A 54,348-nucleotide genomic window follows, 5' to 3' on the forward strand; every position below is an offset into this window, starting at 1 on the left:
AAGTCTGAGTGGAAATGGCAAAAGACGGGACCCGCTAGGCGAGTCCCGTCTCTGCTTGCACTACTTCGCCGCGTCGCTGGCGAGGATATGCGTGGTGGAAATGACGGTGGCCTGGTCAACCGCTGCCAACGCATCGATCAACGATGAGAGAACGAACATCGACGAGTCGACTTCCAGCTTCACCGGGTACTGGTGGATGAGCATGGCGACCATGTCGCGCACCGCTTCGGCCACTTCGTCATCGCTGAAGGCAGGGTTGTGGCCTACCAGCACGTCGGTCGGGGCGTTCTCACGCGCCGGCACGTAGCTCACGGCGAAGGCCAGCGGAACGCCGCCATCGCGCTTGGGCTTGTCGCGCAGCACCAGCGCGCCCTGCGCACCGGTGTGCTCGTCGAGCAGCATCCTCTGGGCCGAACCCACGGTCATCTTGGCCGGATCCCAATCGGTGTGCACGGCGTTGTAGAAGTCCATGACCAGCTTGGTCAATTCCACGCTGCCGGTGGACAGGTCCTCGATCACCCGGTCATTGGTGTCGAAAACCGGTTCAGCCAAGGCACCCGGTTCCAGGATGACATCGCGTGAGACCTGGATTTCGCCCAGGCCCAGCGATTGGCAGAAGCCTGCCGCCGCGGCCGCCGGATCTCCGGCGGTCACGGTATAGCGGGCCTTGAGCTCCGTAGCCTGGCCCGCAGGGATCTGCTTGCGCAGCTGCTGAACCAGCGCGGTGCCTACGCCGGTGCGGCGCTGTTCGGCAGCCACCTCGACATAGAGCCATAGCCGCTGCGGGTGCAGCGAAGAGGCGAACACCACGCCGGCGCCGATAGCCACTTCATCAATGGTGGCTACCAGCGTGCGGGAGAACGGCGCATCGCTGTTCTCGCGCAGCATGGTGCGGTCCTGGTGGGCCTGCGGCGAGCGCGGGTCACCGAAGATCTGCAGCAGCTGCAGGTCATCCCCGGAGCGCCATGGGCGGAATTCCAGTTCGTTCATCGGGCTCTAGGCTCCGTTCAGACGCTCGGAAAGGTAGGCGGTGACCTGGTCCAGGGACACGCGTTCCTGGGCCATGGTGTCGCGTTCGCGGATGGTCACGGCCTGGTCATCGAGGGTGTCGAAGTCCACGGTGATGCAGAATGGGGTGCCGATCTCATCCTGGCGGCGGTAGCGGCGGCCAATGGCACCGGCGTCATCGAAGTCGATGTTCCAGCGCTTGCGCAGCTCGGCAGCCAAGTCCTTGGCCTTTGGCGAGAGGTTCTCGTTGCGGCTCAGCGGCAGCACGGCGGCCTTGACTGGTGCCAGACGCGGATCCAGCTTCAGCACGGTGCGCTTGTCCACGCCGCCCTTGGTGTTCGGTGCCTCGTCCTCGGTGTAGGCATCGACCAGGAAGGCCATCATGGAACGGGTCAGGCCGAAGGAAGGCTCGATCACGTATGGGGTGTAGCGTTCGCCGGTGGCCTGGTTGAAGTAGGACAGCTCGGCGCCCGAAGCCTTCGCGTGGGACGACAGGTCGTAGTCGGTGCGGTTGGCAACGCCCATCAGCTCGCCCCATTCGGAGCCCTGGAAGCCGAAGCGGTACTCGAAGTCGATGGTGCCGGCCGAGTAGTGTGCTCGCTCGTCTTCTGGCACGTCGAACTGGCGCAGGTTCTCTTCCTTGATGCCAAGGTCAAGGAACCATGCCCAGCAGTCCTTGACCCACTGGTCGAAGAATGCCGGAGCGTCTTCTGGAGCGGTGAAGAACTCGATTTCCATCTGTTCGAATTCGCGGGTGCGGAAGATGAAGTTGCCCGGGGTGATTTCGTTGCGGAAGGCCTTGCCGATCTGGCCGATGCCAAATGGCGGCTTCTTGCGGCTGGCGGTGAGCACGTTGGCGAAGTTCACGAAGATGCCCTGTGCGGTTTCTGGACGCATGAATGCCAGGCCTGCCTCGGAATCCACTGGGCCCAGGAAGGTCTTCATCAGACCGGAGAACATCTGTGGTTCGGTGAACTGGCCCTTGGTGCCGCAGTCAGGGCAGGCGATCTCGCTCATGCCATCCTTGGGTGCGCGGCCCTTCTTGGCTTCGAAGGCCTCGATGAGGTGATCCTGGCGGTGGCGCTTGTGGCACTGGATGCACTCGACCAGCGGGTCGGTGAAGGTTGCCACGTGTCCCGAGGCTTCCCACACAGCCTTTGGCAGGATGATCGAGGAATCCAGGCCAACCATGTCTTCACGGCCGCGGACGAAGCTCTGCCACCATTCGCGCTTGATGTTTTCTTTCAGTTCGGTACCCAGGGGACCGTAATCCCATGCGGAACGGGAACCACCGTAGATTTCACCAGCCTGGAATACGAATCCTCGACGCTTTGCGAGGGAAATAACCTGGTCTAGCTTGGACTGTGGCGCCATATCAACTCCAATGGAAATTACGAGGCCGCTGGTTGCGGTCCGTAGAAAAATACATACCTTTCAAGGGTATCGGTTCCATGGCCTGCAAACGAAGCGAAATCAGGTAACGCTGACGTGAACTTCCACGCCTTTGGCCGATATTCGCGTTGCAAGCGGCATATTTAGGGAAGAATGGACGCCATGAGTGCCAATGAAGCTTTTGACCTAGAAATCCGTGACGAGTCCATTCGCTTGGGCCAGCTGCTCAAGCTTGCTTCCCTGGCTGAGGACGGCATCCACGCCAAGGAAATGATTTCCGACGGAATTGTCACCGTCAATGGCCAGGTGGATACCCGCCGCGGGGCGCAGATCCGCCCCGGCGACGTGGTGTGCGTGAACGGTGAATGCGTGAAAGTCACCGCCCAGCAGTAGCTAGTTTTTCTTCAGGACGACCGTGTTGAGGAATTCGGCAACGTCCTGCAGTTCTTCCATGCACACCGAATGGCCAATCTGCGGATAAGTTTCGCTGGTCAGTTCGGTGTGCTTCGGAACCCAAGCCAAGGTGTACTCGATCTTGTCCCGGGTGATTACCGGATCTGCCAAGTCCCGGCCCCAGAACATCGGCAGTGGATATTCCTCCAGCTTCGCATCGTCAAAAATCTCCAATGGCTGCGGATCCACCGCGAATCCCGAAAGTCCCACCACAGCGTCAATGGAATCGCGCTGGTAGCGGGCCAGCGAGGTGGCCATCGCCATGCCTTGGGAGAAACCAAGCAAGGTCACCGAGGAATGCTGTTGGGCCAAAGGCTCTAGCAGGGCCCAGAGCGCTTGGACGCTGTGCGCCACCGCGTCGATGGAGTAGTCGATTTCCTGGGTCAGCGGGAACCAGCTGTAGCCCGGGCCTGCCTGCAGCGGTGCACGGACCGAGAGGTAAGTGAATTCTTCAGGCAAGTGCTGCGAGAGCCCCATGAGGTCTTGCTCGTTCGAACCATAGCCGTGCAGGAACACCAGCAGCGGAGTCCCCAGGCGGGTTTCGTCGTTACGGGAGATGATGGCCACCGGCGCATGTTCTTGGTTAGTCATAGTGACCCAAGACTATCGAAGACCGCGTAATTGGATAAGTGACCTGAAAAGCACTGAGCGCTGGTTCCGCGCACTAAGTTGCCTGGGCTGACTTCCATGCCGCCTCGACGAGATTCTGCAGTTCTTCCAGGACCATTCCCGATTCTTTCGCGCTGGATGCTAATACCCTGGCATCCGATAGCAGCCTTGGTGCCAGCATGTGTCCGGCGTTCACTCGGGTGCCATTGGCACGGCCGGTGCGAACCAGTCCGGCGGCTTCCAGTTCCTTGTAGGCCTTAGCCACCGTGCCGACCGCCACTCGAAGATCGCCGGCCAACTGTCGCACTGTAGGCAACTTCGCGTCTTCTGCCAGTTCACCGCTACGAATCATGGCAGCAAGCTGAGCTCTGATCTGTTCTGAAGGCCCCGCTGGGTGAGCCGATTCCAGCGTGATCATGCCGGCATCTCCCTACCCTTGGATTGGTGCTGGACTTCGGTTCCGTAGGCAGCTGCCATCCACCCAACGAGATGCCCAAGAAGCAGGACGCCAATAATCAAAAGCAACATGCACAGGCCACCCATGGTCCATCCGAGCGTCGCTAGCCAGGGATCGCGGAATATGTCGGCACCCGCGTCAAACCTCTGCCCCACCTCGTAAATGGCGTTATAGGAAGCCCCATAGGTCGAGATGGCGGCCATGGCCAGCAGTGGAACCAATTGGAAACAGAGTAGTGCGCTGAATCCGGTACTGAGCACGTATCCGTTATGGGTACGAACCGCCTTGTCGAATTCGCGCAGCTCCAAGCTGCGCAGGCTAGGCCGCCGGACGTTGCTATTGAGCGCCCACATCGTCAGCATGTACCCGAGCACCACTACCGCTCCCACCGGGATCCCGTAGTACCAGCCCGGGAATGGCCCACTGCTTCCGTACCCAACCAAGTTTTCGGTAACCACCGAATTCGCATCTATTGACGCTCCGCTATGCGTGACGTAGTGCAACTGGCGGTAGAGTCCTCGCTCGTCCGGCGACGAAAAAATGCCACCGAGAAGCAACCCCACGACGGTTATTGCCGAAAGCACGCTTGGAAGAGCAACTCCCCAGCCGGGGCCAAACATCCCCTTGGTTCGCGGCGTCAGGTCTGCACAGATTTGGTCATGCTTCAGCTGCGAGGTGCTTCTGGCTTCATGGGGAAGCGGCCACCACAGAAATACCAGCGTAGAAAGGACCCCCGCCGCCCCAGGCGCGAGAACCAAGGGCAATCCCGCTGCTTTGGTGAAACCCTGATGCACAACGACTGCCAGGACAACGCCAAGAACTGCTGCTCCGACTGCGGTGAGGTTGCGGGTCCTGATTGCCCGGAGTATTCGAAGCACCAGTTCCCTATCAGGTCCCGAGGCTTCCCTGGATTGCAGCGTGAGGGGTGCGCGTCGTTGCGAAAGCACTCCGCGTCGAGTCAACGCGACAAGGACAATTCCGATTCCAACGATCACGATAATCGGCAATAGATTACTCATCGTCGTTCCCTTCGAGATTGGGAAGGCAGGCAGCTTTCCGCTTGTATCACTAGACCAATACAAGCAATATCACCGACTTGTGTCAATAGGGTGACACAAGCGGGCACGATGTAGCATTCACTCCTCGTCACACAAGTTGTTGGAGGATCACACAGTTATGAAGTGACATGTAACAAAATAATAAATCTTCAAAAAATTCCCTAGTTTTTTGAACTTTTCATGCTTAGCTAATCCCATGGCATCACGGCCACTGGAAACGCGCCCGCACCGGACGCGACGAAGTCCGATTGAGAGAAAAGCTCCATGGGAAAAATTGAATACCGCAGCGCACTGCCCGGGCTTGCGCCCGAGGATCTCGAAGACTTCGGGTATATCGAAGAATTCGTATATATCGAACCCGACCTTGGAAACACGTCGTCGCCCTACGAGAGCGCAGACACCGTATTTTCCATCGGGCTTCCCCTGTTCGCCATCCTTTTTGTGGCCGTCCTCGGATTCATCATCTTCGTCAGCGTCCGAAACTACCGCAAGGCCAAGAGTGCCGGCTTCGATCCACTGACGATGGAAACCGAACTGATGGCAAGGGCGGCCAATTCAGCCATGATTGCACCGAAAAAATCCCTTGAAGATAAGCTATCCGAACTTGAATCCCTGCACTCGCGTGGAGTCATTACTCGCGATGAGTACTTGCAGGCTCGCAGGGACGCACTGAGTGAGTAGCGCAGCAGCCCCAGGAATCATCCTTGAGAATGATTGACTAGAAGTTACCCATTGGTAACAATAGATTCGTGCCAAACGAAATTTCTCCTGAATCAACAGAATCCCTAGAAACCCCAGTCCATCCATGGCGCCGCTATGTCGCCATCGGAGACTCCTTCACCGAAGGCATCGGGGACCCGGATCCCGCAAACGTTGGCCGGCATCTTGGCTGGGCCGATCGCTTGGCACATGAACTGAGCAGCACGGTTCCGGACTTCGCATATGCCAATCTCGCGATTCGTGGGCGGCTCATCGGGCAAATCGTTTCCGAGCAGCTTGATCCTTGCATTGAGCTGAAGCCTGATCTGATCTCCCTCTGCGCCGGCGGCAACGACGTACTGCGCCCTGGCGGCGACCCCGACAAGATTGCCGACATCCTCGATAACGCGGTAGCCAGGCTCACCTCCACCGGCGCCACGCTCCTGCTGTTCACCGGACCCGATATCCGCGACACCCCGGTCCTTGGAAGCATCCGCGGCAAAGTGGCAATCTACAACGAAAACGTGCGCACCGTAGCCGCACGCCATGACGCCATCGTTGCGGACATGTGGGCTCTGCAGGAGCTGCACCAGTCCCAGATGTGGGCACCGGACCGCCTGCACTTCTCCCCTATCGGCCACCAGCGCATTGCCGCCATGGCCTTGGACTCGCTGAATGTCCCGCATCAGCTGGATACCGAAATCGCCCCGGTTGTCGAGCAGCGCAGCTGGCGAGAAGCCCGCAAGGAAGATCTGCAGTGGGCACGCGAGCATCTGGCGCCGTGGGTATTGCGCCGTTTGCGCCACCAGTCCTCCGGCGATGGCATCACCGCGAAACGTCCTTCGGCTGCACCATTTGCGAACACCATGCCCAATGATTCCCTCGGTGCAGGCGACAGCGCAAATTAGCTAGTAAAAGCCAGAAGCAGTTCCACCGATAACTGGTGGAACTGCTTCTGGCTTTACAAGCGATCCGGCTACGCGGCCGATGATCAGTCTCCGAATACCAACGTCCGAAGGACCCCATCGAGCTGCTTGGCATCGGTCAGGAAGCCATCATGTCCGATGGGCGAATCAATGTAGTGCACAGGTTTCGGCTTAGCCAGCGACGAAGCCAGTTTCACCGACTGCTCTGGGAAGTACAGGCGGTCACTGGTCACCGCTGCAACTACCACGTTGACTTTCGCCAAGCGGGCCAACGCAGCTTCCAAGGATTCATGGCCGCGAGCCACATCGTGGCTCATCAGCGCTTCGGTGAGCACGAGATAGCTGTTGGCATCAAAGCGATTCACCAGCTTGCTGGCTTGGTGATCCAAATAGCTTTCCACCTGGTAGCGCCCACGCGCTCCGTCGAGCTGGCCCGTTGGCTTCTCGCCTTCCTGCGGGTTGCGCGAGAAACGGGTTTCGAGCTCGGCTTCAGAACGATAGGTGATGTGGGCCAGGCGGCGGGCCAAACCCAGACCAGCGTCCGGGCGGGCCTCATTGCCGTAGTAATCGCCATTGCAGAAGTGCGGATCCAAGCGGATGGACTGGGTCTGCACCTGGGCGAAGGCGATTTGCTCGGCAGTTGCCTGCGCGCTGGATGCCATCACCACCAGATTCTTCACCTGCTGCGGGAACTGCACCGCGTACTCCAGAGCACGCGCCCCGCCCATCGAACCACCGATGACCGCATGCCAGGAATCAATTCCCAGCTGCTTGGCCAGACGCGCTTCGAGGCGCACCGAGTCCTTGATGGTCACGAACGGGAAGCGCGAACCGTAGGGCACGCCTTGCTCATCCAGGGACGCCGGGCCGGTGGATCCATTGCAACCGCCCACCATGTTGATGGACACGACGAAGTACTCATTGGTGTCAATCGTGGCGCCAGGGCCCACGAAACCTTCCCACCAGCCGTCGCTTTGCGAATCGCCCTGGGCAACGTGCGCGTCACCGGTCAGTGCATGCATCACCAGTACCGCGTTGGAACCGTCGGCAGCTAGGGTTCCCCAGGTTTCAAAGCCCAGCTCCACCTCGGGAAGGTATCCGCCAAATTCAAAGCAGTGCTCCCCCACGGAACTACGACGCAAAATGCCGTCTTGTCCGCCAGCGAGCTCTTCGGCGCGAAGAGTATCTTCAGTAGTCACAATGGATGCCATGCCTAGAGAGTTTCCTGCAGTTCCTTGTTCTCAAGGGCGCCGACAGCTGCGAAGCCCAGTTCCAAATCGGCCAGAATGTCCTTGATGTTCTCCAGCCCAACGCTCAGGCGCACCAGTCCCGGGCTGACGCCAGCGGCAACCTGCTCGGCCTCGGAAAGCTGCGCGTGGGTCGTGGAGGCCGGGTGGATGACCAAGGAGCGCACGTCGCCGATATTCGCCACGTTGGAGTGCAGCACCAGCGCGTCGACGAAGGCCTGGCCTGCTTCTGAGCCGCCTTCCAATTCGAAGGCGATGACCGAGCCAGCGCCCTGGTCGCTGTACTTCTGCGCACGCTCGTACCAAGGCGAGGACTTCAGGCCTGCGTAAGCGACCTTGCGCACTTCGCCGCGGGCTTCGAGCCAGTTGGCAACCTCGACGGCGTTCTGGCCGTGGCGCTCAATGCGCAGCGACAAGGTTTCCAGCCCCTGGGCGATCAGGAAAGCATTGAACGGTGCAACCGAGGCGCCCAAGTCGCGCAGCAGCTGCACACGGGCCTTGAGGATGTAGGCCAGATTCGCGCCCAGGATGCCATTGACACCCAGGTCGCGGGCGAAGACCAGGCCGTTGTAGGACTCATCCGGGGTGTTGAATCCTGGGAAGCGTTCCGCATCCTTGCCGAAGTCGAATTTGCCCGAATCCACGATGACGCCTGCGATGGCATTTCCGTGGCCGCCAAGGAATTTGGTGGCCGAATGGATCACGATATCCGCGCCCCACTCGATCGGGCGGATCAGGTACGGGGTGGCCAGGGTGTTGTCCACCAGCAGCGGCACGCCGGCTTCGTGGGCGATGGCCGAAATGTCCTCGATATTCAGGACATCCTGACGCGGATTGGAGATGCTCTCTCCGAAGAATGCCTTGGTGTTCGGGCGGACCGCGGCACGCCATTCATCGAGGTTATCCGGATCAGAGACGAAGGTGACCTCGATGCCCAGGCGCTTCAGGGTGTGCTTGAGCAGGTTCTGCGTTCCGCCGTAAAGGCTTGGGCTGGCAACCAGGTGGTCGCCGGCCTCGGCCAAGTTCAAGATGGCGAAGGTGGTTGCTGCCTGTCCCGAAGAGAGCAGCAGTGCTCCGACACCGCCTTCAAGGTCGGCAATGCGGGTTTCCACTGCGTCAGTCGTCGGGTTTCCGATACGCGTGTAGATCGGCTCCAATTCCTGCAGCGCGAATCGCGCAGCAGCGCTCTTGGCGCTAGGGAAGACGAAAGAAGTGGTCTGGAAAATAGGGAGAGCTCGTGCTCCAGTTGTCGGATCCGGGGTCTGGCCGGAGTGGATCTGACGGGTTTCAAATGACCAGTTGCTGCTCATGGTTTCCTCCAAATAGCGTTTCATGACTATGGGGGTACGCCACTGAAAAGACACCGACAGGAAGCACCGTATCGAGAGAACTTCCAGGGGTAACCCGCGCTTGTCCTTGATGCCTTGCGCATTCAAGGGCCAGGTCTTCACCCGGGGCACCCCACCGCGGTGGAGGGTTGCCGCCCAGTAAGCCGGGGCTTGTTACTGGGACTCATGACCTGCATCCAGTTTGCCCGAGAACCGAAGATCTTTGCAATGCAGGCGCTTGGCCTTGGACTCAATCGGTCATATTCCGTATTTTTGAGGACTTTTCCGCAGACTATTCGATAGCATTCGCCCCGCTTAGGGTTACCTAAGTAGAGACTGCCATCACATGTTGCCATGATGGGCACATGATGAGGCTAGATCACGTAAGTTATGCATGCGGCCCTGATGGGCTGATGCCAACCGCGCAAAGAATCTCCGAGTCGCTCGGCTTGGAGTTCGTCAAGGGTGGCGTGCATCCACGATTCGGAACACGCAATGTCATCTTCCCGCTCAAGCACGGCCAGTACTTGGAAGTAGTCGAGGTGCTGAACCACCCGGCCAGCGACAAGGCACCCTTCGGACAGGCTGTTCGCGCCCGCTCGGAACTCGGCGGTGGCTGGATGGGCTGGTGCGTCTCGGTGGAGGATCTATCCAGCGCCGAAGACCGCCTGGGCCGCAAGTCAGTGCCTGGCAACCGCAAGTTCCCTGATGGCCGCGAACTGACCTGGCAGCAAATTGGTATCAAGGGCCTGATCGCCGACCCGCAGTGCCCATACCTGATCTCATGGGATGACGGTACTGAGGACCTGCATCCGTCCAAGTCGCTTGAACCGGTTGGTGCCATCAGCGAGATAGCCATCGCCGGTTCGCGCGAACGGGTGCTGGATTGGCTCGGCCAGCCGCAGAACGTCAATTTGGGAGCTGTCACCATGCAATATGAAGCTCCGAATGGCACTCCGGGCATCATGTCGGTAACCTTTGAAACCGAGTCCGGCACCGTGGTGCTGTAAGAAGTTCAAAAATGAACTCACGAAGGCGGGGCCAATGGCGTCCCCGCCTTCATTCTTTTCCGGCTCTTGCCTCAGACTGGTCCAGACGCCGGCCCAAGACAACGACCTGCTGGTCTTCAAAGCCCAGGCGTTCATAGAAATCGATGACGGCAGCGTTTTCGCTGCGGACCATGAGCTGCACCTTGGGCACTGCCCGTTCTCGCAGCCACAAGCTGGCCGCATCCACCAAGGACCTGCCCAGGCCATTGCCCTGCCTGCGCGGATCCACTGCAACGTAGTAGAGCCAACCGCGGTGCCCGTCATGGCCAGTCATCGCAGTGCCCACAACCTGATCATTTTCGATCATGGCCAGCACCGTAGAGGTGGGTTCGTGCAAAGCCCGTCGAGCGTCAGCGAGCGGATCATTCCACGGACGAGTCAGCCCGGTGGCTTCCCACAAGTCAACAGCTTGGTGGAGGTATTTCTCGCTCAGCTCGGTAATCTGCATCAGCCCAGCATAACGGCACTATTGGCCGATTCCGATGGCCGGCCCAATCAGTGCATAGCCGACGAACCCGATGGCATCGAGCAGGAAGTGCGCAATGACCAGCGGCATGACCCGCCCGTACTTCTGGTAGATCCAGCCGAACACCACGCCCATGAGCATGTTGCCGATCATCGGACCTGCACCTTGGTACAGGTGGTAGCTGCCGCGGATGACAGCGGAAAGGATGATGATGGACCACGGGCCCATTTTCAATTTCCTGGCATAGGTGAACAGGAATCCGAGCATCAGGACTTCTTCGAGCACCGCATGGCGTACGGCCGAGAGCAGAAGCACTGGCACGCTCCACCAATAATCTCCCAAATTCGCTGCCGACAGTGCCGTCGTGATGCCCAAAGCCCGCCCCGCGGCATAGACTCCCAGCGTGCCTACGCCCATGGCCAAGAACAGTCCTGCTCCAAGCAGCGCGTCCTTGCCCGGCTTGCGCATATCGAAACCGATATCGCGGATGGTTCTCCCGGTAGTGCGCTTCATCAGATACAACGCCAGCACCACTGGAACCAGGGCAAAGATGATGTCCAGCAGCTGGTAGGAGAAGTCAAAGAATTCCCGGGTGCTCAGCTGGTTATTCAGCGACGTTGTCTGCTCGCGCAATGGAGCCCTGGTGACTTTGTCCGCAAAGCTGAGCAGCGAGTAGACCGCGCTTTGCCCCAAGGACAGCGCAAGTACCAAGACGATCTCAAACCCGAAGGTCTTGCGGGTTGCCTTCTGCTCAATTTGTTCAGCGTTCACGTTTTCGATCATAGGCTGATCTGGCTGTGCGCGTACTGAGGAAGCGCGTGGCAAACCTGCGATAGCCTGAGATCAAGACCGCCAGCGAGCTACATGAGAAGAGTGCCAGTGAGCCGACCTGCCACCAAGGAAGAATTGCAGATTGCCCGCCAGCTTTGCCCCGATCTCTCATGGGATGACGCGGCAGTAAACGAGGGCGGGCAGTTCCACAAGGTGATCATTGCCAACCCGCAGGCAGTTATTCGCATGGCACGCACGCCGCAAGCCACCGAGCAGATGCCCCGCACCTTGGACCTTCTGGACCGTCTCGAAAGCCAGTTGGATTACCAGATCCCGGTGGCCACCTCTCAGATCCTGAGCGTTGATGGCTTGGGTTCGGTGGCGATGTCATTCATTCCAGGCAGTGCCCACGAACCGCACTATGGAGATCCGCAAGTTCTGGGCAAGGTAGTGAAGGACTTGGCCGAGATTCCGTTGGAACCCATCAACGATCACCTGGCCACGCCCTTTGCGTTCCGCGGCCCATGGACCGAAGAACGCCAGCAGCAGTGCTACGACGCCCTGCCCGATGAACTGCGCCCGGCGGCCAGAAGCCTGTGGGCACAGCTTGATGAGTTGGCACAGGTGCCCCCGGCACTAGTACACGGAGATCTGGCCGGGCACAATATGCACTGGGTTGACGAAGAACTGATTGGCATTCTGGACTGGGATCTGGCCGCGGCGTGGGATCCTGCGCTTAACACCGCATACCTGAGTCTGTGGCATGGGCTGGCGATGGTGGACTTGATTGCACCCAACCCGGACGAGGCCCGCCGTGCGAAGATCTGGTTGGGGTTGATGAGTTTGGAACGGCTTTCGGATACCCTCTCGCGCACCGACAACCCGAAGATGGGCAAGCTCATGCGCAAGATTGGTCCGCGGATCCTGAATGCGGCGGAAGCTGTTCTGGTTTGATGTTCAATTCCCAGATCACCTCCCCGCAGCAAGCAGCGGAAGAGCTCGCGCTGAATCGTGGAGCGCACGACCTGAGGCTATTGGGTGCAGGCGTGGAGTTCCTGTTTTTCAGCACGCGGGCAGGGACACGGCGTGAAGGCTACCGCGTACCTCGCGCACGTGTTTTTGACACCGTGAATAATCCAGGGATTCAGGCTTTGGAGCTCCAACGCAAAGAACTGCGGCTTAGCGCCTGGGCCTTGGGGCATGGTGTGCCTTCTGCGAATCCGACGGAGCTGGTGGATCAAGGCGGGTATTCGGTGCTGGTCACCGAAGTTATCGACGACGACCAGACGCCGGTAAACCAGCAGGCGTTGGGAGCTGTCCTGGCCAAGATGCACCAGGTTGAGCCACTAGCTAGTGAAGTAGCCCGATGCCCGGATATCTATGATTATCTGGCTCAGCGCATCGGTGATCGTCATTCGAGAATTAGTACCGATCATCAGCTGCCAGCCTTGCCTAAACCAACTCATCTGGCCAAGGTGCTCCAACGTTCGATGCACCGGTCAGCCAGCTGCATCTGGATATTCGCCGGCAGAACATTCGTGTGGCTGCCGCTGAACCGCGGGCATTATTTGATTGGAGCAACGCACTCACTGCTGCTCCAGAACTCGAGATGGCGCGTATTCGCGAATACGCTCAGATACCAGAAAACGCTCTGGACTACATGGACATCCTTGCCGGCTACCGTGCTTATGGCGGAACCATCGATGAGTCCACGACCGCTTGGGCGGTGCTGCGTCTGGATGCTGCTCTCATGCTGGCCGGTGCTTTCACCTCGGTGAGCCCGAACGAAGAACTTGCCAGTGTATTCCTCAATAGGGTTCGGATCCTGCTGCAGGATCTATAGGCTTCACGCAGGCACAGGAGGCTTTGCCGCAGGGTTATGCTAAGAGTTGGTACCTAAAATGAATTCGCGTCAGATGTACGTCGTGCGCCCTCAAGGCACTTTTTATGTCTTCAAATGGCGTAAGTACACCGCGGAAATTAAAACCTCGAGCGGCTCAGGAACCGTGTTCTCCCCAACCGGAATCCAGTTTCGAGTCGTAGCTTCCTAGGCGAGGAGAAATTATGACACTGAAAAATGCATTCGCGCTCACAATCATCGTAGGAACTTCAATGGCGTTCACCGGTTGTTCTGCCAGCGATTCCAGCAGCCCGGCTACGCCAGCTACCGAATCGATGATGCCGTTGCAAGGCCACGAGCTAGCTGCCCTCACCACGGTAGTTGACCAGAAGGACCAGAATATCTCCCTTGCTATTCCGCTCCGCGGCGGCGATTAAGCGGTTGCGCTCGAATGCTCGGGCAAAGATACGTTGTCCACCATCGCATGGCAAAGCGATGATAAAAAGGAGAACGGAGAAATCAGCGTGCCTTGCACATTTGAAGGCGTAAATGTCCGCGAACAGATTTCTCTTAACGGCTACTCAAGTTCGCTGACTTTCGTCACCAGCGAGTTGCAAGGATACGAACTTACGGTATCAATTGCCTCAACTGCGAATTAGCACTTGATGATGGTCCTTCCCGTTGTCTTCGTATATCAGGCTTTAGCGAAACATTATTTTGTTCCAACGCGTTGAAAACGCAAAATGCCCACCCGAGTTCGCGGCTCGCGTGGGCATTTCGGTGCATCGTCGCCGATGCAATAAAGCTTTAGCTCAAGGCTGCGATGGTTGCATCGTAGTCTGGCTCGGTGGTGATCTCAGGGACTACCTGGGTGTAGGTCACCTTTCCGGTCTCATCCAAGACGATGACCGAGCGCGCCAGCAGGCCAGCCAGTGGACCGTCGATCTGGGTCACGCCGTAGTCCGAACCGAAGTCCGAGCGGAAGACCGAAGCAGCGGTGACGTTCTCGATGTCTTCGGCACCGCAGAAGCGGCCCAATGCGAATGGCAGGTCAGCGGAAACGCACACTACGGTGGTGTTCTCCAGGCCGGCAGCCAGTTCGTTGAAACGGCGAACGCTGGCAGCGCAGACACCGGTATCAACTGATGGGAAGATGTTCAGGACTACGCGGCGGCCAGCCAGCGACTCGCTGGTGACATCTGCAAGGCCGGTGTCGGTGAGGGTGAATGCTGGAGCCTGCGAGCCTACGGCTGGCAGTTCACCAATGGTCTGTACGGGAGTTCCCTTAAAAGCAGTATTAGCCATAGGTCTTGTTTATCATGGATGCCTAATCCGGAGCCATATTTTCAGCCAACAAGCGCAAACAAGTCGCTCACGCCTTGTGCTCATGCAAGACTGTGGAGATGGGCACGAACTACGATGCATATGCGGCCAAGATGCGAGCGCAGACTCTGGACGGTACTGATTTGGAAGTAGTCGCCCGATTCACTGACATGCTATGCCACCGTGAATCACAGGTTCTGGACATCGGCTGCGGCGTGGGCAATACGGTCAATGCGCTGCGCCGCATGGGACACCATGCCTACGGCATAGACCCCACACCCCAAGTCCTGGAAGTAGCTGCAGAGCTATTCGACGGGACCTGGTTCAGGCAGCTGTCAGCGAATCAGCTGGAGAGCGCCTCTTTGCGCAGCCATGGCCTGCCCGAACAGTACGACGCCATTTTGCTGGCCGGCAATGTTCCGGCATTCATCCCACGCGAACAGCTACGGGGAATTTTCAGTTTGGCCGATCAGGTGCTCAGTTCTTCGGGCGTGCTCATTATCGGCACCACCAGCCATACCAAAGGCGGGTCAGCAGACCAGGACGAGCTTCGCCAAGGTACTTCGCTGCAACTGATGCAACGATTCTCCGACTGGCATTTATCTCCCTACCAGTCAGATTCCCCGTGGTCGGTCAGCGTCTACGCGCACATCAAGCAGCGTTCCGGGTTCCCGAGCCCAGACGGAATATTCGTATTGCCGTCCTAGTCTCATGGACAGTGAGAGTCGAAATGGCGGCTACCATTTCATCGGCTTCCTCACTCGCCGGCGGGAATCCCCGAGCATAGTGTCCGGTACAGCACGGTTCTCGGTGGCCTGCGGCAAACCGCTAGATTGCTTTGCCGGCCCGATATACGCTGTGGGTCAGGTTCATTCCGGGACGGTATGCCAGATGCGCAGCAACCGGAGCGTCAAGCACATGCAGATCAGCACGTTTGCCTACCTCGATGGAACCGGTTTGGCCGGCAACTCCGAGGGCCAAGGCGCCGCCGTAGGTTGCCGCTTCGATTGCCTCAGCCAGCGACAGGTTCATTTGGAGCACTGCGGTAGCCACGCAGAAGTTCATATTGCTCGTGTAGCTGGTACCCGGATTGCAGTTGCTGGCCAAAGCAATTCGCACACCTGCATCAAGCAGTTCGCGGCCCGGGGCAAGCGGCTGTCGCGTAGACAGGTCGCAGGCGGGCAAGCAGGTTGCTACCGTGCCCGGAGTTCCTGTCCGTGTGGCTGAGTCCCAGCCGGCCCAGCTTCCGGCGAGCGCCTGGATGTCCTCTTCCTCCAGATAATTCACGTGGTCTACAGAGTGGCTGCCGAACTCCACTGCCAGCTGCACTCCTGGGCCAGGACCCAGCTGGTTTCCGTGGACCTTGGTCGCCAGTCCCTTTGCCCTTGCCGCTTCCAGGACCCGGCGCGATTGTTCTTCAGTGAAAGCTCCGCGTTCGCAGAAGACATCGACGAAGTCAACGTTATCTGCCACGGCATCCAGCATCGGGCCAGTTACCAACTCCGTGTACTCATCGGCATCCCATCCTGCAGGTACCAAGTGCGCACCGAGGAAGGTCAAGGAATCAACCAGCGGTTTGCCCAGCACCGAATGCCGGGTCTCTTCATCCACTGCCAGGCCATAACCGGTCTTGGTTTCCATCCATGTGGTGCCCATTGCCAGAGCTTCCGCCCGGCGTGCAGCCACAGCTTCGCTCAGCTCGTTATCGGAAAGCTGGCTGGTAGCTGAAGTGGTGACCGCGATGCCGCCGGCGGCATACGACTGCCCGGCCATGCGCGCCACGAATTCTTCGGCCCGGTCGCCCCCGAAAATCAGGTGGCTGTGGGAGTCAACCCAGCCGGGCAAAACCGCACGCCCGCCGAGATCAATCGATTCATCGGCTTGCGGTGCCTGGCCCATGTCACCGACCCATGCGATCAGGCCGTCTTGGATCAGCACCGCGGCGTGTTCCAACACCCGAGCGTTTTGGTCAACCGTAGTCAGCTGTCCAATGTTGGTAAGCAACAGGGTTGCCATGAGAATTCCGCCTTCGTGGTGTTGCTGGTCCTTTAGGCATGAGCCTACCTAGGATCCATGGCGTGGGAACAGAGAACCAGAGGGTGTCCGTCTGAGATTTCAGACGGACACCCTCTGGTTCTGGAACGAGCTCGACTTAGCCCTTGCTGGCTCCTGCCAGCAAACCTCGCACGAAGAACCGTTGCAGTGCGAAGAAGACAACCAGCGGAATGATCATCGAGATGAACGCTCCGGCTGTGAGCAGCTCCCATGATTGGCCATAAGAACCTGAGAGGTCTTGAAGCGCCTTGGTAATCGGAAGTTCCCCACCGGAGGTGAAGACCGTGGCCACCAGCAAGTCATTCCATACCCAGAGGAATTGGAAAATTCCAAACGACGCGATGGCAGGAGTCGCCAGCGGAAGGACAATACGAGTGAATATAGTTCCGTGCCCGGCACCGTCTACTCGTGCAGCTTCAATGACTTCTTCCGGGATTTCCGAAATGAAGTTATGCAGCATGAAGATCGCCAGAGGCAAGGCGAAAATCGTATGGGCAATCCAAACCTTGGCATAGGCGCCGTCGAGCCCATTAACGCCTAGCCCGGGAAGGATATACAACCCACCGATTTTCATGCCATCGGAAAACATCTGCAGCAGTGGAACCAGCGCCATCTGGATCGGGACAATCTGCAATGCAAAGACCAAGATGAATAGAGTGTTGCGCCCTTTGAAATTGATCCAGGCAAAAGCGTAGGCCGCCAAGCTGGCAATGATGATCGGGATGATGGCAGCCGGGATCGTAATGACCAAGGAGTTCAAGAACGCCTTGGACAGCGGCAAGCTGTCGCCCGAGACGAACGCTTGCGCGTAGTTCTCCAGCGTAAATGACGGGTTGGACAGGGCCGTCCACCAACCAGTGGTTTTGATGTCGTTGGCTTCACGGAATGAGGAGACAAAAAGCCCAAATGTCGGGATGGTCCAGATCGCGGCGATAAGGAACGCAGCGGCCGTGGCAATTCGAGACGAACTGGCCTTGCGCAGTTTCCCGCCGGTTTTTTCGGTGGCTTTAAGCAAGCGGCGCGAGGAATCACTGACGGTACTCATCGAGTGCCTCCTTGTTTCTTTTGCTGGCGAACGTTGTAGATGATGATCGGAAGCACTAGGACAAACAGGACTACTGCCAATGCGGAGCTGTAACCGGTGCGGCTGCCAAGCTGGAACTGCCGGACCATTTCGTAGGCCAGAACCGTGGTCTCGGAGCGTCCACCGGTCATGGAGGACACGATGTCATAGACCTTCAGCGAAGCAATGGAAATAGTAGTCAGCACAACGATGACCGATGAGCGGATTCCCGGCAGCGTGACATTCATGAAGCTCTGCCACGGGGTGGTGCCGTCCAAGGCAGCTGCTTCAAGCTGTTCGGCAGGGACCGCTTTAATTGCTGCGGACAAAATCACCATGGCGAAGCCAGCTTGAGTCCAGATCAGGATGATGACCAGGAACAGGGTGTTCCATGGTTCCAGTCCTAGCCAGTCCACCGGTTTCGCCCCGAAGGCGGTGATGATTGCGTTCAATACGCCAATTTGTTCGCCTTGCCGCGCATCATAGAAGAATTTGAAGATGATCGACGCGCCAACAAATGAAATTGCCATCGGCATGAAAACGAGCAGCTTGAAGAACTTCTCACCACGGCTCTTGTCGATGAAGGCGGCGTAGGCCAAGCCGATGATCGTTGAAACCACCGGGGCTACCAAGACCCAGACCAGCGTATTGAGCAGGGCGGTCAAGCCATCGGGGCTGGTAAAGACCCAGGCGAAGTTCGCCAGCCCGGCAAATCCGGAGCCGTCGTTGGTCATGAAAGCACTAATTGCTGTTCGGATGGTTGGGTAAATCAGCCCTATTGCCAGCAAGAACATGGCCGGGGCCAGGAATCCTGTTAGCTGAAGAAAAGTGCCGGCCCCCGACCGTGAGCGGCGGTCATAGAAATACACGGCAAGACCGAGAACGGCAGCCACTGCGGCGACCCACATGACCGAGGCATATAGCCCGAGCAATAAGAGTATTACTACAGGAACGAGCACGGCGGCGAGCAAACGAAGAATTGCGAAGCCACGTCCACGGTTCGTAGAAACCTCAACGAACGCAAGTACCAGGCCGATCACCACGGCAAAGGAAAGCAAAATTACCGGTATTTGAAGAAGCGGTGACAGGCCGGCAAGCCACTGGAAAAAATCAGACACGAGTCATATCTCCTTTAAAGCTGGAGAAGGCCGGTTGAACCGGCCTCCCCCACTTATTCACTGGTGACTAAGAGTCGTAACCGGCTTGGATGTTCTCTAGAACTTCCTTGGTGGGCTTCCCATCGATCCAGTCCACAATTCCCTTCCAGAAGGAATCGGCACCGACGCTCTTTGGCATCAGGTCAGATCCGTCGAAACGGAAAGTAGTGCTTGGATCCTGCAGCAGTTCCACCGCAGAGCGCAGCAGATCACTGCTGGCATTTTCTGGATCAAGGCCGGAGTTTGCCGAGATCACGCCACCGAGCTTAACTCGGCTATTGGCCCAGTCTGCACTGGCCAGGTATTCCTGCACCTTCGCAGTGTCTTCGTCGTTCGAGAAGGCCGCGACGAATTCGCCACCGCCGACAACCGAAGTTGGATCACCCTCGTTGAATTGTGGTGCGATGAATGCCCAGACATCTCCGTCAGGAGCTACCGTAGGTGTTTCACCGTCTGCGTTCTTGGCATCAAGGATGAAGCCTTCGAGGAATGAAGCCTGGTGGGTCAGCGGGCAAGTGCCCTTGGCAACTGCGGTGCCGATGTCACCAAACGCGGTGGCATTAATGGACTTTACATCTCCATAGCCTGCGTTGACCTGCTTTGGATCCAGCAAGATCTCGCCAACTGAATCAAATGCGCTGGTGATTTCTGGCGAGGTGAATTCCAGTTCTCCGGACACCCATTTGTCATAGGCTTCGGTGCCCGACTGGCGCAGGACAGCGTCCTCAATCCAGTCAGTGCCTGGCCAACCCGATGCTTCGCCCGAGGCAAATCCTGCACACCAGGCAGGCTCATCGGTCTTCTTGGTAATTTCGGTTCCCAGCGCGGTCATTTCGTCCCAAGTCTTGGGAACGCTGACGCCCCATTCCTCGAACTGCTTGGGCGAATACCAGATGTAGCCCTTGACGCTGGCCATCAGCGGAGCACCATACTGGACGCCGTCCACCTTGCCGTAGTTCTGCCAGTCCTCAGACCAGTTCTTCCCCACTTCAGCTTGGGCGCCTTCAGGAAGTTTCTGCACCTTGCCCGAAGCTACGGTAGCTTCCAGCAAACCTGGCTGAGGGAAGACTGCTAGGTCAGGCGTATCTCCGCCCTGGACCTTGATGCCCAACTGGGATTCGAAGTTCTTGTCGCCGGTGTAGCGGATCTTGATGCCGTTCTCTTCAGACCAGTCGGCCCAGGACTTCTCGAGCAGCTCAGCTTCGGTGCCAGTGACTGGTCCGTAGACATCCACTACTCCGTCGGATTCGGCAACTTGGGTCTCCCCGCCTTGGGCATTGGGATCATTGGGATCTGCTCCCCCGGAGCAACCGGCCAGCAGCAAACCGATTGAGGCCACGGAAAGAGCGGGAACGAGCTTCAACCCACGTTTTGTTTTCTTCATGATGCCTTCCACTTTTGAGTTGCACCCTGCGGGAAGTTCCAGCTTGGCACGAGTGATCCCCTCTATAGTGACGCAGATCATCGACRCGCGTCAACAGCCGAGCGCACGAGACCCGGAGAAAATCCTCAAGAGGGGGCTAAACGGGAGCTATTCCAGAACTTTCCCTGATCACCATGACGGGAGTGAAGAGCTGTTGAATGACGTCGCTGGCTCGGCCTTCGATCTGTTCCACCAGCGCGTCAACCGCGGTGTGGGCAATAACTTCACCGGAAGGTGCCACCGTGGTCAGCGCTGGCGAAACCATTTCTGCCGAACGGTCACCGATTCCCAAAGCGACAACCGAGACGTCCGCTGGAATCGACAAGCCAGCCATTCCTGCAGCATTCAGGAAACCAGCAGTGGCGAACTCTTTGAGTCCTACCACCGCACTCGGGCGCGGGTTGAATTTCAGGTAGCCGTCCAAGGCTTGCCGGCCACCGCGGGCGTTATTCTCCACGGGCATCTCAACAATTGACATATTCTGTGCCTGCGCTGATTCGGTGATGGCTCGTGCGGTACGGATTGCCGGGCCATTGCCAGCGGCCTGATCTTGTTGCGAAACATTGATGTACATGATGGATCGGTGACCCAATCCGGCCAGATGCTCTATTGCTAGGCGTCCTGCTTCAGCGAAATCATTGTCAACATAAATCACGTCATCGCTGTCATCGGGCCGGCCAATGGAAGCGAAAGGAATTTTGGCGCGACGCAGAACATCAAAGCGCGGATCAGAAACTGAAACCTCCATGAGCAGCACTCCGGCCACTAATTTCTGGGCAACAAGGCTTTCCATGCCCATGACGTCGGTCATCGGGTTGGACCAGAGCAGCATGTGATAGCCCAGGGCACGAGCCCGCTCCATGGCCGCAGTGACATACTCGAACTCAGTGGATGAGTAGCCGTCAACACTGGTTGGAAAATGCAATGCAAGGATGCCGCGACGTGCACCCGCCAGCCCCTGAGCAAAAGCGTTCGGGGTGTAATTCAAGTCCCGCATGGCGGCCAAAACCCTGGTCTTGGTCGCATCTGAGATGGTGCGCCGTCCACTGATCACGTAGGAAACGGTACTGGGAGATACGCCGGCAAGGCGTGCAACATCATCCCTTGTAGCCATTTGTCCTCCGCTTCAACATGCAGTTACGTAGCTTCTATTGAAACACGTCAGTGAACGGGCGCACTGTCAACAGCTGTGCAAATGCCGGCTACCGGCTGGCTACGAATGCCTGCACGCAGGCTTCGATATCCTCAGCCGAATGCGCAGCAGAAAGCTGGACTCGGATACGCGCGGCACCCTTTGGCACCACAGGGAAGCTGAAGGCGGTCACGAAGACGCCCTGCTCCAGCATCTTGCCTGCAACTTCTGCGGCCTTGACCGCATCGCCGAACATCACTGGAATGATGGCATGCTCGCCTTCGAGCAATTCAAAGCCTTCTTCGCTCATGCGGCGGCGGAAGTGCGCTGCGTTCTCGAAGAGCTTCTCGCGCAGGTCCCCGGAATCAACAACCAGATCCAGCGCCTTCAACGTAGCAGCCACGATCGATGGCGCCAGCGAGTTGGAGAACAGGTACGGGCGGGCCTTCTGGCGCAGCATCGCAACAATTTCCCCGCGGCCGGATACGTAGCCGCCCGAAGCGCCGCCCAATGCCTTGCCGAAGGTGCCGGTGTAGATGTCCACCCGGTCCGAAACCCCTGCGTGCTCCGGGGTGCCGGCGCCGGTTGCGCCCATGAAGCCCACTGCGTGGGAGTCATCGACCATGACCAGTGCGTTGTACTTGTCGGCCAAATCGCAGATGGCTTCCAGTGGGGCCAGGTAGCCGTCCATGGAGAACACGCCATCGGTGACGATGATGGTGCGGCGTGCACCAGCCCCGTCATTTAGCTGCGCGGCGGCCTGCAGCTGGGTTTCCAGATCCGCCATGTCCTGGTTGGCGTAGCGGAAGCGGGCGGCCTTGGACAAGCGGATGCCGTCGATGATCGAAGCGTGGTTCAACGCATCGGAAATGATGGCATCTTCCTTGCCGAACAGCGATTCGAAAACGCCGCCGTTGGCATCGAAGCAGCTGGAGAACAAGATGGTGTCCTCGGTGCCCAGGAACTCGGAGAGCTTGGCTTCCAATTCCAAGTGCAGGTCCTGGGTGCCGCAGATGAAGCGGACCGAGGCCATGCCGAAGCCGCGCTCATCCATGGCGTTCTTGGCCGCATCGATGATCTGCTGGTTGTCAGCCAGGCCAAGGTAGTTGTTGGCGCAGAAGTTCAGCACCTGACGGGCGTCATCGCCCAGCGAGCCGGCCATGATGGAGGCCGACTGGGCGGAATCGATGTGGCGTTCTGCCTTGAACAGGCCAGAGGTCTTCAACTCTTCGAGTTCGGCGGCAAGCTGGCCTTTTAGATCCGTGTACATTGCAAATGCTCCTTGTAGATGCGAGAAATTCTTAGCCTGAGAAAACAGTCCAGTCGAGCACGACCTTGCCGCCGTGGCCGCTGCGGGCCGCTTCAAAGCCCTGCTGCCACTCGGTAGCTGGAAGGAAGTCGGTGACCACCGAGGAAATGCGTTCGCGCATGACCTCTGAAGAGGTCAGCATGGCGCTCATGGCGTACCAGGTCTCGAACATTTCGCGGCCGTAGATGCCCTTCAGGGTGAGCATGTGGGTGACGACCTTGCCCCAATTGATGTCAATTGAGGTGCTTGGCAGGCCCAGCATGCAGATCTTGCCGCCATGGTTCATGTTCTCGATCATTTCCGGCAGGGCAGTCTTGTGGCCGGACATTTCCATGCCGTAGTCGAAGCCTTCAACCATGCCCAGCTTCCGCTGGGCTTCCTTGATGCGCGTGTTCGCTACATTCACGGCCAGGTCGATGCCCATGGTCTTTGCCAGTTCCAAGCGCTGCTCGGAAACATCGGTGATGGCGATGTTGCGTGCACCTACATGGCGGGCAACTGCCGCGGCCATCAGGCCGATAGGACCAGCACCGGTAATCAGCACGTCTTCGCCAACCATGGGGAACTGCAGTGCGGTGTGCACGGCATTGCCGAACGGATCGAAGATCGCGCCAAGCAGCGGGGTGATGCGCTCATCGCGGTGGATGTAGACATTGCTTTCGGGAATGACGACGAATTCTGCGAAGGCGCCGTCGCGCTGCACACCGACCGAGTCGACATTGATGCACATCTGCTTGCGTCCGGCGCGGCAGTTGCGGCACAGGCCGCACACTACGTGGCCTTCACCGGAAACACGGTCGCCGACCTTGACCCCGTGCACGAAATCGCCGATTTCCACGACTTCGCCGTAGAACTCGTGGCCCGGAACCAGCGGGGTGTTGATCATGGCCTTGGCGGCGTCGTCGAAGGCTTCGATGTGCAGATCGGTGCCGCAGATACCCGCGGTCATGACACGGATCTTGACCTCGTGGGCACTAGTCTCCGGTTCTGGACGATCTACGAGTTCTAGTCCTGCATGTGGACCGGACTTGTACAGTGCTTTCATGCTGGTTCCTTAGGATCGGGCACTTGGATGCGCGCACGGCAGACTTGGGGTTGCTTCAAGTGTCGCACCCAACAGCAGAACACCACACCTTAGAAGATCACTGTTTTCCTGATCTAACGATTTAGTATTTACTTCATGGAATTACATCAGTTGCGGATCCTTCGCGAACTCGCAGATCTGGGCAGCGTCAATGCAGTAGCCAAGGCACTATTCGTCTCGCCATCGGCGGTCTCGCAGCATTTGGCGCAATTGCAACGCAACTTCCCTGCGCCGCTAACCCAGAAGGACGGACGCAGTCTGGTCCTGACCACCGAGGGAAAACTGCTGGCCTCCGCCGCAGCGTCAGTCGCTTCGACCCTGGCCGAGGTATCAGCGAAGATCCGCACCCAGGAGCAAGAGCGGGACACTGCCATTCGCATCGCCGGATTCCACTCCATTGGGCAGACCATCTTCGCCCCGTTGCTAACCTACCCGGAAGGCCAATTGCCCCCGCTGCGCTTTTCCGACGAAGATGTCTCGCAGCAGGATTTTCCGGCGCTGACCTCGACGTACGATTTGGTGCTGGCGCACCGGATGCCGCACACGGCCCCATGGCCAGAAGACCGAATCAGTGTTATACCTCTGGCTTTCGAACCGCTGGACGTAGCGGTCCACCGGGATCATCCACTGGCCAAATTCGAGGAGCTCTCCCCCGAGCAGGTGATTGACGAGCCCTGGGTCGTTTCCCGCTCCGGGTACTCACCGGCCGACGTTTTGGAAACCATCGCCGCCCTGGCAGGCAAAGCCCCGCGGATCGAGCACCGGGTCAATGATTATGCCACCGCCGGCGCGTTGGTAGAAGCCAGTGACTGCCTGGGAATTCTCCCGCGCTTCACTGCACGAAAGACTCTGGATGAAACGGTGACTTTACGACCAATTAAAGGACTGAATTCAGGGAGACAAATCGACCTCCTGCTCAGGGCCGAGCATCTTCACCGGAGTACCGTGAACGAGGTTATCAAGGCGATTCGCAGTACCGTCCAGCGGCTGGTCATCAGCTAATCGCGACCCTGCACCCGCTTGCAGAATAACGCTTCGCTGGCAACAGCGGTGCCGAGCACGTTGACGAGAACGCAATCGCCCATCGAAGGCCTTGATTGCACTTCATTCAGGCTCGGAATTTCGGTTTGGCCCCAGGGCAAAGCCTGCGGATTAAACAGCTGACCCACCTTCATTGAAGGTGGGTCAACTGGCTAGTCCATCTTCTAGCCGTTGAAAGTGTCCGGGTCCGGCCCGGTGCGGCCATCGCGGTCAAGGGCATCAATGCTGGCCAATTCGTCGCTGCTCAGCTCGAATCCGAACAGGTCCAGGTTGGCGATGATGCGTGATTCGGTGACCGACTTCGGGATGATCACGCGGCCCTGCTGCAGGTGCCAGCGCAGGATCACCTGCGCTGCGGTCACTCGATGCGCTTCGGCAATGCCCAGAATCGACGCATCGGCCAACAACGCACCCTGGGCCAGAGGGCTCCAAGCCTCGGTGGCAATCCCGTGCTCGGCATTGGCCGCAGCGACTTCGCGGTTCTGCAAAGCGGGGTGTAGCTCGACTTGGTTCACGGCCGGAACGATGGTCCCTTCGGCGACCAGCTTCTGCAGGTGCTCAGGCTGGAAGTTCGAAACGCCGATGGCCCGGATCTTCTTGTCAGCGTACAGCTGCTCCAAGGCCTTCCAGGTATCCACGTAGAGGCCCTTTTCCGGGGCCGGCCAATGGATCAGGAACAGGTCCAGGTACTCCAGGCCCAAACGCTGAAGGCTCGCGTCGAAACCTTCCAAGGTCTGTTCGAAACCCATATCCGAGATCCATACCTTGGAGGTGATGAACAGGTCCTCGCGGGCGATGCCGGACTGCGCGAGCGCCTTGCCCACGCCTTCCTCGTTGCCGTAAATCGCGGCGGTATCGACGCTGCGGTACCCTGCCTTGAGTGCTGCACTCACTGCTGCAGTGGTTTCCTCGTTGGACACTTGGAAGACTCCGAAGCCAACCTGGGGCATTTCGACGCCATTGTTCAGGGTGATGGTTGGGATGGCGGTAGTCATATCTAACTCCTTGAAATTGTTGACGGTGTGAAAAATCTTTGAGCCTAGCTGGCGGGAACCAGTTCGTGTGCCTTGGCGGTCTTCTTGGCCAATGACATGGCAACCAAAACCACGAGCAGTGCCACGACGGTAATGGCGGCACCGATCCAGATTGGCGAGGTGTAGCCCAACCCTGCGGCGATGCCCAAGCCACCAGCCCACGCGCCGAGTGCGTTGCCGAGGTTGAAGGCACCAATATTGGCACCTGATGCCAGTGCTGGGGCAGATCCAGCGAACTGCATGATGCGGCTTTGCAGTCCTGGAACGGTGCCGAAGCCGAAGCCGCCCATCAGGAACAGGGCCACCACGGTGGCCACCGGGTTGCTTGCCAATGCAGCGAAGGCGATCAGTACCACGAGCAAGGCGGCGATGAAGAACAGCAAGGTGCGGTCGATGCTCTTGTCAGCCATGCGCCCACCGATCCAGTTGCCTACGAACAGGCCCACGCCGAAGAGCATCAGCAACCATGGAACGCTGGTCCCGTTGAATCCGGCGACCTCGGTCAGGGTGTAGGCGATGTAGGTGAAGGCACCGAACATTCCGCCGTAGCCGAGGACGGTAATCGCCAAGGAGAGCCAAACCTGCAGGGAGGTAAAGGCGCCCAGTTCTTTGCGCAGCGAGATGCCTTCGGCTGCGTGCTTGATGACTGGAACCAGCACGAGGATGCCAATCAGTGCGAGAACGCTAATGCCGGAGATAGCCCAGAAGGTCGAGCGCCAGCCGGAGTGCTGACCGAGCAGGGTTCCAAAGGGAACACCCAGAACGTTGGCGGCGGTCAGGCCAGTGAACATGATCGCGATGGCGCCGGCCTTCTTGTTGGCTGGAACCAAGTCAGCTGCCACGACCGCGCCGATGCCGAAGAAGGCGCCGTGGCACAGGGCGGCAATAACGCGGCCAATCATGGCCACCTCGTAAGTCGAGGCCATGGCGGTGAGCGAGTTGCCGAGTATGAAGAGCACCAACAAACCAACGAGCACTGGCTTGCGTGGCAGGCGGACGGTGGCTGCGGTGAGGCCGAGCGCGCCGACCACGACGCTGAGCGCGTACCCGGAAATAAGCCAACCCGCAGCTGCCTCGCTGACGCCGAAGTCGGTTGCCACGTCTGGCAACAGGCCCATGATGACAAATTCGGTGAGCCCGATGCCAAAAGCACCGATGGCCAACGCAATAAGACCGAGCGGCATAGCGTTACTCCTGATAGACTAGATAAATTAGTTGCACACGCTTGTTATTGCGCGATGGATGCTATCGTTGCACGCGCAACTAACCAGCGCAAGCAAGTATTTTTGGAGGGACCCATGGGAATCGCAGATGACGCTGTCGAAATCCGTGCTCGTGGATGGCGCACATTGGCGTCATTGCACGGATTAATCGATGCCGCACTTGAAAAAGACCTGACCGCCCAGGTCGGGCTTTCTGTGGTCGAGTACACACTTCTCGATGCCTTGAACCGGCAGGACGGCTGGCATATGCGCATGGCGCAGTTGGCGCGCGCCACCGCACTGAGCCCCAGCGCCACGACGCGATTGGTCACCAGGCTCGAAGATCGCAACCTGCTCTCCCGTGTGCTGTGCGCCGATGATCGCCGCGGCATCTACACCGAGCTGACCGCCAGTGGCCACGAGCTCTATCGGAAGGCAAAGCCCATCCACGATGCAACGCTGGAACGAGTGCTGAAAGAAGCCGAGGAACAACCCGAGTTGGCGCCATTGGCCCGCCTCCTGCATCAGTTCTCCGCCGCGTAGCCGATATCCGAATTAGCCGAAGGGGCCGTTCTTGCTGAATCCAAAATTCTCCGCCGTGCTTTTCGATTGCGATGGCGTCCTGGTGGATTCCGAGTCCATCACCAATTCCGTGCTTCGCCAGATGCTCATCGAGCTGGGCTGGGATATCAGTCCCGAGCAATGCATCGAGATCTTCATCGGCAAGGCGCTCATGGACCAGTGGGAACCCATCCACGCCCAGACCGGATTCCGCATCGACGACCAGTGGATTGGCCAGTTCCGCGCACGCCGCGACGAAGCGCTGCGCTCGCGGCTGCAGCCGATCCCCGCCGCGCTGGACGCAGTCAAGCAGATTTCAGCGATCTATGGCCGGAGCATTGCCTGCGCGACCGGCGCAGACCGGGCCAAGGTCGAAATGCAACTGGCCCTGGCCGGCTTCGCCGAGCACTTCGGAGACCGGGTCTTCAGCGGCATGGAATGCCCGCGCAGCAAACCGGCACCGGATGTCTACCTGGCCGCGGCCGCGTCACTGGGCATTGATCCAAATGGTGCACTGGTCGTCGAGGACACCGCCACCGGGGTGGCCGCCGGGATCGCCGCAGGCGCGACGGTCTACGGCTACTGCAACGGCGGCCCCACCAGCACTTCGCCCGAACTGCTGCGCGCAGCCGGCGCAGCCCACGTGTTCAGCAGCATGGACGAGCTGCCCGGCCTGGCCTCCAAGTAGCATGCCCGGATTCCCGATCACGGCCAGCGGGCATCAGGAACGCCGGTAGAAGCGCGCAGGTGAGCATGGGCGCGCGAAAGCCGATGGCCCGCCGATCTCGCCTAGACTGCGATGGCGGGGCAACTGATGGCGGACACCATGCGGCTTTGCCAAAGTGCGAATTGCAGGCCTTCCCTGGATCAGGGTGCCTTCCGCCGCCGGACTTTCATTTGCGCCCCTGAAGCTGCCGGGCCTACTTTCCTGCCGAATCCAATTCATGCTTCAGCGGGAAGTACCAGCGCATGATCTTGCGCAATTTGTCCGATTCCCCGCGAGCCCAATTGCGCATTAGCTCGCCGCCGAAGGAAATCGCGGTGACCGGCTGGGCGCCGGCGGCGATCATCCGCTCGAAAGCGGAGTCGTGCGCCACCTGGGATATACCGCCCACTGCGTCGGCTACCGGGTAAACCTCGTAACCTTCGGAAAGCATATCCAGTGTGGGAAAGGTGAGGCAGACCTCGGTCCACAGCCCGGCCATGACCACCTTGCGTCGGCCGCTGCTTTCGATGGCCTGCCTGAACTCGGCATCCTCCCAGGCGTTGACTCCGCTGCGGTCGATTTCCTTGACCCCGGGCAGCTCGTCCTTGATCACCTGCGCAGTGCCTTGGTTGACTCCCTTGTCCACTCCCACGGTCGAGAGCACCACCGGAATCCCGTATTCCGTAGCCAGCCGGCACAGCGCCACGACATTCAGATCGATCCGCTCGCGGGTGGTGGAGGTGACGGTGCCATACTGCTCGGGCTGGTAGTCGATCAAGGCCAACACGCAATTTTCCGGCGTGAGCAAGTGGTCTTCGCGCTGATCGCGCACCGGTTCCGGCGAGGTTTTCTTGGGCATGTCCAGCTCCTCTTGGGTACATCAGTTTCAGGAAACTTCGTGCGTGGCTTCACGCTATCCCTGGGAACTGGATCCGGCCAGTACCCGGCGCAGTTCCCCGGGACTTCCAAGAATCCGGATCCGCGCAGGCCCCTTGATGCTCACTTCTGCGACAGTCCGCCGGCGAGCAGCAGCTGGAGCGTCTGGCGCCCGATTCGGCCCAGCGGGTCATCCTCTACCAGCGAGGCGGTCAGCATGGCGTAACGCAGCGCCCATCCCCTGGATCGCCGCCATAGGGCGCTGCCCGGTTGGGCCCCGTAGCTCTCGAAAGCCGAGGCGGTGGTTTCGGCACTGAAGTGCATCCACAGCATGCCCAGATCCGAGGCGGGATCCCCGGCACACAGATCCCCGAAGTCGATCAGCGCGGCTAGCCGGCAGCGGCCGCGCCGCTCGTTGATGACCGTATTATGCGGATGCGGATCACCGTGCAACCACACCGGTGCACCTTCATGCGGCGCGGCGGACAGTGCGTCCGACCAGGCGGCATGCACCGGCTCACGCAAAGAGGAGTCCAGTGCCGCAATTTGGCCGCGGGTTTTCGCATCGAGTGCGGCCAGCCGCACGCCCCTGAATTCGCTGCTTGGCGCTGTTGCTCCGGCAGGCTGGTGCAGCCGGTGCAGGAACTGCGCGAATTCTCCGGCGTAGCCATCGCGCATTGCGCGGTCCACCGTCGCGGCGCTGCGGCCCGGGACATAGGGGCAGATCGAGAACGTGAATGGGTATTGCGGCACGGGCTGGCCAACAAAGACCGGCACGGCAATGGGCAGACCGGTCTCGGCGGCCAATTGCGGCAGCCAGCGCCGTTCCTTGTGCCCAATGGCCTCGCCTAGTTCCCGGCGCGGCAAGCGCACCACCAGCTCAGCTCCCAGCCGGTACACCTCGTTATCCCACCCGGTGGCCAGATAGGCAATTTCCTGATTCGCCCAGTGCGGCGCTTGGCTGGCCAGCAGCTGCTTGACCAGCTCCGCGTCAATTTCGACTTCGGCAGGTGGCATTCCCGTGCTGGTGGAGGGAGAAGTGGTCATTGCTCAATGCTAGTGCACCCGATTTCCTCAGCTTTCCGGGCGAACCATTCTAGAATCGGTGCATGGACTCACCTGCACCCAGCGAGCAGATCCTCGCCACGCTCTTGCTAGAGAAATTCGACCAGCTTACCGAAGCCTTCGCGAGTATTCCGCAGGAACTGGCCAATAGCGTCCTGCCCGTGGGCGGCAGCAATTCGCCGGTGCAGCTGGTACTGCATTGCTGCGGGATGATGCGACGCTGGTCCTCCACGGTCAACCTCGGAATCGAAGTCCCCCGCGATCGGGACGCCGAGTTCACCACGGTCATGGACAAGGAGGCTGCCCTGCAGCTGGCGCACGATGCCAGGAAGGGGTTCGCCAACGACCTGGCGCTCACTGCCATGCATGCTGCTCCCGTTGCGGCCCCGCCGGGCAGGGATGGCGAATACTGGATGGCCACCTGCCAGGGCGTGCTGCTGCATGTGCTCGAAGAGCTCTGCCAGCACTTGGGGCATCTGGAAATCACCCGGGATTGCTTGGCCCGGGATGCTTCGTGAAAGGCATCCGGCAGGTCACCGCTGGCCTACCAATGGCCTTTCCCGTGGCCTGAAGATTCTCCGCTCGCGGAGTCGTCCCAGACGAGCAAGGCTCCTGCAGCAGGCAAGAACATGAGCGCTGGAAGCCACTGGAATACCATCAACGCCACCAAGGCGGCCAGCAGCATTGCCAATGCTGCGATCCTGGGCCATGCAGCCATGGCTACCCTCCTAGTAGTCTTCTACCGCTCGGCGGCAGTTCAATGGTGTGAAAACCCTAGCAAGATCAGTATGTATTTACTAGAGGCATAAAATTTAATGTCGCAGGACCGCGCGCCGCTCACAGGTCCAGGTCTTCCCAATCGAAGCGGGTAGTGGTTCCGGATTCCCAATCCTGGCGCAGGATCGCGTAGGCAACCGAGGCAAGATGGCGCCCGTCGCCGGTGGGCCACGCCATCCGGTAATGCGCCTCCTTGAGGAAACCGGCGCGAAGAAAAGTCTTGCGCATCGCGATGTTATCTTCCCTGGTTTGGCCCTCGAAGCGCAGAATTCCGGGGAAATCCGCGAAAACCTTTGAACACAATGCCTTCAGGATCGGTACGCCAAGCCCCCTGCCCCGGAAATCCTGCGCTAATCGCAGGTCGAACATCGGCGTATCCTCATCAAGGTCTTCAAGTACAACCATGCCCAGGATTCCTCCATGCTGGATAATCCAGAAGCCTTGGCTGCCATTATTCCAATACCGGCCCTGGTCAACCGACTTCGCGGCTTCTGCTGCCGATGGATTGCCGCGCACATGGAAGGGAAAGCTGTTTGCCGAGAGGAACTCGATGATCCTGCCGCGGTGCCCGGGTTCCATGGCTTCAAAGGTGATCGACATGGAATCATGATGGCAGGCGAAGAGCCAGGAAGCCATGGCCAGGAAGACCATGATCCGCCGTTGCCTTGCAATTGCGCCGGTGTAGCAGTCCGGACTGCCCGGAATGATCGCTTCGCGCTAAGCTGGATCGCGGTGGATGGCGGCAGATTCCGCGGCGCTTTTCCGCCCGCTTGAATTCTTCCGGCTTGCTGCCTGCAACGTCACCAATGCCTCGGACATCAGCGAAGGAGCAGCCCATGCCATTTACCCTCTCCCACCCGGCAGCGGTGCTTCCATTCCTGCGCCGCCCCTTCATTCCGGCCGCGCTGGTGGCAGGTGCTATGGCACCTGACCTGCCGTATTTCCTTCGGGTGCCAGTTACTGCTGAATCCTGGTACGGGGCATTCGTCAATGCCACGTATTCCCACTCTGCCGAAGGCCTGGTACTGGTTGGCCTCCCCAGTGCTGCTTTGCTGCTCGGAGTCTTCCACCTGGTCCGAGCGCCGCTGGCCGAGCTGTTGCCGTTCACGGTGGATTCGCTAAATCGCGGCCTGCCAAGACCCGCTTCCGGCGTGGTTACCGCCGGCTGGACGGTCATCTCCATCCTGATTGGACTCGTATCCCACCTCCTGTGGGATTCGCTCACCCAGGTGGGCAGCTGGCTAGTTTCCTGGGACGGGGTCATCGGGGAACAGCAGCTGGCCGGAATATCCCTGGATCGCCTGTTGCAGCACGCCAGTACGGTCATCGGCTTGGCATGCATTGCAGGCTGGGGAATCCGGCGTTTCAAGACCGGCGCATGGGTGGCCCAGCGACGCGCACCGAGCAGTGGGCGTAGGCTACGTGGCTCAATAGTCCTCGTGCTTGCAGTGGCAGCCAGCGCAGGGTTTTCGCTAGTCAGCCTGTTCCAAGCCGTTCAATTTGATGCCGGGATGGGCTTGGAGCACGTCGCTTCATTGCTGGTCAAGAATGCCGGCATGGGCACTGCGATCTGCGTACTGCTGTATTCGCTGTTCTGGCACGTTGTCCGGCGTGCATCGACGCGGAAATCGGCGGCAAGCTAAACGGCGATGCGCACCGATCCTCCCCGGATTTCGCAGCAAGCGAGAACTTGGAGTTGCCGGCCGCGGGAAAGCACGGCTGAACGGGACATCGGAAGCCGGAAGCTGGGAGGCGCACGACGCGACAACGATTCGGTCAGCAGATGCTTCCCTGCAGGCAGCTGGCATGGTGACCCCGGCACCTAGTGCTGTTGCCTTGAGCTGCGCGTTCATTCCGTTGCATTAGCCATCAGCTGAAGCCGAATCGCGGGCCATCAACTTTATTGTGGGTCTGAATTTGCCGTGCATCCCAGCTGCGGGTGGCTACAGGCGACGCGAATCTCCAGTCGCGGAGATCCCTGATTCCAGCACAGAATTGGGCGGATCCCAAAGCGGCGACCCCGGCAAATCCGTGGGGATTCACCGGGGCCGCCGTCTGCTGTCGCGGGCTCTGGGAATTACAGTCCCAGCTTCTCCATCACGATCTCGCGCACGCGGCCGGCATCGGCCTGTCCGCGGGTAGCCTTCATGACAGGGCCCATCAGCGCACCGATGGCCTGCATCTTGCCGCCCTTGATCTTCTCGACCACATCAGGCATGGCAGCCATGGCATCATCCACGGCCTTGCCCAATGCATCGTCGTCATTCACAACAGCCAAGCTGCGCTTCTCGACGATCTCGCTTGGGGTGCCTTCGCCAGCGATGGCGAACTCCAGGACCTGGCGTGCGATCTTGTCATTGATCTTCTTCGCTTCGATCAGCGAGTTCAGCTCAACGATGGTCGCAGGGGTCACGCCCAGATCGGCAATGTCCTTGTCCGCGGCCTTGGCCAGGCGGGCGATCTCGCCCATCCACCACTTGCGGGCCGCTGCGGCCGTTGCACCAGCGGCAATGGTCTGCTCGATCTCGTCGAGCACGCCGGCATTGACCACGTCGCGGAATTCCTTGTCCGCGTAGCCCCACTCGGCCTTCAGGCGCTTGCGGCGCTCGGCTGGTGGTTCCGGCAGGCGCGAGCGCAGCTCTTCGACCCACTGCGCGGTAGTCACGATCGGCACCAGGTCCGGCTCCGGGAAGTAGCGGTAATCGTCGGCATCCGACTTCGGGCGGCCCGAGGTGGTCGAACGGGTGTCCTCATGCCAGTGGCGGGTTTCCTGAACGATCTTCGCACCGGAATCCAGCACCGCTGCGTGGCGCTCGATCTCGAAATGCACGGCGTGCTCCACGGCGCGCAAGCTATTCACGTTCTTGGTTTCGGTACGGGTACCGAACTTGTCCGCGCCCTTGGGCATCAGCGAAACGTTGGCATCGCAACGCACGTTGCCGCGTTCCATCTTGGCGTCGGAAACGCCAAGGTTCTTCACGATTTCGCGCACTGCGGCCACGTAGGCCTTGGCCAGCTCGGGGGCGCGCTTGCCGGCGCCCACGATTGGCTTGGTCACGATTTCCACCAGGGGAACACCAGCGCGGTTGTAGTCCACCAGCGAGTAGTCCGCACCCTGGATGCGTCCGGTGGCGCCGCCCATGTGGGTCAGCTTGCCAGCGTCTTCTTCCATGTGGGCGCGCTCGATCTCGACGCGGAAGACTTCACCGTCTTCCAGTTCGATGTCCAGGTAGCCGTCATAGGCAATCGGATCATCGTACTGGGAGGTCTGGAAGTTCTTCGGGGTATCCGGGTAGAAGTAGTTCTTGCGGGCAAAGCCGCACTTCTCGGCAATCTGGCAGTTCAGCGCCAGGCCGATCAGGATGGAGTACTCCACGGCGGTCTTGTTGACCACCGGCAGGACACCGGGCAGGCCCAGGTCCACCGGGGTGACGTTGGTGTTCGGGGCATCGCCGAAAGCGTTGGGCGCATCGGAGAACATCTTGGTCTTGGTGTTCAGCTCAACGTGGACCTCGAAGCCCAGAACCGGATCGTAGCTATCCAGTGCCGTATCGAAGTCGACCAGTTCATCGGTGTAGTTGCTCATGGTGCCTAGGCCTCCTGCGCGATCGAAGCGGTGTCAATGGCTGGTGCCTGCGAAATCAGCGAGTGGCCCCACTGCTTTTCCAGCAGGGTTTCCAGTGCTGCACCCGCACGGTACAGGCGGGCGTCCTCGTAGGCCGGAGCCAGGAACTGGATGCCCACCGGCAGGTTCTCGGACAGGCCGCCAGGCACGGTGATGCCCGGGATGCCAGCGAGGTTGGCCGGAATGGTAGCCACGTCGTTGAGGTACATGGCCAGCGGGTCGTTGTCGTTCGCGCCCAGCTCGAAAGCCACGGTCGGCGTGGTTGGGGAAACCAGCACGTCAGCCTGCTCGAAAGCGGCGTCGAAGTCGCGCTGGATCAGGGTGCGGACCTTCTGCGCCGAGCCGTAGTAGGCGTCGTAGTAGCCGGCCGACAGGGCGTAGGTGCCCAAGATGATGCGGCGCTTGACTTCATCGCCGAAGCCGGCGGCACGGGTGGAGCCCATGACGCGCTCGATGGTCATCGGGCCTTCTTCTGGAAGCACGCGGTTGCCGTAGCGCACACCGTCGAACTTGGCCAGGTTGGAGGAAACCTCCGAAGGCATGATCAGGTAGTAGGCACCCAGAGCGTACTTCAGGTTAGGGCAGGAAACCTCGACAATTTGAGCGCCGGCTGCCTTGAGCAGTTCCAGGGACTCGTCGAAGCGTGCCTGCACGCCATCCTGGTAGCCCTCTCCCTGCAATTCCTTGACCACGCCGATGCGCAGGCCGGTCAGGTCGCCAGCGGCGCCGGATTCAGCGGCGGCCACCAGGCCTTCGAGGTCCTTGGGCAGCGAGGTGGAATCCTTCGGGTCGTGCCCGCCGATCAGTTCCTGCAGGTAGGCCGAGTCCAGCACGGTACGGGAGACCGGGCCGATCTGGTCCAGCGAAGAGGCCATGGCGATGGCACCGTAGCGCGAAACCGCACCGTAGGTAGGCTTCACGCCCACGGTGCCGGTGACCGCCCCTGGCTGGCGGATGGAGCCGCCGGTGTCGGTGCCCAGCGCCAGCGGAGCCTCGAAGGAAGCCACCGCGGCGGCCGAACCGCCACCGGAACCACCGGGAATGCGGTTCAGGTCCCACGGGTTGCGGGTCACGCCGTAGGCGGAGTGCTCGGTGGAGGAACCCATGGCGAATTCATCCAAGTTGGTCTTGCCCAGCATTGGCAGCTTGGCCGCGCGGATCTTCTCGATCACGGTCGCGTCGTAAGGGCTCATCCAGCCTTCGAGCATCTTCGATGCCGCGGTGGTTGGCTGGCCCTTGGTGACGATCAGGTCCTTGATGGCGATCGGCACGCCGGCCAGCGGGTGCAGGGCTTCGGCATGCGCGCCACCGGCAGCACGGATTGCGTCGACCTCGGCTGCGACGGCGAGCGCTTCTTCGGCGTTCACGTGCAGGAAGGCGTTCAGGGTGCCATCAACCTCGGTGATGCGGTCCAGGTGGGCCTGGACTACTTCGACGGAAGTGGTTTCGCCAGCGCGCAGCTTGGCGGCCAGCTCAGTGGCGGAAAGCTTAATCAGTTCATTCACGGGATTATTCACCATCCAGAATTGCCGGGACCTTGAAGCGGTCCGAGTCCGAATCCGGCGCGTTGAGCAGAACTTCTTCAATGCTCAGCGTCTGCCCCACCGTGTCTTCACGCAACACGTTGGTCAGCGGGATCGGGTGGCTGGTGGCTGGGACGTCGGAGGCGGCGACTTCGCTGACGGACGCGATGGCACCGACGATAGCGTCGAGTTCACCGGTCATTTTGTCCAGCTCTGCGTCGCTCATCTCGATGTGGGCAAGGTGTGCCAGATGCACAACGTCCTCACGGCTGATGGCAGACATATATCTCCCTAGAATGGCGGTTGGGTTTCATAGACAAGTCTATCCCTTACCCGAGCACCCCAAAGCCTAAATGCGATGCATTAGTTATGCTGTGCGCAATACCAAACCGCTCAGTTCCTGGCCCAGTGCGTTCTCCCAGATCCCCAGCACCCCTGCTTGGGCAGGTTTGCTGGCAACGGGACGGCGGATAATCACAGCGTCTTTCCCTGTGGTGTCGGCGCACAGCTTGATCCGCGGATCTTCGGTGAACGATTCGTAGCGGTGCTGCGCACTGACCTTGCCGGCGAGCAGTTCACGGGCCTGGGCGGCGAAGACCGGATCTCCGGCCGCATCATAAACGAAACGCTCCCCCAAGATCGCGTGATCGCTGGTGCCCAGAAGATATTTCTCGACACCTTCCAAAGACACATCGCGATAGGTCAGCGGCACGTGGTAAACCACATCGGAGGTGTCGGAATGATCCGCAAAAATCAGCAGTTCGATTCCCACTTCTCCGCGGGGATCTTCTAGTCGGAATCCCCCGATATTCTCCAGTTCCGGTGCGCCTTGGCCGGCATAGAAATCTTGCTCCTTAAGCCACTGGGTCACAAGTTCGACCTTGGTTGGAGACATAGTGGTGTTGTAGACGATTCCCATGAGCATAGTCTCTCAATTGCGCAGATTAGGCACAAGAGTTGGCGCAATAGTTCTTTGGCCTGCTGATTGCTCCTAAGATGGGCCCATGGAGACATCCCAGGGATGGAACAGCATTGATCAGGCCCAGCAGTACGGCGAAAATCTCTTGCGCGATGCCGTCATTGATTTACGCGAATCTGAGCAGGAAGACTTCGCGCACATGGCCGGTTGGTGGAACGACCCTGCTTGGGCAGTGCTCCAGCAACGCACCATCAAGCCCCGCCCCGAAGCTCCGCTGGCGGAAATGTTCGCTCAGTGGAGCCGCAACATCCCCTATTCAGGTGATGCCGGGTTCAGCATTTTCGAGCGCGGCACCGGAACCTTCATCGGGCACATCACCTTACACGGCGGCGTGCTTCCGCATCGTGCCGCCGAACTGGCGGTGATGATCGGCCCGGACTTCGTGCGCCAGGGGTTCGGCACCCGCGCGATCAAGCTCATGACCGGATACGGTTTCCGCGAACTGGGGCTGCACCGGATCAGCCTGTGCGTGGCAGTGTTCAATCCCCGAGCTATCCGGTCATACGAAAAGGCCGGGTTCACCCTCGAAGGGCGCCAACGCGAGGTGTACTTCCACAACGGCCAATTCCATGACCAGGTGCTGCTCAGCCTGCTGTCCCACGAATATTTCGCTCGGCAGGGTTGAGGCAGCACTTCGTTGCGCTACTTGGCGGCTTCTTCCAGCATGGACTTCACCAGCGGTCCGGCGGACTGGGCGCCGCCATCTCCGTCCTCAACAAACGCGGCAATCGCCAGATCGCCTTGGGCTGCGATAGCCCACGCGTGCGCGTTCTTCTCACTGTCGTATTCAGCGGTGCCGCTCTTGCCGATGATCTTGCCGCTGCCTGCTGACTTCAAGTCCTTCAAGGTTCCGTGGTCCACGACCTCGGCCATCATGGTGGACAGCTGCTCAGCTTCCTCTTCAGTCAACGTGGAGGCCGGCTTGGCTGGTGCTTGTGGTGCCGGTTCCAGCACGAGCTTGGGCTGCACCGTGGACTTTGCCTGGATCGAGGCCATCACGGTGGCCATGCCCAGCGGCGATGATTCCACCACGCCCTGGCCAATCATGTTTGCCGCTTGGGTGGTGCCTTCAGAGTCTTCGGGCACCGAACCGAAGACAGCGCCGGTACCGGTTCCGTCTTCTGCCAACAGGCCGAGGGCCGCTGCGGCCTCAGCCAGTTTCTTGCCGCCGATATCCTGCCCCTGATTCACGAAGATGGTGTTGCAGGACTGGGCGATGGCTTCGGACAGCGGGATGGTGCCAACTGCCGTGGCAGGGTAGCCGTCATAATTCTTGAAGCTCTTGCCATCGACCACTGCGGTCGCTGGGCATTTGACCTTGGTGCTCGGTGTTGCGCCATCACGCAGCATCGCCAAGGCACTGACGACCTTGAAGGAAGATCCCGGGGCATAGGAGCCTTGCAAGGACGTATTCAACCCCGAAGAAACCGGGCCCGAGGAGGCGGCCAGGACGCTGCCATCAGAAGGGCGGATGACCACAATGGCCGAGTTCGAGTCGGCTTCGGCCAGCAGATCATCGGCGGCGTCTTGCAGTTTCACATCCAGGGTGGTCTTTACATCCTCACCGGCTGCTGCAGCGGTGGTGAACAGTTCCGCTACGGCATCATGCTCAGCGGTGTACTGCGAGACGGAAACTCCGGCAGTTCCCGCGAGGGTGTCGTTGTAGGCGGCTTGCAGACCTGATTGGCCGATCTGCTCCCCGGCCTTGACCTTTCCTTCTGATTTCTCAATATTCTCCGCAGTAGCCTTTCCGACGCTGCCCAGCAGCGGGCGTGCGAAGGAACGAGTCGGAGCCAACGGCAGCTCATCGTTGTGGAAGTTGGCACCGGGAATATCCTTGATTTCAGCGTCGGTGACTTCCCGGGTTGCGTCATCGCGCAAGACGATCGCTTCCACCCAGGCTTTCTCGCCGGCTGCCATCACTCGTTGCTCATAGGCCTTTTCATCGATGTCCACGAGCTTGGCCAGCTTCTTTGCCGAGCTTTCCCAGTTCTCTTTTTCGGTGTGGGTCTTATCCATGCCAACACGAATCACCGGTCGGTTGGTGACAATGCTTGCGCCTTCTGCATCGGTGATGTTGCCTCGTGCAGCTGGTTCGAAGCTTGCCTTGAGGTAGTCCCCGCTTTCAAACTCCGGGGCGAAGATCGCTGGATCCAAACGCAGTTTCCAGGCTTCCGCCTCTGAATCGAATTCCCATACGGCTTGGGTGTCGTAGCTCAGGTCCTTGTCTGACTTGTCGACGTCCCACACCGTGGTGATATTGGCCGTCGCTGTCTTGACGCCGTCTTGCTCTTCTTCATCCTCGGCCGCCGAGCTCACGGTGCTCGTATGCTTGATCTCGCCCATGGAGCCAAAGGCGGTCTCCAATGCCTTGGCTGCCTCTTCAGCGTTGGAACCGGCGAATTGCACGCCGCTGAAATCACCGCTGTTCATAGCCGAGGCCAAATCATCAGCCGAAGGTGCCGGATCGGGAGCACCTGCGCTGCAGGCGCTGAGCGAACCCATGACAAGGGACGCTACGGAAAGGGCAACAACACTTCGGCGAATAGCACTCATGGCGCCATTCTATTCATGCGCCGCGAGCCAGAACAACGCATGTCCGCCGATGACATCAACTGTTCTTAAATATTCGGGATTGATTCAGTGCCTACAGGCTGTAGGCGTAGACAACCAATTTGATCTCGGTGTTGGGCACAACCCAGTCGCGTTCTGGAAAGTGCGTGAAACCCATCGACTCATACAGGCTGCGGGCCCTTTTCCAGCTGCTGCCGGTGGTCAAGGAGACTGCGTTGATTCCGGGAAGAAGCCGGGCTCGTTCGATGGAGGCCTGCACCATGAACCGTCCGACACCGCTGCGCTGCGCTGCCGGATCTACACTGAGCATGCGGATTTCCAGCTCGTCCGCTCTGGCGATGTCCGCATACTCGCTGCCTGCACGGATCAAGGTCATGGAACCGATGATCTCGCCGGCCCTGCGCACCACATAGATTTCTGTCTGGGCTGCACGCTCTGCCACCTTGCGCACGAATTGCAGGTATTGGTTATCCGGGCTGTCGAAATGACCGGCAGCAAAATAGGATTCTGCGGTCAGCTCCCCCACGCGCTGGTAGTGTTCGGGAGCCGCCAGCTCGATCGACAAATCGCCAGTGCTGAATGAAAAGGTTTGCGCGTCAGTCATGATGCTCTAATTTTGCCACGGCTTCACACGCTTTTCCGCGTTCTGTCGCAGCGGACGCAGTCGATGATTTTTACCTATTTTTTGCCTGTCGATACCCCGCTGATCTGTAGTGAAGCGAGCTGGGAGAAAAATACTGTGCAATTTCCGGAGGCGGAAACTTGCCCAGAAGTTTGTTAATAGAGTTAACTAACCCTGTGACTTCCCCACGCAAGGACTGGAATGTGCTGTCACATGGCAGCGCCATTTTGCCGTCCCATGGACGGGAACACAATCTCTCGCTGGTCCTGCAAACCCTGGCAGACCAAGGCGCCCTGAGCCGTGCAGATCTAGCACGCGCCACCGGGCTGACCCGTGTCACCGTCTCAGAGCTGGTAGCCGAACTGCTCCACCGGTCCCACGTCATCGAGACCGGGACGCAAGAAGGCAAGCGCCCGGGCAAGCCATCCACCCTGGTCGATCTGAACCGCCCTGGACTGCGGATTATCGGCGTAGACCTCTCCGGGACAATCCCCTTCAGGGCAGCCATCATGGATCTGGACGGGGTCATCCTGCAAAGCTTCTCGTCCCAGGGACGCGGAGCAACCGGCCAGGACGCGGCGGACCAGCTCTTGGAATTGCTCGACACCGCATTAGCGCAATGCCAGGTCCCCGTACTGGGCATCGGCATCGGCTCCCCCGGAGTCGTGACCGATAAGGGCATTGTCCTCTCAGCCGAAAAGTTCGGTTGGCGCGATTACGACCTGCGTTCTGCAGTCCAGCAGGCGACCGGCATCAGCACCCATGTACTTAATGACGCGGACTGCGCAATTCTCGCCGAGCACACTTTCGGCCAGGGCAGCGGCCATATGATCCTGCTGCGCCTGGGCCGTGGCGTGGGTTGCGGTGTCATCACCCATAACACCTTGGTGCGAGGAGCCGGATTCGCCGCCGGCGAGCTGGGCCATGTGCGGCTGCACGCCCAAGACACCGCCGAATGCAGCTGCGGGAATATCGGCTGCTTGGAAACCTGCATTTCGCTGCCTGCCATCTGGAAGGCACTCTCCGAGGGACAGCCGAAAAACCAGCTGGACCAGCAGGTCGCGGCCTACCTTGCCAGCGCTGTCGCTCCGCTGTTGTCGGTCCTGGACATACGCAATGTCATTTTCACCGGCCCCCGCGATGTCGTCGACCAGGCGCTGGCCCAAGCACTGCACGAGGCTCTGGCCTTGCGATCGCATACGGCGCGCGCTTCCGACTTCCGCCTCGTGCTCAGCGAAGATCCAGAGCATCTGGTCCTTCGCGGCAGCGCAGTAAACGTGCTGTTCCACGAGTTGGGAATTGCCTAGTTCCCCGGCCGCCCCGCCATTTTGCCCTTATTTTCCAAAAATCATCACTGCCACAGATCGGAGAGTGCACACCATGCGCGTACTCATAGGTTCCACCCCTGACGAAGTTGCACGAATCGCGGCCGAAAACGTGCTGGCTGGTTTAGCCCGTCACGGCGCTGGAGCAGATCCAGTTCTGGGGCTCGCCACGGGCTCATCCCCGCTGGGACTGTACCGCGAGCTTGCTCGTGCGGTTCAGGAAGAACGGGCTGATTTCAGCCAGGCCCAGGGATTCGCCCTGGACGAATACATCGGCATTCCCGATACCCACGAACAGTCCTACCGCCAGACCCTGGTCAACGAGGTCTGCAATACCATCGGCCTGCCCGCCCATTCCCTGCACGTTCCGCAAGGCATGGCTGAATCGGTGGAGGCCATTGAGGAAGCGGCCCGCGACTATGATGCGTCCATCGCCCAGGCCGGAGGCATCCAGGTGCAGATCCTTGGCATCGGATCCAATGGGCATCTGGGATTCAACGAACCCGGCAGCGCCCTGCGCAGCCGCACCCGCATCAAGCGGCTGGCCGCGAACACGCGTGAAGACAATGCCCGCTTCTTCGACGGCATCGAGCACGTCCCGACCCACTGCGTCACCCAGGGGCTGGGCACCATTTTGGATGCCGGCCGCTTGGTTCTGGTTGCCATCGGAGCGGGCAAAGCCGATGCTATCGCAGCCGCGGTAGAGGGACCGATCTCGGCTTCTTGCCCAGGTTCGGTGCTGCAGCTGCACCAGGACGCCGTGGTGGTTGTCGACGAAGCGGCAGCCGCAGGGCTGAAGCTGCGTGAATACTACGATGACGCGGCCGAAGAGCTGACCATTGTAGACCTCGCCGTCCACTAACCACCAAGTCACTGGCATACTTTAGCTATGGCCGTTTACTTTGAATGCGTTACGCACGCAGACGCCCCCTGCGCCGAGCTCTTTGAAAAATCGTTGAGCATCGACGCGCATACCGGCTCCATGGCCGAGTCTGGAGAACAAGCCGTGGCCGGGGTTACCAGCGGAAGCATCGGCTTGGGCGAACAAGTCACCTGGCGTGCCAAGCATTTCGGCATTCCATTCAGGATGACTTCACGGATTTCTGATCTGCAGGCCCCGCGCACCTTCACCGACCAGCAGGTGCGCGGGCCATTCAAGTCCTTCCACCACGTCCATGAATTCCATGAGCTGGAGCATGGAACATTGATGGTGGACAAGATCCATTTCAGCGCCCCGTTGGATCCGTTGGGATGGCTGGCAGAACGGCTCGTACTTGGCTGGTACATGCCCAAGCTCATTCGGATCCGCAACGAGTATCTGATCAAGATGCAAGGCTGAGCCTGCCGGCTAGCGGTCCTGCTGCTCGATGAGCACAGTCCACTGGCGTACCGCGCATGAGTTGAAGCCAGCGCATTCACCGCCAGATGATTCCATCTCGATCAGGCCGGTGAGCTATCCGGGCAAATCACTGGCATCCAGCGGAAGTTCGTGGCTGAAGGATCCATCGGAATTAACGGGAATCATCAGATCCGCTCTGTGCCCCGAGACGGTTTCGCTCGGCCCCAGGGCCAGCGGATATTCGGTTCCCTCGGGCAGGTCCAGCTCGCAGGACGGAGCCACGACCATGACAGTGGCTTTGGTTCCCTGCTTGCCTTCTTCATAGATCAGCTGCGGCTGCTCAGCTTCACAATATTTGTCTGCGGCACTCTTCGGTGTGGCAATGACTAGCAAAATCCCGGTCGCAGCCACGGCAACAAGCACCGCTGAAATCATGCTGTTTCTGATGATCAGCGATGAAACGCTGCGCATGCTGCCTACCCTCCAGAGACCAATTTTCGGGTCGTTCTGTTCAGCGTATATTCACCTTCCCCGCAGCAGAAGCGCAGTAGGAACATGAAAGGACCTGCGGGGAAGGATGCAGGCATGGCGGTTTGAAACTATCTTTGCGCATGTACAGTGGATAAGTCGCATAGGCGACTGATAACCGTTCCCCACACCCAAGGCCTGAGACCTCAATGCAGCAGAGAACGGCAGCCAGCTCGACCAGCACAGTGCGAAAAATTGCCTTACTGGTTTCGCACCTGCTCTCCCCCATTATCCTGGCGACCATCTTGCTGCTGGTAACCCCCTGGCGCGATTCTTCGGTGCGCTGGAGCGAATCGGTTGTTGCTGCCCTGTTCACCACGATTATTCCGTGGCTGATCTTGGCCGGGGCAAAACTGCGTGGCAAGGTCACCGACATGCACGTGACCGTGCGCCATCAGAGGCACCGCATCTACGCCTACACCGCAGGTTTGATCCTCTGCGGGTTGCTCGTGCTCCAGCTGATGGATGCCGGTGCCGGGATTTTCATCGAGGTCCTCAGCATCCTGCTGGGGTTGGCAGTGGTGGCGGTGATCAACATCTGGTGGAAGGTTTCGGTGCACCTGGCGGTGGGCACCTACGTAATTTTGCAGATCGCCGGGGCGCAGTCCGCCTTGATGCCGCTTATCTTGTGCTTCATCGCGGTGCTTTCCTGGGCTCGCATCCGCAGCTTCCAGCACACCGCCACACAGGTGTGCGGCGGTGTGGCTGTTGGCGTGGTGATCCACTATGCCCATCAAGGGCTGGCAACCGTACTTGGTTAAGCTTCCGGTTCGGTGAGCTTGGCTGGATCTACCAGTCCGGCGTACTGCCAGCCGGGGTTGGTCGAGGGGCGTCCTACCAGGCACCCGGCCTCCTCGGCAATCAAGGCGCCGGCAGCCCAGTCGTATTCCTGCGTGCCGTATTCTGCGTAGGCGTCCAAGGACCCCTCAGCGACCAGGCACAAGTCCAATGCAGCTGAACCCAGCCTGCGCACATTGACGTAGTCCTCAAGCATCTGCCCCAGGACGTTGGCCTGGAATTGGCGGCGTTGGGCATCATAGCCAAAGCCGGTTGCCAGGATCTTGGCTTCCGATTCTGCTGGGCCGGCGAGCTGGGTGAGCTTTCCGGTGCGCAGGTCCTGCTTCCACGCTCCCAGCCCCTTGCGCGCGAAGTACTCAACTTGCAAGGCCGGTGCGACGATTCCCGCCGCTACCCAGGTTTCGCTGCCATCAGCGTTGCGCTGGCAGACGCCCACCGAGGAGCAGTAATAGGCAATATTGCGTACGAAGTTGGTGGTGCCGTCCAGCGGGTCAATGCTCCAGCGAAAGCCGCTGGGGTTCGCTGGCTTCGCACTGGGGTATTCTTCTCCGGTCAACTCATCGTTGGGACGGGAAGTCAGGATGGTGGCACGAATGGCTTCTTCCGAAGCACGGTCGAAGTCCGTTACCCAGTCCCCGGCCGCGGACTTGTCTGTGAGGTTGAACTGCGATTCATCGCGGCGGCCGAGCACCTCAGCGCCGGCTGCAGCAGCCCGACGGGCAACCAATACCAGCGGATCATGAGTTACTGCACGTTCCATTTCTACCCTTCCGTTGGTGCGGCGAGTGCTACCTCGCGCGCTGCGTCAGGACCTTGTTCCAGCAGGACGCCGAAACCAGCTTCATCCAATACTGGAACGCCCAGGGACTGCGCCTTATCAAGTTTTGAGCCGGCGGCTTCGCCAGCGACCAAGAAATCTGTCTTCTTCGAGACACTACCGGTCGCCTTGCCGCCGCGCACAATAATGGCTTCTTTAGCGGTATCACGCGAGTAATTTTCCAACGTTCCGGTCACCACGATGGCCAAGCCTTCGAGGTTCTTGGTGATGTTCTCGTCTTGCTCGTCTTGCATCTTGACCCCGGCGGCCTGCCACGAAGCGACAATTTCACGGTGCCAATCCACCTTGAACCAGTCCACCAGTGCTTCAGCGATAATCGACCCGACCGAGTCGATTTCGCTGAGTTCGGCCTCGGCATTGCCCGAGTCCAGCACCTCGAGCAAGGCGTCCATGGAACCGTACCGAGTAGCGATGGCCCGCGAGGCATTGGGGCCGACATGGCGGATGGACAGGGCTACCAAGACTCGCCACAGCGGGTTGTCCTTGGCCTTTTCCAACTCATCGAGCAGCTTCATGGTGCTCTTGGTCGGTGCCGATGGCTTCTTAGCGGTGGCCTTGGAATAGAAGTACGGGACCAGCTCGAATTTTCCTGTGCCTTCGCCCTTGACCCGCTTTTCGCGCCAGACCTTCACCTCGCCGAGCTCTTCGAGCTTGTCCTTGAGGTTGAACAGCTCTGCTTCATTCTTCAGCGGTCCAGATCCGGCAGGCAGGATGATTCCGCCCAGCGTCGCAGGGTCTTCGCCAGGGCCACTGGTCAGTGCAGCGGCGGCCTCATATCCCAACGCCTCGATATCCAAGGCGCTGCGTCCGCCAAGGTACGCCACGCGCTCGGTCAGCTGTGCCGGGCAGGATTCCGCATTGAGGCAACGGATATCCACGTCGCCTTCCTTGGCCGGAGCCAAAGGCTGGCCGCAAGAAGGGCATTCGGTAGGCATGATGAAATCGCGCAGCTCATCGTTGCCTTCACGCAATGGAAGTACCGGACCCACGATTTCCGGGATCACGTCACCAGCCTTGCGCAGGATGATGGTGTCACCGATTTTCACGTTCTTGGCCTTGACGACTTCCTGATTGTGCAAGGTCGCACGGGCAACGGTTGAGCCGGCAACAAGGACCGGTTCCATCACGCCGAAGGGCGTGACACGGCCGGTGCGTCCGACCTGGACCTGGATGTCCAGCAGCTTGGTGTGCACTTCTTCTGGCGGGTACTTGTAGGCCACGGCCCAGCGTGGAACACGCGAGGTGTAGCCCAGCTGTTCCTGGGTAGCCAGGTCATCGACCTTGATCACGATACCGTCGATATCGTGGATCAGATCGTGGCGTTTCTCGCCGTGTTCGGCGATGTAGTCCTTGGCTGCCTGACGGCTGTCCACAACGCGTCCGTAAGGCGAAACAGGCAGCCCCCAGCCACGCATCAGTTCATAGGCCTGCGATTGCTCAGTCAGGTTGAAGTCGCGGCTGCGTCCCAGGCCATGTACGAACATGCGCAAGGGACGCTTGGCGGTCTGTGCTGGATCTTTCTGGCGCAGGGATCCGGCGGCGGCATTGCGCGGGTTGGCCAGTGGTGCCTTGCCCTGGGCAATCAAAGCTTCGTTGAACTTGTTGAAGTCCTCGGTGGCGATGAAAACTTCGCCGCGGACCTCGAATTCTGCGGGCCATCCCGAACCTTCCAGCTGCTGCGGGATATCGCTGATGGTCAGCGCATTGTGGGTGACATCTTCACCGGTGGTTCCATCGCCACGGGTCGCTGCGCGAACCAGCTTGCCATCTCGATAGGTCAGGTTCAGCGCCAGTCCATCGATCTTGACCTCGCACAGCCACCTGACCGGTGTCTGCGGGTGCAGTCGTTCGGCATTGGCCTGGGCACGTTCTAGCCAAGCTTCGAGTTCATCAAGCGAGAAAACATCTTCCAGCGAATACATGCGGCTGGCATGGGTCACCGAGGCGAAGGCTGCAGAAACTTCACCGCCGACTTCTTGAGTGGGTGAGTCCTGGCCGGCCAGGATGGGATAGGTTGCTTCAAGCAGTTGCAGCTCGTGGAATAGCGCATCGTATTCCACGTCAGAGACCAGCGGAGCATCGTTTTGATAGTACGCATCGCGGTGCGCACGGATCTGCTCGACCAGCTGATCATAGCGGGTCTTATCAGCCTCTGGCGGAACGTTGGTGGTCTCAACTGGTGCTACGTCTTTTTCACTCACGTATTCAATTGTGCCCCACCGAAGCACTGATTAGCTGGCTTGCACTACTAGTTCTCCGGTGCGTCAGTTTCCACGCTCGGCGTTGCCAGCACGTCGATGACGATCACCGCAATATTGTCGCGGCCGCCTGCTTCCAGTGCTGCCCCGGTCAAAACCCGGGCCGCGTCAGCGCGGTCCTTGTAGTTCACCAGCAAGGTCTGCAGAATATCTTCGGTCAGCTCGCCAGATAATCCGTCGCTGCACAGCATGTAGCGGTCGCCAATGCGTGGATGCAGGACGGTGACATCGGGCTGGCTTTCAGCACCTGCGCCAAGTGCGCGGGTAATCAGGTTCCGATGCGGATGGTTGCGGGCTTCCAACTCGGTGATCTGTCCGGCGTCAACCATTTCCTGCACGGCGGAGTGGTCCCGAGTCAGCTGCTGCAGTGCGCCATCACGCAGGCGGTATCCGCGCGAGTCACCCACATTGACCAGAAGCAAGCTCGGGATTTCTTCGGTGACCACCGTGATCGGCTCGGTAGCCGGGGCCAGATTGGCACGGTGGTGCTCCAGCATTTGCGGAGTGATCTTGGAAATGACATCGGTGTTCTGAGTCATCGCGAAGCTTGAGGTCCATGGCGGTACCGCGGCCAAGGGAGCTGTGACGCTGTCACGGCCCTTGCCTGGGGTTTTGATCTGCACCAGGGCGCACAGGGTGGTTCCACCCCGGGATTCAAGGGCTTCGCGGATTCGGTCATCGGCCAGCTGCACCTGGCGCTGGACGTCTGGCACGGTGGGTAGTTTCCGCACCGAGGTCTTATTGGCGAAAACGCAGATCTCCTGCATGGTTTCAACTGCGAGCTGGCTGGCCACTTCACCGGCTTCGTGTCCGCCCATGCCGTCAGCCACCGCGTACACGATGTCATGCATCAGGATTCGGTCCTGGTTTTCTGTTCGCTTCCGGCCCACATCCGTGAGTCCTGCCGCGGCCAGAATGAATGGAACCGGCGCTGGTTCTTTGCTCACTAGTCGATCACCAACCCTTCTCCTTCACCTGCGGAGAGTTCATAGGGTTGAATGTCTCCAAAGCCGCGTACCGCGGTAATTTCCTGGGCGGTGAGCACAAAGCGTGCATCATTGCGCAGGGTATTTGCGGTAATCGCATCGGTAAGCACACTACCCGGTTCTGCCAAGGATGTCAGGCGAGCGGCCATATTCACCGTTGGGCCGTAGATGTCGCCAAGACGGGAAAGCAGACGTCCCCAGACCACGGCGCCGCGAGTCTGCGGGAACAGTTCATCCTTTGCCAGTTCGCGCGAGAGCGATAACGCAATCTGGGCACCGGCCTGCGGAGTTTCTGCCACATAGAGCACTTCATCGCCGATGGTCTTGACCAGCCGTCCACCGCCAACCGAGATGATTTCTGCGCACTTGGCCTCAAAGCGCTGCACCAGCTGGGCCAGGGTGCGTTCGTTCATCCGGCGCGAAAGCGAGGTGTAGGAGACCAAATCAGCAAAGCCCACTGCACGGGCCAATGGCAGCGGGGTGCCGCCATCTGATTCGCCACTGTCCTGCTGGTAGGCGGCCACACCTGTTTCCACGCGCAAGGCCATGCGGTGCACTGCAGAGTTCAGCTGACGTCGCCACGAGTAGAGCAACAGGTCTTCAATGGCTGGAATGATTTCTGGAAGCAAGCTGAACAGCTGGCGGCGTGCTTGCCGGTCTGACATGTTCTGGTTGGCGATCATGTCCTCGACCAGGGCTTCAATCTGCCAGACCACCATGCGGTCAGTCATCTGGCCGACCGAACGCATCAGGGAGATCGCGGTTTCCTCGGTCAGCTTGCCCTCACGGACCATGCCCACCATGGTTCCCAGCGCTTCCTTGTCTGCCTGGGTGAAGAACACTTCATCGTCGCTCAGCTCCGGGAAGCCGATGGCGCGCCACAGCTTGCGTGCCGAGTGCAAGGAGACTCCGGCTTCGGAGGCTACCTCGCGACGGCGGAATTCGCGTTGGCCACCGATCAGTCGCCGTTCCAGCGAAGCGACGGTATCGCGCACGGCATCTGGTGTGTGAGCGGGAATGCGCAGCGGGCCTTCCATGGCCTGGGCCAGTTCCAGAATAGGGTCCGATTCGGCAGGGGTCGCTACGGGAGGGTGCTGCCTGGCGCCACGGACAGCCTCCGCGGCTGACTGCGGAGAGTCTGCTCGGGGTGTATTGGTGTGCTCGGTGCTCATGCCCCCATGCCCTCACTGTTCGTCGTTTCGGTGTACGCCACATGCTGGTTGCTGCGCAAGTTCGTCATCGCATTCATTGCCAGCGAACGGAAATACGGTACCGATGGAACATGTGCCAATCTCACGTATCCCTGATTGAGCACAATGTCCAAGGTTCCTGCACGCGTCATCGCGTTTTTCGTCTTGGTATGTGCAACCAAGTCTCGAACTGTAAATAATCCTACAGATTGCAGCTTGCCATCGTTGTACGTGGGTCGAAACATGATTCGTTCGGTGGTCAGCACAATTTGGCTGCGCAACCACCGCGCCCACGGAATGACACTCCAAATGAGCACCAGTGCGGCCCATAGGACTACTGAAACGATCATCCACACATCAGCATTGGCTGCTAGCCATTCGGAGAGATCATCACGCGAAAGATATCCCAGGCAGAAAGCGCACAGGGCGGTCAGGAAGAGGAATGCGCCCACAGGCTGCCGCAACACTCGGGAATGTTCGCGAGTTTTGATAATCACTCGTTCCCTCTCATGCAACGGCAACTTCATCGCGGTGTCCCTCGCCCCTCCTGTTCTAGGCTCCATGCTTCGGTCAGCATTTTCAATAATAGTCCCGGGTCAATGCCCAAGACCGCTTAGGCATACTTTCCGTCGGCGCGCCGTACATGGTGCACATCTCCGGCCAGCACGTGCTTTCGCTCTCCGGCACCGTACTCCAAAACCAACGAGCCATCGGAACCCAATTGCACCGCGTTGCCAACGAGCGTGGAACCATCAGGGAATTCCACGCGTACTTCATGCCCCAGTGTGACCAGTTTTTCACTTACGAGCTCAAGCAAGGATTTGCCGTCATTTCCCGGCAACGGCATCTGTGCAACGCCCGCAACTTGGCGGAAACTCTGATCCAAGGCGGCAAATTGCTTCAAATACTCAGCAAGCAGCACGGTCCGGTTGAGGTCCTGCGCGCCGGCCAGGCGCAAAGAGGTTGCGGTAGGGACCGGAAGCTCGTTTCGCTCTTGGTTCACATTTACGCCGGTGCCCACCACTACTGCGTAGCTATCTCCGGTGGGAACCATCTGGGCCAGGATGCCGCAGACTTTCTGCTCACCGGCCAACAGATCATTGGGCCACTTGATGCCCAGCTTAACGCCGGCGATATTTTCAGCGGCCCGGCTCCATGCGAGTGCTGCCAGCATGGTGTACCAGGACAAGGATTGGGCAGGGAAACCCGCCCCGGGCGCGACGAGGACGCTGAGGGTGAGCGAGGATCCCTCCGGAGTCACCCATTCTCGACCCAACCGGCCTTTGCCCGCTTGCTGGTGCTCGGTGAAGTACACGCTCAGGTGCCCAGCTTCTCCGGTGCTGGCCAGGTGCGCCAGCTCGGTGTTGGTGGAGCCGGAAGTTTTCTTCAGCGACACCAATCCCAATCCCAACTCAGCGGTGAGCTTGCTGAAAAGTTGGGAATCGATCACTGCGCGGTCGGTGCCATGCGGGTTTTCCATGCTTCCAACCCTATGGCACCGACCGTATATTACGCGTGGCGGATCTGGCTTCCGACTTAGAGGAAGATGTCCTGGACCAGTGGGACTTCTGGATTCAGGGTGTACTTTTCCAGGTTCGTTTCACCGGCCAGGGTAAGCACCTGGCCGTCGGTGAAGAAGTTGCCGCTGACGCCTGCTGGCGGGCTTGCAAGAATGGCCATGGCAGCATCTGCGACCACCGAGGCGTCGCGGGCTCCCTGGACCATCTGCTGCCCGCCGGGCAGGTTTCGGATGGCGGCGGTATCAATCAGGGTTTCTGGCCAGAGCGAATTCACGCCAACGCCCTCGTCTTTCAGTTCTTCAGCCAGGCCGAGGGTAGTCAGCGACATGCCGTACTTGGCCATGGTGTAGGCAAGGTGCTGCCCGGCCCATTTTGGATCGAGGTTCAAGGGAGGCGAGAGCGTGAGGATATGGGCGTGCGCAGAGGCACGCAGGTATGGCAGTGCCGTCTTGGACAGCAGGAACGTACCTCGGACATTGATGTCCTGCATCAGGTCATAACGTTTCATGTCTACCTGGTCGGTCTTGGCCAGATTGATGGCCGAGGCATTGTTGACGACGATATCGATGCCACCGAATTTCACTACCGCTTCTTGAACCGCGCGCTGCACGTCTGCGTCCTCGCGAACGTCTCCAACTACGGCCAGCCCTTTGCCGCCAGCGGCGTTGATCTGCTCCACAGCGGTGTGGATGGTCCCTTCCAAAGTCGGATGAGGTGTATCGGTCTTGGAGAGCAACACCAGATTGGCGCCCTGCTTGGCAGCAGCAAGGGCAATGGCCAAGCCGATGCCGCGGCTGCCGCCGCTCATCAAAATAGTGCGGCCTTTAAGGTTTCCAGGTTCAGGTGCGATATGAGTACGCGATTCACTAGTCATGTGATATAGATTACGCGATGATCCGCCACTAAGCTACCGTTCAGTAACTTATTCTGGCGTGCCTCGCACCAGATTCTGGGCCATTTTGTAAGGTTCCTACAAACATTGGAGCTGTTTGCCCAGCTAGACTGGCTTAGATGGCATTTTTCTTGTGCCATTCCTACACATTGAAGACAACTCGAGGGAGTCGAAGGCATGACGCAGGGCAGAACCGAGGCAGCCGAGTCAATCAACCTGTCCACCACCGCCGGAAAGCTTGCTGAGTTCCGCCGCCGCCAGAAGCTCTCCGAAGCACCAAGTGGCGAAGCAGCGATTGAAAAGCAGCACTCCCGCGGCAAGCACACTGCCCGCGAACGCATTGAAATGCTCATGGACGAGGACTCCTTCGTCGAGTTCGATGCCCTCGCAGTCCACCGCTCCACCGCTTTCGGCATGGAGAAGAAGAAGCCGCTGGGCGACGGCCTGGTCTCCGGCTACGGCACCGTCGATGGCCGCCTGGTGGCCGTCTACTCGCAGGACTTCACCGTCTACGGCGGCTCCCTGTCCCAGGTCAACGGCGAGAAAATCGTCAAGGTCCAGGAATTCGCGCTGCGCAACGGCTGCCCGGTAGTCGGCATCTTGGATGGCGGCGGCGCCCGCATCCAGGAGGGCGTGGCTTCGCTTGCCATGTTCGCCGATATCTTCCGGAACAACGTGCACGCCTCCGGTGTAGTCCCGCAGATCTCGCTGATCATGGGCCCTTCGGCCGGCGGTGCGGCGTACTCCCCTGCACTGACCGATTACGTGATCATGGTGGACAAGACCAGCCACATGTTCATCACCGGACCGGACGTCATCAAGACCGTCACCGGCGAAGAAATCGACATGGAAACCTTGGGCGGCGCGCGCCAGCACAACGCCAACACCGGTACCGCTACCTACCTGGCTTCCGATGAAGAAGACGCCATCGATTTCTGCAAGGACTTGCTGGACTTCCTGCCTTCCTCGAACCTCGCCGATCCGCTGATCGCTGAGTTCGATGAAGAGCTGGAGATCACCGCAGATGATCTGGAACTCGATACGCTGATCCCGGATTCGGCCAACCAGCCTTATGACATGCGCACCATTATCGAATCCATTGTGGATGACGCGCACTTCTTCGAGATGCAGTCCCTGTATGCACCCAACGTCATGATCGGCTATGCCCGTGTCGAAGGACGTACCGTGGGCATCGTGGCCAACCAGCCAATGCAGTTCGCCGGCACATTGGACATCGCGGCTTCGGAAAAGGCCGCCCGCTTCGTGCGCAACTGCGACGCCTTCAACATCCCGATCCTCACCTTCGTGGACGTGCCGGGCTTCCTACCGGGCAAGGACCAGGAGTTCCAGGGCATCATCCGCCGTGGTGCAAAGCTGCTCTACGCCTACGCCGAGGCCACCGTGCCGAAGCTGACCGTGATCACCCGCAAGGCCTATGGCGGCGCGTACATCGTGATGGGCTCGAAGAAGCTGGGCGCGGATCTCAACCTGGCTTGGCCTACCGCGCAGATCGGCGTGATGGGCGCCCAGGGTGCGGTAAATATCCTCTACCGCCGCGATCTGGCCGCAGTGGAAGCCGAAGGCGGAGACGTCGAGGCACGCCGCAAGCAGATCATCGACGACTACGAGGCCGAACTGCTCAACCCTTATCAGGCAGCTGAGCTGGGGTACGTGGATGCGGTCATCGCACCGAGCGAAACCCGCTTCCAGCTGGTTCGCGGTCTGCGCGCGCTGCGCGAGAAGCATGCGATCCTGCCTCCGAAGAAGCACGGCAACATCCCGCTGTAAGCGGCAGATCCTGCCCGACCAGTACCCACCAGAACCACAAAGGAGCACGCCGATGGACCAGAACAGCCCCTTGCCTGTTGCCCCGCAGATCCGCGTCACCAAGGGAAACCCGAGTGACGAGGAATTGGCGGTAGTCACCGCATTGCTCGCTGCCATGGGCAACGCACCCGCGCCTGCACCGCAGGCCGCAGAGCCCAAGAAGCGCGTGGATCGGATTCGCCGTCGCAGGGCTCTGACCCCGCGTCTGGGCTGGACTATCGGCCGGCGCTAGCCGGCCGCGCCAAGGTCTCCCAAGGCCAATGGCCTGGACAATTCCGCAGGGAATTTCCAGGCCATTGGCCTTTGCTGTACCCGGCGGGAACCTAGTCTTCGTCGGGTACTTCGGAATCCAAAATGGCCAGATCGGCACGGGTGACCAAATGCGAACTCACCGCGTGCTCCACCAATCGGGC

At 59.6% G+C, this 54,348-nt stretch carries 59 protein-coding genes and 1 riboswitch (1 of these 60 running past the window's edge); of the genes, 20 read left to right on the plus strand and 39 right to left on the minus strand.

The genetic code is table 11. The features are described 5' to 3' along the window. Positions 1–60: 60 nt before the first annotated feature. Both AB4Y71_RS06485 and AB4Y71_RS06490 read right to left on the minus strand, forming a co-directional pair. A complete protein-coding gene (locus tag AB4Y71_RS06485; protein ID WP_441718862.1) occupies positions 61–990 on the minus strand; it encodes a GNAT family N-acetyltransferase in 930 nt (309 codons plus the stop codon). Positions 991–996: 6 nt separating this feature from the next. Beyond that, the gene (locus AB4Y71_RS06490) at positions 997–2,382 is read right to left on the minus strand and encodes a glycine--tRNA ligase (RefSeq protein ID WP_134780859.1); all 1,386 of its coding nucleotides are present in this window, start codon (positions 2,380–2,382) and stop codon (positions 997–999) included. 180 nt (positions 2,383–2,562) lie between these two features. Here AB4Y71_RS06490 and AB4Y71_RS06495 point away from each other — a divergent pair, with 180 nt between their 5' ends. Then, positions 2,563–2,793, plus strand: a complete 231-nt coding sequence (locus AB4Y71_RS06495; protein WP_013348288.1) for an RNA-binding S4 domain-containing protein — start codon at positions 2,563–2,565, stop codon at positions 2,791–2,793. On the opposite strand, the gene AB4Y71_RS06500 is transcribed toward AB4Y71_RS06495, so the two are convergent. The 3 genes from AB4Y71_RS06500 to AB4Y71_RS06510 all read right to left on the minus strand — a co-directional run bounded on the left by AB4Y71_RS06500 (position 2,794) and on the right by AB4Y71_RS06510 (position 4,938). Further along, complete coding sequence (locus AB4Y71_RS06500; protein WP_441690348.1) at positions 2,794–3,444, minus strand: alpha/beta hydrolase; 651 nt, start codon at positions 3,442–3,444, stop codon at positions 2,794–2,796. It lies immediately after the preceding gene. A 73-nt stretch (positions 3,445–3,517) separates the two neighbouring features. Continuing rightward, entirely contained in the window at positions 3,518–3,814 is a 297-nt protein-coding gene (locus AB4Y71_RS06505) for a GntR family transcriptional regulator (protein ID WP_441718865.1), read from the minus strand. 62 nt (positions 3,815–3,876) lie between these two features. Further along, on the minus strand, positions 3,877–4,938 hold the full coding sequence (locus tag AB4Y71_RS06510; protein WP_441718868.1) for a hypothetical protein: 1,062 nt from the start codon (positions 4,936–4,938) through the stop codon (positions 3,877–3,879). A gap of 303 nt (positions 4,939–5,241) precedes the next feature. Between AB4Y71_RS06510 and AB4Y71_RS06515 the strand changes: the two genes are divergently transcribed. After that, positions 5,242–5,658: an SHOCT domain-containing protein gene (locus AB4Y71_RS06515; RefSeq protein WP_441718871.1), complete on the plus strand. Its 417-nt coding sequence runs from the start codon at positions 5,242–5,244 to the stop codon at positions 5,656–5,658. 68 nt (positions 5,659–5,726) lie between these two features. Further along, entirely contained in the window at positions 5,727–6,584 is an 858-nt protein-coding gene (locus tag AB4Y71_RS06520; protein WP_441718873.1) for an SGNH/GDSL hydrolase family protein, read from the plus strand. A gap of 83 nt (positions 6,585–6,667) precedes the next feature. On the opposite strand, the gene metX is transcribed toward AB4Y71_RS06520, so the two are convergent. Together metX and AB4Y71_RS06530 are read right to left on the minus strand one after the other, a co-directional pair. Beyond that, the gene (metX, locus tag AB4Y71_RS06525) at positions 6,668–7,813 is read right to left on the minus strand and encodes a homoserine O-acetyltransferase MetX (protein ID WP_441718876.1); all 1,146 of its coding nucleotides are present in this window, start codon (positions 7,811–7,813) and stop codon (positions 6,668–6,670) included. Positions 7,814–7,815: 2 nt separating this feature from the next. Next, positions 7,816–9,159 (minus strand): bifunctional o-acetylhomoserine/o-acetylserine sulfhydrylase, encoded by a 1,344-nt coding sequence (locus AB4Y71_RS06530; protein ID WP_013348281.1) that lies wholly within the window; start codon positions 9,157–9,159, stop codon positions 7,816–7,818. Positions 9,160–9,250: 91 nt separating this feature from the next. After that, a riboswitch (SAM riboswitch) is annotated at positions 9,251–9,369 on the minus strand. Positions 9,370–9,542: 173 nt separating this feature from the next. Between AB4Y71_RS06530 and AB4Y71_RS06535 the strand changes: the two genes are divergently transcribed. Beyond that, positions 9,543–10,187, plus strand: coding sequence for a VOC family protein (locus AB4Y71_RS06535; protein ID WP_013348280.1), 645 nt, complete (start codon positions 9,543–9,545; stop codon positions 10,185–10,187). A 49-nt stretch (positions 10,188–10,236) separates the two neighbouring features. Here the strand turns inward: AB4Y71_RS06535 and AB4Y71_RS06540 are convergent, their stop codons facing one another. Then, positions 10,237–10,674, minus strand: a complete 438-nt coding sequence (locus tag AB4Y71_RS06540) for a GNAT family acetyltransferase (protein ID WP_441718879.1) — start codon at positions 10,672–10,674, stop codon at positions 10,237–10,239. A gap of 18 nt (positions 10,675–10,692) precedes the next feature. Beyond that, entirely contained in the window at positions 10,693–11,475 is a 783-nt protein-coding gene (locus AB4Y71_RS06545) for a CPBP family intramembrane glutamic endopeptidase (protein ID WP_441718882.1), read from the minus strand. Positions 11,476–11,571: 96 nt separating this feature from the next. On the opposite strand from AB4Y71_RS06545, the gene AB4Y71_RS06550 reads away from it, so the two are divergent. From AB4Y71_RS06550 to AB4Y71_RS06560, 3 genes are all read left to right on the plus strand, one after another. Next, positions 11,572–12,417, plus strand: coding sequence for a phosphotransferase family protein (locus AB4Y71_RS06550; RefSeq protein WP_441718885.1), 846 nt, complete (start codon positions 11,572–11,574; stop codon positions 12,415–12,417). 586 nt (positions 12,418–13,003) lie between these two features. Further along, positions 13,004–13,306: a hypothetical protein gene (locus AB4Y71_RS06555; RefSeq protein ID WP_441718887.1), complete on the plus strand. Its 303-nt coding sequence runs from the start codon at positions 13,004–13,006 to the stop codon at positions 13,304–13,306. Between the two features lie 221 nt (positions 13,307–13,527). Beyond that, entirely contained in the window at positions 13,528–13,740 is a 213-nt protein-coding gene (locus AB4Y71_RS06560) for a hypothetical protein (RefSeq protein WP_441718890.1), read from the plus strand. A 370-nt stretch (positions 13,741–14,110) separates the two neighbouring features. Here the strand turns inward: AB4Y71_RS06560 and tpx are convergent, their stop codons facing one another. Then, a complete protein-coding gene (gene tpx / locus AB4Y71_RS06565) occupies positions 14,111–14,608 on the minus strand; it encodes a thiol peroxidase (protein ID WP_013348274.1) in 498 nt (165 codons plus the stop codon). A 98-nt stretch (positions 14,609–14,706) separates the two neighbouring features. Between tpx and AB4Y71_RS06570 the strand changes: the two genes are divergently transcribed. Next, positions 14,707–15,333 carry a class I SAM-dependent methyltransferase gene (locus tag AB4Y71_RS06570; RefSeq protein ID WP_441718893.1) on the plus strand — a complete coding sequence of 209 codons (627 nt, stop codon included), beginning with the start codon at positions 14,707–14,709 and terminating at the stop codon, positions 15,331–15,333. A gap of 121 nt (positions 15,334–15,454) precedes the next feature. Here the strand turns inward: AB4Y71_RS06570 and hutI are convergent, their stop codons facing one another. The 7 genes from hutI to tdh form a co-directional block, all read right to left on the minus strand. Further along, a complete protein-coding gene (gene hutI, locus AB4Y71_RS06575) occupies positions 15,455–16,642 on the minus strand; it encodes an imidazolonepropionase (protein ID WP_441718896.1) in 1,188 nt (395 codons plus the stop codon). 136 nt (positions 16,643–16,778) lie between these two features. Beyond that, complete coding sequence (locus tag AB4Y71_RS06580) at positions 16,779–17,726, minus strand: carbohydrate ABC transporter permease (protein ID WP_441718898.1); 948 nt, start codon at positions 17,724–17,726, stop codon at positions 16,779–16,781. Then, positions 17,723–18,862 (minus strand): carbohydrate ABC transporter permease, encoded by a 1,140-nt coding sequence (locus tag AB4Y71_RS06585; RefSeq protein ID WP_441718901.1) that lies wholly within the window; start codon positions 18,860–18,862, stop codon positions 17,723–17,725. Before AB4Y71_RS06585 ends, AB4Y71_RS06580 begins: the two co-directional genes overlap by 4 nt. Positions 18,863–18,929: 67 nt before the next feature. Next, on the minus strand, positions 18,930–20,285 hold the full coding sequence (locus AB4Y71_RS06590) for an ABC transporter substrate-binding protein (protein ID WP_041649406.1): 1,356 nt from the start codon (positions 20,283–20,285) through the stop codon (positions 18,930–18,932). A 136-nt stretch (positions 20,286–20,421) separates the two neighbouring features. After that, on the minus strand, positions 20,422–21,438 hold the full coding sequence (locus tag AB4Y71_RS06595; protein ID WP_441718904.1) for a LacI family DNA-binding transcriptional regulator: 1,017 nt from the start codon (positions 21,436–21,438) through the stop codon (positions 20,422–20,424). An 88-nt stretch (positions 21,439–21,526) separates the two neighbouring features. Beyond that, positions 21,527–22,726, minus strand: a complete 1,200-nt coding sequence (locus tag AB4Y71_RS06600) for a glycine C-acetyltransferase (protein ID WP_102598171.1) — start codon at positions 22,724–22,726, stop codon at positions 21,527–21,529. Positions 22,727–22,757: 31 nt separating this feature from the next. Continuing rightward, a complete protein-coding gene (tdh, locus tag AB4Y71_RS06605) occupies positions 22,758–23,810 on the minus strand; it encodes an L-threonine 3-dehydrogenase (RefSeq protein WP_441718906.1) in 1,053 nt (350 codons plus the stop codon). 135 nt (positions 23,811–23,945) lie between these two features. On the opposite strand from tdh, the gene AB4Y71_RS06610 reads away from it, so the two are divergent. Then, positions 23,946–24,851, plus strand: a complete 906-nt coding sequence (locus AB4Y71_RS06610) for a LysR family transcriptional regulator (RefSeq protein ID WP_441718909.1) — start codon at positions 23,946–23,948, stop codon at positions 24,849–24,851. Here the strand turns inward: AB4Y71_RS06610 and AB4Y71_RS06615 are convergent. The 3 genes from AB4Y71_RS06615 to AB4Y71_RS06625 are packed head-to-tail and all read right to left on the minus strand — an operon-like array spanning position 24,848 to position 27,108. Beyond that, positions 24,848–25,024 carry a hypothetical protein gene (locus AB4Y71_RS06615; RefSeq protein ID WP_441718912.1) on the minus strand — a complete coding sequence of 59 codons (177 nt, stop codon included), beginning with the start codon at positions 25,022–25,024 and terminating at the stop codon, positions 24,848–24,850. The genes AB4Y71_RS06610 and AB4Y71_RS06615 overlap by 4 nt on opposite strands. Before the next feature lie 30 nt (positions 25,025–25,054). Then, entirely contained in the window at positions 25,055–25,885 is an 831-nt protein-coding gene (locus AB4Y71_RS06620; protein ID WP_441718915.1) for an aldo/keto reductase, read from the minus strand. A gap of 44 nt (positions 25,886–25,929) precedes the next feature. After that, positions 25,930–27,108 (minus strand): MFS transporter, encoded by a 1,179-nt coding sequence (locus tag AB4Y71_RS06625; RefSeq protein ID WP_441718918.1) that lies wholly within the window; start codon positions 27,106–27,108, stop codon positions 25,930–25,932. 114 nt (positions 27,109–27,222) lie between these two features. On the opposite strand from AB4Y71_RS06625, the gene AB4Y71_RS06630 reads away from it, so the two are divergent. After that, entirely contained in the window at positions 27,223–27,669 is a 447-nt protein-coding gene (locus tag AB4Y71_RS06630; protein WP_441718921.1) for a MarR family winged helix-turn-helix transcriptional regulator, read from the plus strand. Between the two features lie 31 nt (positions 27,670–27,700). Next, positions 27,701–28,375, plus strand: a complete 675-nt coding sequence (locus AB4Y71_RS06635; RefSeq protein WP_441718924.1) for an HAD family hydrolase — start codon at positions 27,701–27,703, stop codon at positions 28,373–28,375. A gap of 232 nt (positions 28,376–28,607) precedes the next feature. Here the strand turns inward: AB4Y71_RS06635 and AB4Y71_RS06640 are convergent, their stop codons facing one another. Beyond that, a complete protein-coding gene (locus AB4Y71_RS06640) occupies positions 28,608–29,252 on the minus strand; it encodes an isochorismatase family protein (RefSeq protein ID WP_441718927.1) in 645 nt (214 codons plus the stop codon). 140 nt (positions 29,253–29,392) lie between these two features. Next, positions 29,393–30,316, minus strand: coding sequence for an aminoglycoside phosphotransferase family protein (locus AB4Y71_RS06645; RefSeq protein WP_441718930.1), 924 nt, complete (start codon positions 30,314–30,316; stop codon positions 29,393–29,395). 62 nt (positions 30,317–30,378) lie between these two features. Between AB4Y71_RS06645 and AB4Y71_RS06650 the strand changes: the two genes are divergently transcribed. Beyond that, entirely contained in the window at positions 30,379–30,852 is a 474-nt protein-coding gene (locus AB4Y71_RS06650) for a mycothiol transferase (protein WP_441718933.1), read from the plus strand. A 26-nt stretch (positions 30,853–30,878) separates the two neighbouring features. Here the strand turns inward: AB4Y71_RS06650 and AB4Y71_RS06655 are convergent, their stop codons facing one another. Together AB4Y71_RS06655 and AB4Y71_RS06660 are read right to left on the minus strand one after the other, a co-directional pair. After that, positions 30,879–31,052, minus strand: a complete 174-nt coding sequence (locus tag AB4Y71_RS06655; RefSeq protein ID WP_441718936.1) for a hypothetical protein — start codon at positions 31,050–31,052, stop codon at positions 30,879–30,881. Positions 31,053–31,171: 119 nt separating this feature from the next. Then, positions 31,172–31,762: a GNAT family N-acetyltransferase gene (locus AB4Y71_RS06660; protein ID WP_441718939.1), complete on the minus strand. Its 591-nt coding sequence runs from the start codon at positions 31,760–31,762 to the stop codon at positions 31,172–31,174. Between the two features lie 185 nt (positions 31,763–31,947). On the opposite strand from AB4Y71_RS06660, the gene AB4Y71_RS06665 reads away from it, so the two are divergent. Beyond that, positions 31,948–32,754: a DUF4184 family protein gene (locus AB4Y71_RS06665; RefSeq protein WP_441718942.1), complete on the plus strand. Its 807-nt coding sequence runs from the start codon at positions 31,948–31,950 to the stop codon at positions 32,752–32,754. A gap of 434 nt (positions 32,755–33,188) precedes the next feature. Here the strand turns inward: AB4Y71_RS06665 and gatB are convergent, their stop codons facing one another. From gatB to AB4Y71_RS06685, 4 genes are all read right to left on the minus strand, one after another. Continuing rightward, a complete protein-coding gene (gene gatB / locus AB4Y71_RS06670; RefSeq protein WP_441718945.1) occupies positions 33,189–34,697 on the minus strand; it encodes an Asp-tRNA(Asn)/Glu-tRNA(Gln) amidotransferase subunit GatB in 1,509 nt (502 codons plus the stop codon). Between the two features lie 5 nt (positions 34,698–34,702). Beyond that, positions 34,703–36,256, minus strand: a complete 1,554-nt coding sequence (gatA, locus tag AB4Y71_RS06675; protein ID WP_441718948.1) for an Asp-tRNA(Asn)/Glu-tRNA(Gln) amidotransferase subunit GatA — start codon at positions 36,254–36,256, stop codon at positions 34,703–34,705. After that, the gene (gene gatC, locus AB4Y71_RS06680; protein ID WP_038989805.1) at positions 36,246–36,542 is read right to left on the minus strand and encodes an Asp-tRNA(Asn)/Glu-tRNA(Gln) amidotransferase subunit GatC; all 297 of its coding nucleotides are present in this window, start codon (positions 36,540–36,542) and stop codon (positions 36,246–36,248) included. The genes gatA and gatC overlap by 11 nt, the downstream gene beginning before the upstream one ends. Before the next feature lie 84 nt (positions 36,543–36,626). After that, positions 36,627–37,178 carry a maltokinase N-terminal cap-like domain-containing protein gene (locus tag AB4Y71_RS06685; protein ID WP_441718950.1) on the minus strand — a complete coding sequence of 184 codons (552 nt, stop codon included), beginning with the start codon at positions 37,176–37,178 and terminating at the stop codon, positions 36,627–36,629. 85 nt (positions 37,179–37,263) lie between these two features. Between AB4Y71_RS06685 and AB4Y71_RS06690 the strand changes: the two genes are divergently transcribed. Next, on the plus strand, positions 37,264–37,863 hold the full coding sequence (locus AB4Y71_RS06690) for a GNAT family N-acetyltransferase (RefSeq protein ID WP_441718952.1): 600 nt from the start codon (positions 37,264–37,266) through the stop codon (positions 37,861–37,863). A 17-nt stretch (positions 37,864–37,880) separates the two neighbouring features. On the opposite strand, the gene AB4Y71_RS06695 is transcribed toward AB4Y71_RS06690, so the two are convergent. Then, the gene (locus AB4Y71_RS06695; protein WP_441718954.1) at positions 37,881–39,794 is read right to left on the minus strand and encodes a penicillin-binding transpeptidase domain-containing protein; all 1,914 of its coding nucleotides are present in this window, start codon (positions 39,792–39,794) and stop codon (positions 37,881–37,883) included. 91 nt (positions 39,795–39,885) lie between these two features. Continuing rightward, positions 39,886–40,416 (minus strand): GNAT family N-acetyltransferase, encoded by a 531-nt coding sequence (locus tag AB4Y71_RS06700; protein WP_134780830.1) that lies wholly within the window; start codon positions 40,414–40,416, stop codon positions 39,886–39,888. Between the two features lie 194 nt (positions 40,417–40,610). Here AB4Y71_RS06700 and AB4Y71_RS06705 point away from each other — a divergent pair, with 194 nt between their 5' ends. The 3 genes from AB4Y71_RS06705 (at position 40,611) to AB4Y71_RS06715 (ending at position 43,098) form a co-directional block, all read left to right on the plus strand. Then, positions 40,611–41,741 (plus strand): ROK family transcriptional regulator, encoded by a 1,131-nt coding sequence (locus AB4Y71_RS06705; protein ID WP_441718958.1) that lies wholly within the window; start codon positions 40,611–40,613, stop codon positions 41,739–41,741. 73 nt (positions 41,742–41,814) lie between these two features. Next, on the plus strand, positions 41,815–42,621 hold the full coding sequence (gene nagB / locus AB4Y71_RS06710; protein ID WP_441718961.1) for a glucosamine-6-phosphate deaminase: 807 nt from the start codon (positions 41,815–41,817) through the stop codon (positions 42,619–42,621). Between the two features lie 27 nt (positions 42,622–42,648). Then, the gene (locus AB4Y71_RS06715; protein ID WP_441718963.1) at positions 42,649–43,098 is read left to right on the plus strand and encodes an SRPBCC family protein; all 450 of its coding nucleotides are present in this window, start codon (positions 42,649–42,651) and stop codon (positions 43,096–43,098) included. 114 nt (positions 43,099–43,212) lie between these two features. Here the strand turns inward: AB4Y71_RS06715 and AB4Y71_RS06720 are convergent, their stop codons facing one another. Next, positions 43,213–43,569, minus strand: coding sequence for a hypothetical protein (locus tag AB4Y71_RS06720; RefSeq protein ID WP_441690387.1), 357 nt, complete (start codon positions 43,567–43,569; stop codon positions 43,213–43,215). A gap of 206 nt (positions 43,570–43,775) precedes the next feature. On the opposite strand from AB4Y71_RS06720, the gene AB4Y71_RS06725 reads away from it, so the two are divergent. Next, positions 43,776–44,387 (plus strand): hypothetical protein, encoded by a 612-nt coding sequence (locus AB4Y71_RS06725; protein ID WP_441718966.1) that lies wholly within the window; start codon positions 43,776–43,778, stop codon positions 44,385–44,387. Here the strand turns inward: AB4Y71_RS06725 and AB4Y71_RS06730 are convergent. From AB4Y71_RS06730 to AB4Y71_RS06760, 7 genes are all read right to left on the minus strand, one after another. Continuing rightward, a complete protein-coding gene (locus AB4Y71_RS06730; protein WP_441718968.1) occupies positions 44,384–45,184 on the minus strand; it encodes an inositol monophosphatase family protein in 801 nt (266 codons plus the stop codon). The two genes, AB4Y71_RS06725 and AB4Y71_RS06730, sit on opposite strands and share 4 nt — an antisense overlap. Before the next feature lie 2 nt (positions 45,185–45,186). Then, positions 45,187–47,463, minus strand: coding sequence for an NAD-dependent DNA ligase LigA (gene ligA / locus AB4Y71_RS06735; RefSeq protein WP_441718971.1), 2,277 nt, complete (start codon positions 47,461–47,463; stop codon positions 45,187–45,189). 47 nt (positions 47,464–47,510) lie between these two features. Further along, positions 47,511–48,467: a PP2C family protein-serine/threonine phosphatase gene (locus AB4Y71_RS06740; protein WP_441685681.1), complete on the minus strand. Its 957-nt coding sequence runs from the start codon at positions 48,465–48,467 to the stop codon at positions 47,511–47,513. Continuing rightward, complete coding sequence (locus AB4Y71_RS06745; RefSeq protein WP_102598193.1) at positions 48,467–49,678, minus strand: adenylate/guanylate cyclase domain-containing protein; 1,212 nt, start codon at positions 49,676–49,678, stop codon at positions 48,467–48,469. The genes AB4Y71_RS06740 and AB4Y71_RS06745 overlap by 1 nt, the downstream gene beginning before the upstream one ends. After that, positions 49,675–50,223: a hypothetical protein gene (locus AB4Y71_RS06750; protein ID WP_441718974.1), complete on the minus strand. Its 549-nt coding sequence runs from the start codon at positions 50,221–50,223 to the stop codon at positions 49,675–49,677. Before AB4Y71_RS06750 ends, AB4Y71_RS06745 begins: the two co-directional genes overlap by 4 nt. An 86-nt stretch (positions 50,224–50,309) precedes the next feature. Then, positions 50,310–51,176 (minus strand): biotin--[acetyl-CoA-carboxylase] ligase, encoded by an 867-nt coding sequence (locus AB4Y71_RS06755; protein WP_441674205.1) that lies wholly within the window; start codon positions 51,174–51,176, stop codon positions 50,310–50,312. 56 nt (positions 51,177–51,232) lie between these two features. Next, positions 51,233–52,090, minus strand: coding sequence for an SDR family oxidoreductase (locus tag AB4Y71_RS06760; protein WP_102598196.1), 858 nt, complete (start codon positions 52,088–52,090; stop codon positions 51,233–51,235). A 195-nt stretch (positions 52,091–52,285) separates the two neighbouring features. Here AB4Y71_RS06760 and AB4Y71_RS06765 point away from each other — a divergent pair, with 195 nt between their 5' ends. Both AB4Y71_RS06765 and AB4Y71_RS06770 read left to right on the plus strand, forming a co-directional pair. Further along, positions 52,286–53,896, plus strand: a complete 1,611-nt coding sequence (locus AB4Y71_RS06765) for an acyl-CoA carboxylase subunit beta (RefSeq protein ID WP_441718976.1) — start codon at positions 52,286–52,288, stop codon at positions 53,894–53,896. Positions 53,897–53,948: 52 nt separating this feature from the next. Next, positions 53,949–54,167, plus strand: a complete 219-nt coding sequence (locus tag AB4Y71_RS06770) for an acyl-CoA carboxylase subunit epsilon (protein WP_441718979.1) — start codon at positions 53,949–53,951, stop codon at positions 54,165–54,167. A 91-nt stretch (positions 54,168–54,258) separates the two neighbouring features. Here the strand turns inward: AB4Y71_RS06770 and AB4Y71_RS06775 are convergent, their stop codons facing one another. Then, positions 54,259–54,348 carry the 3' portion of a hypothetical protein gene (locus AB4Y71_RS06775; protein ID WP_441718981.1) on the minus strand. It continues 612 nt past the right edge of the window, so 90 of the gene's 702 nt are visible here — the last part of the coding sequence; its start codon lies off the right edge, out of view — the gene reads right to left on this strand; the stop codon is at positions 54,259–54,261.

Origin of the sequence: Glutamicibacter sp. MCAF14 (assembly GCF_052114325.1) — a bacterium.
Classification (GTDB): Bacteria; Actinomycetota; Actinomycetes; order Actinomycetales; family Micrococcaceae; genus Glutamicibacter; species Glutamicibacter arilaitensis.

Bases quoted from the DNA above. Each gene is read 5' to 3' on its own strand.
- AB4Y71_RS06650 (WP_441718933.1), top strand. From the start codon at position 30,379: ATGGACTCACCTGCACCCAGCGAGCAGATCCTCGCCACGCTCTTGCTA.
- AB4Y71_RS06500 (WP_441690348.1), bottom strand. From the start codon at position 3,444: ATGACTAACCAAGAACATGCGCCGGTGGCCATCATCTCCCGTAACGAC.
- AB4Y71_RS06755 (WP_441674205.1), bottom strand. From the start codon at position 51,176: ATGGAAAACCCGCATGGCACCGACCGCGCAGTGATCGATTCCCAACTT.
- AB4Y71_RS06720 (WP_441690387.1), bottom strand. From the start codon at position 43,569: ATGCGCAGCGTTTCATCGCTGATCATCAGAAACAGCATGATTTCAGCG.
- gatB (WP_441718945.1), bottom strand. From the start codon at position 34,697: ATGAGCAACTACACCGATGAACTGGTCGACTTCGATACGGCACTGGAT.
- AB4Y71_RS06540 (WP_441718879.1), bottom strand. From the start codon at position 10,674: ATGCAGATTACCGAGCTGAGCGAGAAATACCTCCACCAAGCTGTTGAC.
- AB4Y71_RS06545 (WP_441718882.1), bottom strand. From the start codon at position 11,475: ATGATCGAAAACGTGAACGCTGAACAAATTGAGCAGAAGGCAACCCGC.
- AB4Y71_RS06725 (WP_441718966.1), top strand. From the start codon at position 43,776: ATGCAGCAGAGAACGGCAGCCAGCTCGACCAGCACAGTGCGAAAAATT.
- AB4Y71_RS06570 (WP_441718893.1), top strand. From the start codon at position 14,707: ATGGGCACGAACTACGATGCATATGCGGCCAAGATGCGAGCGCAGACT.
- AB4Y71_RS06610 (WP_441718909.1), top strand. From the start codon at position 23,946: ATGGAATTACATCAGTTGCGGATCCTTCGCGAACTCGCAGATCTGGGC.
- AB4Y71_RS06660 (WP_441718939.1), bottom strand. From the start codon at position 31,762: ATGGTCTTCCTGGCCATGGCTTCCTGGCTCTTCGCCTGCCATCATGAT.
- AB4Y71_RS06595 (WP_441718904.1), bottom strand. From the start codon at position 21,438: ATGGCTACAAGGGATGATGTTGCACGCCTTGCCGGCGTATCTCCCAGT.
- AB4Y71_RS06690 (WP_441718952.1), top strand. From the start codon at position 37,264: ATGGAGACATCCCAGGGATGGAACAGCATTGATCAGGCCCAGCAGTAC.
- AB4Y71_RS06700 (WP_134780830.1), bottom strand. From the start codon at position 40,416: ATGACTGACGCGCAAACCTTTTCATTCAGCACTGGCGATTTGTCGATC.
- AB4Y71_RS06535 (WP_013348280.1), top strand. From the start codon at position 9,543: ATGATGAGGCTAGATCACGTAAGTTATGCATGCGGCCCTGATGGGCTG.
- AB4Y71_RS06530 (WP_013348281.1), bottom strand. From the start codon at position 9,159: ATGAGCAGCAACTGGTCATTTGAAACCCGTCAGATCCACTCCGGCCAG.
- AB4Y71_RS06640 (WP_441718927.1), bottom strand. From the start codon at position 29,252: ATGCCCAAGAAAACCTCGCCGGAACCGGTGCGCGATCAGCGCGAAGAC.
- AB4Y71_RS06745 (WP_102598193.1), bottom strand. From the start codon at position 49,678: ATGAGCACCGAGCACACCAATACACCCCGAGCAGACTCTCCGCAGTCA.
- gatC (WP_038989805.1), bottom strand. From the start codon at position 36,542: ATGTCTGCCATCAGCCGTGAGGACGTTGTGCATCTGGCACACCTTGCC.
- tpx (WP_013348274.1), bottom strand. From the start codon at position 14,608: ATGGCTAATACTGCTTTTAAGGGAACTCCCGTACAGACCATTGGTGAA.
- AB4Y71_RS06760 (WP_102598196.1), bottom strand. From the start codon at position 52,090: ATGACTAGTGAATCGCGTACTCATATCGCACCTGAACCTGGAAACCTT.
- AB4Y71_RS06765 (WP_441718976.1), top strand. From the start codon at position 52,286: ATGACGCAGGGCAGAACCGAGGCAGCCGAGTCAATCAACCTGTCCACC.
- AB4Y71_RS06600 (WP_102598171.1), bottom strand. From the start codon at position 22,726: ATGTACACGGATCTAAAAGGCCAGCTTGCCGCCGAACTCGAAGAGTTG.
- hutI (WP_441718896.1), bottom strand. From the start codon at position 16,642: ATGGCAACCCTGTTGCTTACCAACATTGGACAGCTGACTACGGTTGAC.
- AB4Y71_RS06590 (WP_041649406.1), bottom strand. From the start codon at position 20,285: ATGAAGAAAACAAAACGTGGGTTGAAGCTCGTTCCCGCTCTTTCCGTG.
- AB4Y71_RS06665 (WP_441718942.1), top strand. From the start codon at position 31,948: ATGCCATTTACCCTCTCCCACCCGGCAGCGGTGCTTCCATTCCTGCGC.
- AB4Y71_RS06505 (WP_441718865.1), bottom strand. From the start codon at position 3,814: ATGATTCGTAGCGGTGAACTGGCAGAAGACGCGAAGTTGCCTACAGTG.
- AB4Y71_RS06655 (WP_441718936.1), bottom strand. From the start codon at position 31,052: ATGGCTGCATGGCCCAGGATCGCAGCATTGGCAATGCTGCTGGCCGCC.
- nagB (WP_441718961.1), top strand. From the start codon at position 41,815: ATGCGCGTACTCATAGGTTCCACCCCTGACGAAGTTGCACGAATCGCG.
- AB4Y71_RS06630 (WP_441718921.1), top strand. From the start codon at position 27,223: ATGGGAATCGCAGATGACGCTGTCGAAATCCGTGCTCGTGGATGGCGC.
- AB4Y71_RS06495 (WP_013348288.1), top strand. From the start codon at position 2,563: ATGAGTGCCAATGAAGCTTTTGACCTAGAAATCCGTGACGAGTCCATT.
- AB4Y71_RS06490 (WP_134780859.1), bottom strand. From the start codon at position 2,382: ATGGCGCCACAGTCCAAGCTAGACCAGGTTATTTCCCTCGCAAAGCGT.
- AB4Y71_RS06485 (WP_441718862.1), bottom strand. From the start codon at position 990: ATGAACGAACTGGAATTCCGCCCATGGCGCTCCGGGGATGACCTGCAG.
- AB4Y71_RS06715 (WP_441718963.1), top strand. From the start codon at position 42,649: ATGGCCGTTTACTTTGAATGCGTTACGCACGCAGACGCCCCCTGCGCC.
- AB4Y71_RS06730 (WP_441718968.1), bottom strand. From the start codon at position 45,184: ATGGAACGTGCAGTAACTCATGATCCGCTGGTATTGGTTGCCCGTCGG.
- AB4Y71_RS06685 (WP_441718950.1), bottom strand. From the start codon at position 37,178: ATGGGAATCGTCTACAACACCACTATGTCTCCAACCAAGGTCGAACTT.
- AB4Y71_RS06770 (WP_441718979.1), top strand. From the start codon at position 53,949: ATGGACCAGAACAGCCCCTTGCCTGTTGCCCCGCAGATCCGCGTCACC.
- AB4Y71_RS06515 (WP_441718871.1), top strand. From the start codon at position 5,242: ATGGGAAAAATTGAATACCGCAGCGCACTGCCCGGGCTTGCGCCCGAG.
- tdh (WP_441718906.1), bottom strand. From the start codon at position 23,810: ATGAAAGCACTGTACAAGTCCGGTCCACATGCAGGACTAGAACTCGTA.
- AB4Y71_RS06695 (WP_441718954.1), bottom strand. From the start codon at position 39,794: ATGAGTGCTATTCGCCGAAGTGTTGTTGCCCTTTCCGTAGCGTCCCTT.
- AB4Y71_RS06560 (WP_441718890.1), top strand. From the start codon at position 13,528: ATGACACTGAAAAATGCATTCGCGCTCACAATCATCGTAGGAACTTCA.
- AB4Y71_RS06625 (WP_441718918.1), bottom strand. From the start codon at position 27,108: ATGCCGCTCGGTCTTATTGCGTTGGCCATCGGTGCTTTTGGCATCGGG.
- AB4Y71_RS06620 (WP_441718915.1), bottom strand. From the start codon at position 25,885: ATGACTACCGCCATCCCAACCATCACCCTGAACAATGGCGTCGAAATG.
- AB4Y71_RS06645 (WP_441718930.1), bottom strand. From the start codon at position 30,316: ATGACCACTTCTCCCTCCACCAGCACGGGAATGCCACCTGCCGAAGTC.
- AB4Y71_RS06580 (WP_441718898.1), bottom strand. From the start codon at position 17,726: ATGAGTACCGTCAGTGATTCCTCGCGCCGCTTGCTTAAAGCCACCGAA.
- AB4Y71_RS06510 (WP_441718868.1), bottom strand. From the start codon at position 4,938: ATGAGTAATCTATTGCCGATTATCGTGATCGTTGGAATCGGAATTGTC.
- gatA (WP_441718948.1), bottom strand. From the start codon at position 36,256: ATGGTGAATAATCCCGTGAATGAACTGATTAAGCTTTCCGCCACTGAG.
- AB4Y71_RS06750 (WP_441718974.1), bottom strand. From the start codon at position 50,223: ATGAAGTTGCCGTTGCATGAGAGGGAACGAGTGATTATCAAAACTCGC.
- AB4Y71_RS06615 (WP_441718912.1), bottom strand. From the start codon at position 25,024: ATGAAGGTGGGTCAGCTGTTTAATCCGCAGGCTTTGCCCTGGGGCCAA.
- metX (WP_441718876.1), bottom strand. From the start codon at position 7,813: ATGGCATCCATTGTGACTACTGAAGATACTCTTCGCGCCGAAGAGCTC.